We start from the raw sequence: 55,420 nt of genomic DNA on the forward strand, positions 1-55,420 counted from the left end.
GCACCCCGGCTGTTGTATTTGCCGCTGCGCAGCATGGCGGTGGTGGTGTCCTGCTTCGCAGGCAGCGTGGCTTCCTGATGCGGTGCAGGCGGCAGGGTTTTCAGATAGGCAGCCATGGCCTGAATGTCTTCCGGCTTCCAGTAGCGCGTGCTGTGTTCCACCACTTCGGCCATCGCGCCGAAAGCGGCGCTGCGTTCGGTGCGGCCGCTGGCGAAAAAGTCGGCCAGCTCTTCGGTTTTCCAGGAGGCCAAACCGCGTGCATTGCCGCGCAGGCTTTTGGCGCGCCAGCCGTCAATCACGGCACCGCTGAGGAAATGCTGCCCGTCTTCGCTCAAGGCTTTTTCCTGATAAGCCACGCCGCGCGGTGTGTGGCAGGCGCCGCAGTGGCCGGGGCCTTCTACCAGATATTTGCCGCGGTTGATTTGTGCATTGTGGCGTTTGTCTGCTACAAAATCACGCTGGGGCGCAAACCATGCCTGCCAGTAAGCCAGCGGCCAGCGCCAGTTTAAAACGGGCGGGATGGTGCTGGCGGCGTTTTCCTGTTTCACGGGTTGGACGCCTTTCATGAAATAAGCATAGAGCGCCTGTATTTCGTCATCGGGCATAATGGCGTAAGACAAATAAGGCATGGCGGGATAAAGCGGCGTGCCGTCGACACGGATGCCGTGTTGCAAGGCTGCTTTAAACTGGGCATAGCTGTATGAGCCTATGCCGGTTTCTTTGTCGGGCGTGATGTTGGTGCTGTAAATCGCGCCCAGTGGCGTCTGCATCGCCAAGCCGCCTGCATAGGGTTGGCTGGAAGGCGCGGTGTGGCAGGCGAAGCAGTCGGAAAGCCTCGCTACATATTCGCCGCGCCGGATGGTTTCTTCGTTGAATTCGACGGCAGTTTGACCCGCTTCGCCTTGCTGCCGGGTAAGCCATTTACTGCCACCATAGGCTCCACCCAGCAATACAACCGCAAGCAAAACGGTTTTGCTGAACGTGTTCATGGTGTTCCTTCACTGTTTCTCTTGTTTTCAAAAGTCGTTATTGGTTTTCGGGCCGCTTTCGAACGGCTGGCCTCAATGGAAATTTATATCACGCATTTAATATATAACTTATCATCCGCTGATGCTATCCTAAACGTTTTATAAAGCCATATCGTTTGATTTAACTCAATCAAAGCTGCTAAATTTTTGTTTTTAAATTGAAAATGCCTGTCTGAAATAGTTTCAGACAGGCATGGATTGGTATCGGATTCATCCGGTTGCCGTACCGTTATAGTTAACCAACTTAACTTTTACTACGGCGTTGCTGCGCCTTGCCGTACTATCTGTACTGTCTTCGGCTTGCTGCCTTGTATTAAAAATGTGTTGATTAACTAAACGGTTGGGCGGGCGGATAAATTACCCTTTCAAGAGGCTTTCGTCGAGCGTGAGGTCTTCGTTTTTGTTCACTTCGATTTTACGCGCCAGCACGTCCCGCGCGATGTCTTGCGCTTCAAGCAGCGAGTGCATTTGGTAAGTGCCGCACTGGTATTCGTTCAGCTCGGGGATTTTGCTTTGGTCTTGCACTTGCAATACGTCCTGCATGGAAGCGAGCCATGCGTCGGCGACTTTTTGTTCGTCGGGTGTGCCGATCAGGCTCATATAAAAACCGGTGCGGCAGCCCATCGGCGAAATGTCGATGATTTCAACATCTGCGCCGTTTAAATGCTCGCGCATAAAGCCGGCAAACAGATGCTCCAGCGTGTGAATGCCTTTTTCAGACAGGATTTCCTGATTCGGCACGCAAAAGCGCAAATCGTAAACGGTGATGTCGTCGCCTTTCGGGGTGCGCATGGTTTTGGCAATCCGCACGGCAGGCGCGTGCATGCGGGTGTGATCGACTTTGAAGCTGTCCAGCAAGGGCATGGCGGGTTCCTTTTTGATGTTTGTCCAAGTACGGATGATAGCATTTTTTAGCCGCCGGCCGCAGAACGGGATGCCTGTCTGAAAAGATTACTTGCTTTCTTTAACACTTTATCGGCGCCGAAAGGCGTATACTGCTAAGCAATCAGTATCATCTGTGCATTTATTACGCGGTTTGAAAATAAAATCATTAAAATAATAATAATTCTAAAAATCCTATATAAAATAATTCAATAAAAGCTATAAATTTGATTTTTATTAGTATATTAAATTTATTTGATATAATGCCTGTCTGAAAGATTGGCAGCTTAATCTGCTCAGGCTTCCCCCTCATTCTTTAAAGCATCAAAACAGGAGAATCCGGTTATGGACGTTTCCCTGCTCAGCCGCATCCAGTTTGCGGTGAATATCAGTTTTCACATTCTTTTTCCCGTTATCAGCATCGCATTATCGTGGTTTGTGGTTTATTTCCGCTATAAAGCAGGCAAAACGGGCGACGACGGCTGGCTTCAGGCTTACCGTTTCTGGACCAAAGTGTTTGCCGTTACCTTCGCAATGGGCGTGGTTTCCGGCGTGACCATGAGTTTCCAGTTCGGCACCAACTGGCCGGGCTTTATGGAGCGCGCGGGCAATGTGGCAGGGCCGCTGCTCGGTTATGAAGTGCTGACGGCATTTTTTCTGGAAGCCGGTTTTCTCGGCATTATGCTGTTCGGGCGCGAACGTGTGAGCCAGCGCGTGCACATGACGGCTTCGATAGTGGTGGCCGTGGGCACATTGTTGTCGGCTTTTTGGATTCTCGCTTTGAATTCATGGATGCAGACGCCGCAGGGGCACTGGGTGGACGCGCAAGGCGTGATTCATGTGAAAAGCTGGCTGGACGTGATTTTCAGCCCGTCGCTGCCTTACCGCTTTTCACACAAAATCCTCGCTTCCGTATTAACTGCTTCCTTCCTGCTGGTCGGCCTGTCGGCTTGGCAGATATTGAAAAAATCGGCCAACACGGCCACGCCCAAAGTGATGAAAACCGGCTTGGCGGTTGCTGCGGTGGCGATTGTGCTGCAAATATTGGCGGGCGACGCGCACGGTTTGAACACGAAAGAATACCAGCCTGCCAAGCTGGCCGCCATCGAGGGCGTGTGGCACACTGAAAAACCGGTGCCGCTCACCCTGATCGGCTGGCCGAACGAAGCGGAACAGCGCACGGATTACGCGGTAAAAGTGCCTTATCTGGGCTCGCTGATTCTTACACACGAGTTGGACGGCGAAATCAAAGGTTTGAGCGAGTTTGCCGACAAGCCGCCCGTAGCCCCTGTGTTTTTCGGTTTCCGCGTGATGGTGGGCATGGGCGTGTTGATGCTGCTGGTCAGCTGGTACGGCTGGTTCAAGCTGCGTAAACACCGCTGGCAGCCGCACAACCTGCCGCGCTGGCTGCTTTACACGTTTGCGGGCATGACGTTTTCCGGCTGGGTGGCCACGCTGGCCGGTTGGTATGTTACCGAAATCGGCCGCCAGCCGTTTTTGGTGCAGGGTGTGCTGCGCATATCCGATGCGGTTACCCGAATTGTGCCCTCGGGCAACGTGGGGCTGACGCTGGTGATGTATCTGGTGCTTTATGCCGCTATGCTGCTTTCTTACCTGATGGTGCTCAAATATATGGCGGAGCATCCCGAGCATGAGCCGCCCGGCGTGAAACAATTGAAACAAGCGGAGCAATGATATGGACTGGAATTATTGGCTGCCTTTGATTTTTTTGGGCTTACTCGGTTTTGTGATGACCGTGTATGTGGTGTTGGACGGTTTCGATTTGGGCGTGGGCATGCTGTTGCCGCGCGCCAAAGCCGACGAGCAAAACGTGATGGTCGGCTCCATCGGCCCGTTTTGGGATGCCAACGAAACCTGGTTGGTGCTCGGTGCCGGCGTGTTGTTTATTGCTTTCCCCAAAGCCAACACCATTGTGTTGGGCAATCTTTATCTGCCCGCTACGTTTATGTTGTTCGCACTGATTGTGCGCGGCGCCGCATTCGATTTCCGCGTGAAGGCCGACGACAGCCATAAAGATTTGTGGAACATCGCCTTTATGCTCGGCTCGGCAGGCATGGCGCTCACGCAGGGCTGGATGCTGGGGCGCTATGTTACCGCGTTCGGCACGGAAATTTGGGATTACCTCTTTTCGCTCGGCATTATGGCAACCGTGCCTGCCGTTTATGTGTTGCTCGCCGCCTGCTGGCTGGTGCCGAAAACCGAAGGCGCGCTGCAAGAAAAAGCCCGCCGCTGGGCCAATCAGGCTTGGTGGCCTGTGGTGGGCTGCTTGCTCTTGATTTCGTTGGCCACGCCTTATATACGCCACAGCATTTTCGAGCGCTGGTTTACTTTGCCCAATATGCTCTGGCTTGCGCCCATTCCGATTTTGAGCGCATTCTGCCTGCTGCGCGCCAAACGTCTGCTGCAAAGCGAGGCGGTGTTGCACAGCCGCGTTTGGCAGCCTTTTGCGCTTACCATATCGGCTTTGGTGTTGTGCGCCGTCGGCTTGGGCATCAGCCTTTATCCTTATGCCGTAATCGGGCAGCTTACCGTGTGGGAAGCGGCCGCCAGCGTGCCGACTTTGGTGGTTACTCTGATTGGTGTGTGCATTACCGTGCCGTTTATTATCGGATACAGCATTTTTGCTTATTGGGCTTTCCGCGGCAAAGCCACGAATCTGACTTACGGTTAAGCGCTTGTGTATCGCCAGCAAATAAATTAGGTAGAGAAAAGTAAGCGGTTGGAAAAGTAAATGCCTGTCTGAAAAAGTTTCAGACAGGCATTGTTGATTGGGGCGCCGGGTTTATGCGTATTTCACCGTATCTGAGCCGCTGCCTTTTTGGATGAACTCGATTTTGTAGCCGTCCGGGTCTTCCACAAAGGCAATCACGGTGGTGCCGTGCTTCATCGGGCCGGCTTCGCGCACGACTTTGCCGCTTTTGGCACGCACGGCGTCGCAGGCGGCGTAGGCGTCGGGCACTTCGATGGCGATGTGGCCGTAGCCTGTGCCCAAATCATAGGCATCCGTGTCCCAATTGTGGGTCAGCTCGATAACGGTATGGTCTTTTTCGTCGCCGTAGCCGACAAAAGCCAGCGTAAATTTGCCTTCGGGGTAATCTTTTTTGCGCAGAAGCTTCATGCCCAAAACGTCTTGGTAAAAGGCAAGTGATTTTTCGAGGTTGCCCACGCGCAGCATGGTGTGCAGCATTCGCATAGTGTGTCCTTAATTTTCAAAGTGTTATTTGTTGCAGCGGAGAAACGAGCGGTAAACCCAGCCGCTGTTTGCTTTGTTTAACAGGGGTTTGTCCCATGAAATATACACCCACCCGCCCACGCTGGAAAGGTCGGATTGCACGCGCGTGCCGTTTTTCAGTTGGCCGAGGAGTTTGCCGTCGGGATCGGCGCGCACGTTAACCGGCATACCGGAAGCATCGTTAATCAAACAGGATGCGGCGTAGGCGTGCGAACATGCAAATATGGCCATACCCGCGATAATGGAAAATGCGGATTTCATGATGATTCTCTCAATTTATTAAACGACTGATGATTGTTGTGATTATAGGTTTTGAGTAAAACGGAAATTTTTATGCGTTGATGGCTGATGCCTGTCTGAAAAGAAGCAAAGGAATTGCTTCGTACCCGTAGGTGCAAGGTGTACAATCTTACCATAAATAATTGATACACATAAAAAGAGGTTAAAAATGGCTGATAATCAAACATTGCGTGCAGCTTTGGAAGCAGTTGCCGTTCCCGGCAGCGGACTGACTTTGGGCGGCTGCAAGGCGTTGGAAAAAATAGAAGAAAAGGGCGACGGTTTGCATGTGCTGCTGAAATTCGATTTTCCCGCGGCGCATGTGGTGGAGCAGGCGCTTAAAGAAAGCATTAGGCAGGCATTGGTGCGCGCAGGTTTTACGCAAGATGCACATGTGAAGATAAACATCGACATCGCCACCCACAAAGTGCAGCCCGGCGTGGCAACCATTAAAGGCGTGAAAAACATCATTGCCATTGCCTCGGGCAAGGGCGGCGTGGGCAAATCCACCACCACGGCCAACTTGGCCATCGCCATGGCCAATATGGGCGCGCGCGTCGGCGTGCTGGATGCCGATTTATACGGACCGAGTCAGCCGACCATGCTGGGCGTGACCGACGGCAAACCGGATCAAACCAATAAAAAGCTGATACCCGTGGTGGCCGACGGCGGCATTCAAGTGATGTCGATAGGTTTTCTGGTGGACACCGATCAGGCCGTGGTGTGGCGCGGACCCATGCTTTCGCAAGCATTGCAGCAGCTTTTGTTTCAAAGCGAATGGAACGATGTGGACTATCTGTTTATCGACCTGCCGCCGGGTACGGGCGATATACAGCTCACTTTGTCGCAGAAAATTCCCGTAACCGGTTCGGTGGTGGTAACCACGCCGCAGGATATTGCACTGATTGATGCGCGAAAAGCAGTAGATATGTTCCAAAAAGTCAACATCCCGATTTTCGGCGTGTTGGAAAATATGTCGGTGCATGTGTGCAGCAATTGCGGCCACAGCGAAGCCGTGTTCGGCAGCGACGGCGGCAAAATACTGGCGGAAAAACTCGGCGTGCCGCTGCTCGGCCAGCTGCCGCTGGCATTGCCGGTGCGCGAAGCAATGGACGAAGGCCGCGCCAAAGCCCTGCAGGAAAACCATGCCCAAATCGCCAAAATCTATACCGACGCTGCCTGGCAGATTGCTTTGGCCATCGCCGGAAAAGGCCGCGATTTCAGCAGCCGCTTTCCGAAAATTGTTGTGGAATAAGGTTTTGGGAATTAAGAAGGATGCCTGTCTGAAAAAGTTTCAGACAGGCATTTTTTGTGAGGCAAGATGCGGCGTTTGACAGGTAACAGGCGATACTTAAATCACTATTAACTCAGGCCGGGAACGGATTTTTTGTTTTTGTTTGCTATCTGCTGCCTTGCCTATGGCAACGAGCAGTACCGGCAGCAGGTTTTCAGATAGACCTGCAGTTTGGCGCACGGCTTCTACATCGAAACCGCTCATTGGGCAGCTCGCCCAGCCTTTCTCTTGGGCAGCCAACATCAAAGGCATCGCGGCAAGTGAGGCGCTGCGTATGGCTTCGTCGCGCCGGGCTTGCGGGTTGTTGTGAAAGGTTGCATGTGCAGAGGCAATCCAGCTTTGAGCAGTTTCGTCATCGATGATGCCTGCCTGAACGGAATCCCGTAGTTTTTCGCTTAAATCTTGATAACCTGTAAGCTTGCCGCTAATCACAATTACGGTGGCGGCCTGCATAATTTTAAGCTGGCAAAATGCGGCATGATATAGAGCCTGTTTGGCTTTTTCAGAACAAACGGCAGTGAAATGCCAGTTTTGCAGATGATAAGCCGAAGGTGCATGGCAGGCTGCCGTGATGAGATACTGTAATTCAGATTCGGTGATATGGCTGTCTGAAAAACCGTAAGCGGAAACACGCTGTTGCAATAACTGGAAAAACGGGGTCATGTGGATTCCTTGTTTTTTAAAGGGGGGTGGAGCGCACGCTGCACACCGAAAATGGAGAATAAGGCCAACACCAAACCGGCTAGGGATAGCGTGTTCAGGCTTTGCTCTAAAAACAGCCAGCCCAGCAGAAATGCGGCAATCGGACTGAGCAGGCCTAAAGCGGATACCACGGCAGAGGGCAGCTTGTTGAGGCCTTGGAAAAACAAAACATAAGCCAATACCGTGCCCAACAGGCTGAGGTAGACATAGCCGCCTATATTGGCAGCACTTAAGGCAGGCAGCGGCGGCTCAAGCCATAATGCTGCGGGCAGGAGGCATAAACCGCCAAGCAGCAGCTGCCAGCCGGTAAAGGCCAACACGGAGAGGCTGAAACGCCAATGTTTCGAGAAAAAAATACCTACCGCCATCGAAGCCGCGCCGAGTAGGGCGGCAATAATGCCGATAGGGTCAAACTTTGTTGACGGCGAATAAGTCAGCAAAACAATACCCGCCACGCCTAAAACGGCTGAAATCCAGGCAGTTTTAGGTGGCCGGCTTTTGCCCACCAGCCAAACCAGCAGCAAAACCATTAGTGTTTGCGTGGAGGTGAGAATGGCGGCCAAACCACCGGGCAGGCGGTAAGCGGACACGAAAAGCATGGCTTGGAAAAAGCCGATGTTGAACACGGCCAGCAAAAAAACTTTGCCGATTTCATGCTTTTGGGGCCATTCGCGTTTCCATAAAAGCAGGAGCAAGCCGGCCGGCAGTGTGCGCAGCAAAGCAGCGGTAAAAGGCCGGTCGGGCGGTAAAAATTCAGTGGTGACCAAATAAGTCGAACCCCAGATCAGCGGCGCGAGTGCAGTGAGGAGAATGATTGGAAAGCGTGTGCTCATAAATTACCTTGATTTCAAGATAAATGGATTGTGATGGTATTTTATCTTGAAGTCAAGGTAAAATATCGGGCGTGAAATCCCAAGATGCCGTTCCGGTAATCGGAGGTTGAGCGGGATTTTTTCAGACAGGCATCAAATGCCGGGCGGAAACAGCATTCTTTAAAAGGCTTTAAAGGGTAATGATGGATACAGACACACATAATACGCAGCCTGATGCGGTGGACTTGATTGTGGCGCAGTGGCGGCGGGAAATGCCTGCGCTGGCTGCGGAAAATATGGCTTTAATCGGGCGCTTGAAACGTTGTGCCGCTTTGGTGCAACCGCAGTTGGATAGCGTGTTTGCAGAATTCGGCTTGAGCGGCGGAGGATTCGATGTGTTGGCTACTTTGCGCCGTGCGGGCAGTCCGTATACCCTCACCCCTACCGAGCTGTTTGCCTCGCTGATGGTTACCTCCGGCACCATGACCACGCGCCTGAAGAATTTGGAAGCACAAGGTTGGATTTGCCGTTTACCCAATCCTGAAGATGCGCGCAGCATGCTGGTGCAGCTTACCGACAGCGGCAAGGCTTTAATAGAAGAAGTAGTGTTCAAGCATGTGGAAAACGAGCAGAAACTGTTGGAAGATATACCGAAGGATGTACAAAAGCAGCTGAATGAAGGATTGGCGGTGCTGATGCAGGTTTGGGAAAAGCGAAAGGATAACCAGTAGATAAGCTTGGTTTATAGCAGTATGCCTGTCTGAAAAAGTTGCTACATCGTTAAAACTTTTCAGACAGGCATATTTGTTTTGGTTGGTCTTAAATGATGGGGCAAATTAAAGAAACAGTATGTCCGTCATATTCGAGGTCATGTCCGAACATGAGGTTGCTGTTACAGGGAGCCGGTTTAACGGTAACAAATTATGCAGAATACAATAATCCGGATTGGCAGTTTTTTCTTTAAACGAATTAAAAAAGCTTTTTTATTTCAGTTCTTATAAAAAGCTTGACCGATTGTTTTTTGGCTAATCATTAGACTGGAATAAAAAATTATAAAATAAATCATAAAAGTTAAAATATTCCATGAAAGTGTTAAATATATTAAAGCACAAACAATTGCTTTCGGCTATGATGGATTTTCGTTTAGCTAGTTTAAAGATTATTTGGGAGCTGCGTTATGACTGTTTCTTACAAAATTTCTCTTCCTTTGAGCGTGTTGGCGGCGGCCTTATTGTCGGCTTGTTCGCCCGCAGAACAAAAAAACGCGGCTCCGGCTGCTTCCGGTGCTTCGGCAGCGGGCGGCGCGCCTGCGGTGGGAGATAAGCGCATTGCGATTACGGCGATTGTGGAGCATCCGGCGTTGGACGCTGTGCGTAAGGGCGCGTTGGAGCAGCTCAAAGCGGAAGGCTTTGAGGAGGGGAAAAACCTGAAAGTCGATTTCCAAAGTGCGCAAGGCAATCCGGCTACGGCGGCACAGATTGCGAAGAAATTCGCCGGCGACAAGCCCGATGCGGTGTTGGCGATTGCCACACCGAGTGCGCAGGCGATGGTGGCGGCTTCCAAAGAGATTCCGATTGTGTATGCTGCGGTTACCGATCCGGTGGCGGCCAAGTTGGTGCCCGGCTGGGAAGCTTCGGGCAGCAATGTAACGGGTGTGTCGGACGATGTGCCGCTTGGGCCGCAGATTGATTTGATGAAAAAGCTGGTGCCTGAGTTGAAAAACGTGGGCTATGTGTTCAGCCCGGGCGAAGTGAATTCGACCGTGGTGTTAGACCGTTTGAAAGCAGACTTGGCCAAGCAGAATATCACGTTGACTGCCGTGCCTGCACAGCGCAGCACGGATGTGTTGACGGCGGCGCGCAGCTTGGGCCGCAAAGCCCAGCTGATCTACACTTCGCTGGATAACAATGTGGTGTCGTCTTATGAATCTATGTATAAGGCGGCAAACGAAATCAAGGTGCCGCTGGTGGCTGCTGACACGGCTTCGGTTAAGCGCGGTGCGGTGGCGGCTTTGGGCATAGACTACACGAGCTTGGGCAAGGAAACCGGCAAGATTGTGGCGCGTATTCTGAAAGGCGAAGCGGTGGGCAGCATTCCTTCGCTGCGCATGGATAAGTTTGATCTGTTTTTAAGCCCCAAACATGCGGGCGAGCAGGGCATCACGTTGCCGGAAGACTTGAAAAAACAGGCGGCTGAAATTGTTGAATAAGCATTTGTATTGAAGCAATCCCTAACCGATGCGGCACGCGGCCGGCATCGGTTTTGGGTTTTTACAATGCCTGTCTGAAAATGGTTCCGACATTTGGTGGCGGATCAGCTTAAAACAGTGCGTCCGTCAAACCGGAATATTGATGGTAGCGTTACTGTGTACGTGTATTTACCAGGGTTATAAAAAAGGAAATTCATGTCTTTACTTGCCTTGTTCGGCACATTTGAAACCGGTTTGGTTTATGCGCTGGTAGCGCTGGGTGTGCTGCTTTCTTTCCGCATTCTCGATTTTCCCGACCTTACCGCTGACGGCAGCTTTCCGCTGGGGGCATTTTCCTGCGCCGTGTGCATGGTGGCGGGCATCAACCCGCTTTTGGCGGTGGGCATAGGCTTTTTGGCCGGCGCGCTCTCCGGCGTGATTACCGCGTGGCTGCATGTAAGGCTGGGGATTTTGCAGCTGCTGGCTGGGATTATCGTGATGACGGCGCTTTATTCGGTAAACCTGCGCATAGGCGGCGCACCGAATATTCCGCTGTTGGGCAGCGGCACGGTGTTTGATTTGTTTGCCCCCTTTATCGGCAGCGGCATGTGGCAGAATTCTGCCGTGCTGTTGGGGTTTGTGCTGCTGGTGAAATTTGCGCTGGATTGGTTTTTTTCTACCGAAACAGGCTTGGCGATGCGCGCTACCGGCGCCAATCCGCGCATGGCGCGTGCGCAAGGCATCTCCACCGGCAATATGGTGCTACTCGGCATGGCGCTTTCCAACGGCCTGATTGCTATGGCTGGCGCGCTGTTTGCCCAGCTGGTGGGCGGCGCCGACGTAAGCGCGGGTTTGGGTACCATCGTGTTCGGCTTGGCGGCTGTGATTTTGGGCGAAGCTTTGCTGCCGAGTAAAAATATCTGGTTGGTTACGCTTTCCGTGATTCTCGGTTCGGTGATTTACCGCCTCTTCATTATGGTGGCCATGGGCAGCGAAACCCTTTCCGGCTTGGGGCTGCAAACGCAGGATTTGAACTTGGTAACGTCGGTGTTGGTGGTGCTGGTGTTGATGCTGCCCAAAACCAAAGCAAAGCTTCAGATGAAAAGGAAACAGTTGTCATGATGCGCGCAGAAAATTTACGCTTAACCTTCAATCCGGGCACGCCGATTGAAAACCCGGCTTTACGCGGCATGAGCTTAAACATCAAAGACGGTGAATTTGTTACCGTAATCGGCAGCAACGGCGCAGGCAAATCCACTTTCCTTAATGCCATCAGCGGCGACATTGCGGTGGATTCCGGCAGCATCCATATCGACGGTGCGGACGTAACCCGCCTGCCCGCCTACAAGCGTGCCAATCTGGTGGCGAGGGTGTTTCAAGACCCGATGGCCGGTACATGCGAAAAACTGAGCATTGAAGAAAACATGGCGTTGGCCTACAAACGCGGCTGCGGCCGCAGCTTGCGGGCGGCTTTAAACAAAGCGAACCGCGAAATTTTCCGTGAAAAGCTCTCGATTTTGAAGCTCGGTTTGGAAAACCGCCTCACCGACCGCATGGGCTTGCTTTCCGGCGGGCAAAGGCAGGCCGTGAGCTTGCTGATGGCCAGTTTGCAACCTTCCAAAATCCTGCTACTCGACGAACACACCGCCGCGCTCGACCCGAAAACCGCTGCTTTTGTGTTGGAGCTGACCGGCCAAATCATTACCGAAAACAAACTGACGGCCATGATGGTCACCCATTCCATGCAGCAGGCGCTCGACCACGGCCACCGCACGGTGATGCTGCATCAGGGCAAGGTTGTGCTGGATGTGGCGGGAGAAAAACGCCAAGGCATGGGTGTGCGCGATTTGCTGGATATGTTTGAGAAAACGCGCGGTGAAAAAGTGAGCGACGATTCGCTGCTCTTGAGCTAGTGTTTGAGTTTGGAAAAATGGGCAATGCCTGTCTGAAACGGTTTCAGACAGGCATTGCCCATTATCCGGCTGCTGACTGCCTTATTCGAATCCAGCCCGAATATGAAGATGTTGAATCAAAATCAAGCGGTTTAACTATAATAGAAAGAAAGCGCGTGCCGTTGGCGGCCGGGTTAATATGCGCGGCTCGGTTTTCAGACAGGCATAGACATGGTTGGCCGGCAAAGTGCTAATCCGGTATTAAAAAACCGTTTTCCTTTTTTCGCCGTGCGCGTTCCCGCATGGATAAAGGCTTCGCAGCGGGTTGGTTTGCGGAAGCATATTCCCGTTCGCTGCTTTGCCCGCCGATGCGGTGGCTGCCGCGGATGCCGATGTGGCTGCCTAAGTCGTTGACGGTGGTGCGGGTGTGTTTCGGGCCGCCGCCGGTTTGGGTTCGCGAAACGGAGATGCCGCTTTTAACGGTGCCGTAGAGTTCCACTTCGCTCCATGCCAAGGCAGGGAAGAGGGCGGCAGACAAAATAAACATTAATTTTTTCATGGTTGTTTGCGGATAATGTGTTGCAAGCGGTGTATTATAAAATGTATCAACGTAAACAAGCAGCATTTTTCTAAAGGAATCATATGGATATTTTAACCCGACTGCAAAATCTGCCTCCGGGCAAATTCCACTATAAATTATTGGTGCTGATTGGTTTGGGCTGGCTGTTTGATGCCATGGATACCGGCATGGTGTCGTTTGTGTTGGCTACGCTGGGCAAAGAATGGAATCTCGCACCTTCACAATTGGGCTGGATTGTCAGCGTCGGCTTTATCGGCATGGCTTTGGGTGCGGTGCTGAGCGGACGGGTGGCAGACCGTATCGGGCGCAAAAATGTGTTTATCGCCACGATGGTGGTATACAGCATTGCCACGGGCTTGTGCGCCTTCGCCTGGAACCTTGAAAGCCTGTTGTTTTTCCGTTTCTGGGTCGGGTTTGGTTTGGGCGGGCAGCTGCCGGTGGCAGTGTCGCTGGTGAGCGAATATGCACCGCCGCAAGTGCGCGGGCGTTTTATCGTGCTGCTGGAAAGTTTCTGGGGCTTGGGCTGGCTGGCGGCAGCGCTGGTGTCGTATTTCTTTATTCCGCATTACGGCTGGCAGAGTGCGTTTTTGATCGGTGCACTGCCCGTGTTTTACGCATTTTTCGTGTGGAAACTCCTGCCTGAATCGGTGCCCTATCTCATCAATAAAGGGCGGGTGCGGGAAGCGCATGAAATTGTGTGCAAACTTGAAGCGCAGGCCGGTTTGCCGGTGGTGGAAACGGCTGCGGTGGCCGAGCAGCCTTCTACCGAACCGCCGCGTTTCGTCCAGCTGTGGCAGGCGCCGTTTGCCAAGCGCACGTTGATGCTGTGGCTGATTTGGTTCGGCATCGTGTTTTCGTATTACGGCATTTTCACTTGGCTGCCGAAGCTGCTGGTGGAGCAGGGGCATACGGTGGTGAAAACCTTTGAATATGTGTTGGTGATGATTCTGGCGCAACTGCCGGGCTACTTCGCAGCGGCGGTGCTGGTGGAAAAAGTCGGCCGCAAAGCTACGTTGGCGGGTTTTCTGTTTGCCTGTGCCGTGTGTGCGTATTTCTTCGGCCACAGCGATTCGGTAACGATGATTATGTTTTGGGGCTGCTGGATGTCGTTTTTCAACTTGGGCGCGTGGGGCGTGCTCTACACTTATACGCCCGAGCTGTATCCTGTGCGTTTCCGTGCCTTCGGTTCCGGCTGGGCCGGCGCCATCGGCCGTATCGGCGGCATCGTGGCACCGATGGCGGTGGCGGCGATGATCGGCGGCGAGGGCGGCTTCGGGCGGATTTTCGTGATGTTTACGGCGGTGTTGATGGCTGTGGTGGCGGTGATTGTGGTGTTGGGCGAGGAAACCAAAGGCCGTACGCTGGAAGACATCAGCAGGCAATGATGAACTATGCCTGTCTGAAACCATTTTAAACGCGGCCCAGTGTTCGTATTCAGGAAAAAGCTATGGAGATCAGAAAACACCATTTGCAGCAGGCGGTGGAGCGGCAGATTATCAACGGGCAGCAGGCCGACGCTTTGTGGACGTTGTGGCAGCAGCAAAACAGCCATGTGCTGCAGTTCAGCTTTACCCATGTTTTGTATTATCTCGGCGGGCTGCTTGCCATCGGTGCGATGTCGCTGTTTATGACACTCGGTTGGGAAACGTTTGGCGGTTCGGCGATTGTGGTGCTGTGTTTGGCTTACGGCGCGGCAGGTATGGCGTTGACCGAATATTTCCGCAAACGCGGTCTGCACATTCCGGCCGGCATCTGCGCCACGTTTGTGGTGGTGTTGGTGCCGCTGGCGGTTTACGGCGCGCAGCAGGCATTGGGTTTCTGGCCGGATAATGAAATGGCTTACCGTGATTACCACCGCTGGATCGACTGGCGCTGGCTGATGATGGAGCTGGCCACGCTGGCGGCCGCTGCCTTGATGCTGTGGCGTTACCGCTATCCGTTTTTGGTGATGCCGGTGGCGGTTACGCTGTGGTATATGTCGATGGATATTGCCGATTGGATTATTTACGGACACGGCGGGGTTTATGATTGGGCGCTCAAGCGGCAGGTTTCGGCTTTATTCGGCGCGGCGATGATTCTGCTGGCGTTGTGGGTGGATTTCCGCAACCAAAGCGAGCGTGATTATCCGTTTTGGCTGTACCTTTTCGGGGTGATTACGTTTTGGGGCGGCCTCAGCTTTATGGAGTCCGACAGCGAATGGAACAAGTTTTGCTATTTTCTGCTTAACGTGGCCATGGTGTTTACAGGCGTGTTGATCCGCCGCCGCGTGTTTGCCGTGTTTGGCGCGTTTGGCATGTTTGGTTATTGCTGGTATCTGGCCGATAAGATTTTTCAAGACAGCTGGCTGTTTCCGATTTCGCTCACGCTGATCGGCCTGCTGATTGTGTGCATCGGTGTGTGGTGGCAGAAGAAGGAAGCGGTTTATACGCAGAAGCTGCAAAACAAAATGCCGCAAGCAGTGCGCCGTTTTTTGCAACGTAAGTTTCAATGATGAAACTATGCCTGTCTGAAAAAGCGTTCAGACAGGCATTTGATTCCGTTCTTGATCACGCCGCGGTATCCAGCGCTGTGGCGATGTCCCGATAAATATCGTCAATATCTTCAATGCCCACCGAAAAACGCAGCAGGCCTTTGCGGATGCCTAATTCCTGTTTCAATTCCGGCGGCATGCCGCTGTGGGACTGGGAATAGCTGTGGTTGACCAGGCTTTCCACGCCGCCGAGGCTGGAGGCCATTTTGACAAGCTTCATGTTTTTAACCACGCTGTTGGCCGCTTCTACACTGTCGTTTTTCAGATAAACCGAAACCACGCCGCCGAAGCCGCGCATTTGCTGCCCGGCCAGTTTGTGGTGTTCGTGGCCCGGCAGACCGGGGTAGAACACTTTTTCTATGGCAGGGTGTTGTTCCAAACGGCGTGCCAACTCCAGCGCATTGTCGCAATGCTGCTGCATACGCAGGGCGAGGGTTTTGATGCCGCGCAACACCAGCGCGCAATCCATCGGCCCCGCCACGCCGCCGGTGTTGACCATCATGCTTTGCAGCGGCTCTGCCAGCTCGGGCGTTTTGACTACCACCGCGCCCATCAACACATCGGAATGGCCGCACAGGTATTTGGTGGCGGAATGGAACACAATGTCGCAGCCCATATCGAGCGGGTTTTGCAGATAAGGCGTGGCAAAAGTGTTGTCTATGCCTACCAGTGCGTCGGCGGCTTTGGCTTTGGCGGCCAGCAGAGGAATATCCACCAGTCGCAGCAAGGGGTTGGACGGCGTTTCCAGCCAAACCAGTTTCACTTTTTCTTCGGCCAAAATGCGGTCGAGGTTTTCGGGTTGGGTGAGGTCGGCAAACACCACGTTCACGCCCCATTTGGCATAAACCTGCGTGAGCAGATCATAGCTGCCGCCGTAGATGTCGCCCACGGCTGCGATGGTGTCGCCGGGCGCGAGAAATGTGCGGAACACGCAGTCGATGCCCGCCATGCCGCTGGCAAATGCAAAGCCGTGCGAACCGTGTTCCAGAGCGGCTACGGTATCTTCCAGCACTTTGCGCGTGGGGTTGGCGAGGCGGGAATAGCGGTAGGGGATTTTTTCACCGATTTCGTGCATGGCAAACATGCTGTTTTGATAAATAGGCGGCATAATCGCGCGGTTGTGTTCGTCGCAATCATATCCGGTGTGGATGGCTTCGGTGGAGAATTGATAATCCATGATGGTGCTTCCGATGGTTGGGTAAAACGCCATTTAAACATATTTTGCACCATGTTTCGTTAAATATGATAAACCGGCATGAGAATCCGTTTTGTTTGGCCGACAACCAAGCAGGCGGTTGTTTGCAGTTATAGTTATTCTCAATGGCTATTTCTTGCTTGCAGTTATATACTTACGCCCTATATTAAGGGCGTTGCCCCGCATCAAAAGGAAAAATAACGCATGAACGCCATTATTGCAGACGTGCAAAGCAGCAAAGATTTACGCAATACGCCGATTAACCAGGTCGGCATCAAAGATTTACGCTTCCCCATCCTGCTCAACACCGCCGAAGGCGTGCAACATACTATTGCGCGCCTCACGATGACGGTTTACCTGCCCGCCGACCAAAAAGGCACACATATGTCGCGCTTTGTGGCTTTGATGGAACAGCAGACTGAAGCCTTGGGCTTCGAGCGTTTGAAAACGCTGACCGAGGAAATGGCAAAGCTGCTCGATTCGGATTCCGGCCGCATCAGCGTGTCGTTTCCCTTTTTCCGCAAAAAAACCGCGCCGGTTTCCGGCATTCAGTCGCTGCTGGATTACGATGTTACGCTGACCGGCGAAGTGAAAGGCGGCGCCTATTGCCACAGTTTGAAAGTGTTGGTGCCGGTAACCAGCTTGTGCCCCTGTTCTAAAGAAATTTCGGAATACGGCGCGCACAACCAGCGCTCGCATGTAACCGTATCGCTCCGGTGCGGCGGCGGGGAAGTGGGTATAGAAGAGGTAATCGACTGTGTGGAAGAGCAGGCTTCCTGCCAGCTTTACGGCTTGCTCAAGCGGCCGGATGAAAAATTTGTTACCGAGCGCGCTTATGAAAATCCGAAATTTGTGGAAGATATGGTGCGCGACGTAGCGGCAGCCCTGCGCTCCGACAAGCGGATTACCGGCTTTATAGTGGAGAGTGAGAATTTCGAATCGATTCACAACCATTCGGCTTATGCCTGCATTGTGTATCCTTAAAAATAAGCCAGCCTTACTTAATTTTATATAGATGCCTGTCTGAAAATAATGCTTTCAGACAGGCATTCATACCGATAAGGATTTGAAAATCTGCGGTTGCGACGTTTTACTGCCTGATTTCTTACAGTTTTGGCGGGTAATAAATTGAAATTTTCAGAAAAAATTTAACTGAATGATGGCATTTTGCTGTGTCAAACAGGATAATAGCGGTGTTTTAGTTAGAAAGTGGTTTAAAACCAAGAAACAGGCAACACAATGAAAAAAATATTGGGTTTCTTAATCGCGTTTTTTGCTTTGGCGCAAGCCGCTTATGCGGTGGACGCTTCCAAGCTGCTTCCCCCCGAGCAGGCGTTTGTGCCGCAAATAGAGGTGAGTGACAAAGGGGTGGATGTGCAGTTTGCTGTGGCCGACGGCTATTATCTCTATCAATCCAAAATCCAGGCGGAAGCCGGCGAACCCGGTTTGCTGGATCAACCGAAGTTCAGCCCGGGCAAGGAAAAAGAGGACGAATTTTTCGGCAAGCAAACGGTGTATTACCACGCCGCTCAGGTGCTTTGGCCTTATAAGCAGAAAGGTGTGCAAAATTATAAGCTCAAGCTTGCTTATCAGGGCTGCGCGGATGTGGGCGTGTGCTATCCGCCGGTTGAAAATACGTTTGAAATCAAAGGAAACGGCTTTTACCAAGTGGAAGGCCTGCCTGCGGCAAACGGCAAAGACCGCTTTTTGCAGCCCGCGGATTCCGACGGTGTGACTGCGCCGTCCAAAAGCAAAGGGGGCAGCCCTTTTAAGATTTCCCGCGAAACGCTAGGCGCCAACTTGTTGGCGTTTTTTATCGCGGGTTTGGGTTTGAGCTTTACCGCGTGTATGTATCCGCTTTTGCCGATTGTTTCGGGCATTGTGGTGGGCGATAAGCAGGCAGGCAAAGGGCGTGCGTTTGCTTTGTCTATGGTTTATGTGCAGGGCTTGGCGCTCACTTATACTGTGGTGGGTGTGATTGCGGGCTTGACCGGCTCGCTGCTGACTGTTTGGCTGCAGCAGGCATGGGTGGTGTTGGCGGCGGCAGGTGTGCTGGTGCTGCTTGCGCTTTCCATGTTCGGTTTGTTCAATATCCAGCTGCCGGCTGCGCTGCAAAGCTATTTTCAAAACCAAAGCAACAAGCTTTCCAACGGCAGATTGGCTTCTGTGTTCGGCATGGGCATGCTTTCCGCACTGATTGTCGGCCCTTGTGTGGCGCCGCCTCTGGTTGGTGCCTTGGGTTATATCGGTCAAACGGGCGACGGTGTGCTCGGCGGTTTGGCGCTGTATGGGCTGGCGTTGGGTACGGGTGCGCCGCTGATTGTGGTGGGTACGTTCGGCGGGCATGTGTTGCCGAGGGCAGGGGTGTGGATGAACGGAATCAAATATGCGTTCGGTATCATTCTGTTGGCCGCTGCTTTGTATATCGCCAGCCCGTTTTTGCCTTATCCGGTGGTGATTACGTTATACAGCCTGCTGCTGGTGATTCCTGCAGGTATGCTGTTGGCACGGGTGATGTACACGCAGGGAGCGATGCGCAAAGTGTGCGCCGTATTGGGCGGTGTGATGTTGGCAGGCGGCTTGTGGTTCGGCTTTCAAAGCTATCAAAACCAAACCACTGCGCTGCATGAGTTTTTAACGCTGCATCCGCCTGTGGAAAAAGGGCATGTGTTCGGTGAGAAGTTTACCGATATCGGTGAGCTGAAAGCGGCTATGGAGATGGCGCTGAAAGAAAAGCCCGACGAGCCTGTGCTGCTGGATTTTTACGCCGACTGGTGCGTGAGCTGTAAAGAGATGGAAGCGAGAACGCTGAATCAGCCTAAAGTGCACAAAGCCGTGGATATGAGCCGTTTTTTCCAGGCGGATGTCACCGCGAATACGCCTGAACATCAAGCGCTGCTGAAAGAATACGGTTTATACGGCCCGCCGGGTGTGTTTGTGCTTAAAGGCGACGGCAGCCGCAGCGAAGCGCTGTTGGGCTTTGTGAAGGCGGATGAGTTTATAGAATGGGTGAACAGTAACCGCTAAATGGCGAATGCCTGTCTGAAAGGTGTTTTCAGACAGGCATTGTGTTTTGGAGAGCGGGGTGAAGCAGGACGTATAGTTAATCAACTTAACTTTTACTATGGCGTTGTTGTGCCTTGGTTCAAAGAGAACGATTTTGTAAGCTGCTGAAGCGGCAACACAATTATTCCCGTACCATCTGTGCTTTTTTCGGCTTGCTGCCTTGTATTAAAAGTGTGTTGATTGGCTATATTTTTCTGAGCTAAATCGATTTATCAATATAGTCAATCCACTTATATAATTAAAGATACCGTCATACTCGGGTCAAGCCCGAGTATGAAGAGCATAGGCAGTATAGGAAACAAAATATGCCTGTCTGAAAACAAGCAACGCGTTTTCTGCGAAGCTGAAGTTTTCAGACAGGCATTATCGTATCGGACTGAATGGTTTATCGGGCTTTGGGGCTGTAACACGGCCCTTGCCCGCTGATCAGCTGCATTTGCTCCTCAATCCAATTTTCACACATGGCCGTCAGCTCATCCACTTCGGCCGCATTATAAGCAATCGGTTTGCCGATAATCATTTTGATGGTGCCGGGGTATTTGAGGAAAGAATCGCGCGGCCAGTATTCGCCGCTGTTTACCGCAACCGGCACGATGTCCATTTCCAACATTTTGGCCATGCGCGCCGCGCCCGCTTTGTATTTGCCGCGCTCGCCCGGTTTGATGCGTGTGCCTTCCGGAAAAATGGCAATCCAAAAGCCTTCTTGTTTGCGCGCTTTGCCTTGCCTGAACATATCTGCGGCCGCTTTTGAGCCTGCTTTCCGGTCGATGCCTATGGTTTTGGCAATTTTCAGACCCCAACCGAAAAAAGGGATTTTAAACAGCTCTTTTTTCGCCACATAAACGTGCAGGGGAAACACTTCCTGTAAGGCCAGCGTTTCCCAGCCGCTTTGGTGTTTGCAGCAGATAATGGAAGGCCTGTCTGAAATGTTTTCCCGCCCCTGCACTTCGTATTTTAAGCCGACAATGTTTTTCAGCGACCAAAGCAACACCTTTGCCCACGCTTTGCCGATTTGGTTGGCGCCGCGAGGGATCAGGGCGGCAGGGAGCACCAAAACAAACATGATGATGGCGCTGACACACAATATCAGCCAGTGAATTAAATTTCGGATAAGCAGCATATTGTTCCTTCTTTGGTAGCAAACGGACAATCAAACAGGCTTGATTATGCGCTTTGCTCTGATTTCATTTGCATCATATATTGTGAAAATGCCATCAAATCATCGAAAACCTGCGTTTGGTCGGGCAATTGGTCGCCTTGTTCGGACAAGGTTTTTTTGCCTTTGCCGGTGAGCACCAGAATGGGTTTGCCGCCGGCAGCCTCTATCGCCTGCAAATCGCGCAGGCTGTCGCCCACCATATAGGTTTCTTCCGGTTTGGCGTTGAAGCGGTCGATGATGTCGTTTACCATGCCGGGCTTGGGTTTGCGGCAGATGCAGTGATCTTCGGCTGTGTGCGGGCAGAACCAGATGCCGTCGATCTGCCCGCCTGCCTGCTGCACCAGGCGGTGCATTTTACTGTGCATTTCGGTCAGCTCCTGCACGGTAAAATATTTGCGTCCGATGCCCGATTGGTTGGTGGCTACGGCAATGGTGTAACCGGCTTCGGTGAGAAACGCAATCGCGTCCATACTGCCTTCAATGGGTATCCATTCGTCTACCGATTTCACAAAATCGTCGCGGTCTTGGTTAATCACGCCGTCGCGGTCGAGAATAATCAATTTCATCCGAATTGTCTTTCTGTTTGATATTGAGCTTGGGGCTGATAAGTGGCGGTTTGTCATGGATGGCCAATCAATTTAGCTTTGCTGCGGTGTTGCCGGGCCTTTAGCTTAAAAGGGAATAATTTGCTAAAGCAGTAGCACAATCAGCCGCCATATTATCTGTATTGTCTTCTACTTGCGGCCAAAATGTCTGTCTGAAAAAGCCGTTGGTTGCCGCATGGGCAATGTTTTCCGCTTCAAGGTTTTGAAAACTTATCCAAACCCGGCCATTGCTGCCGCCGGTAGGCACTGTCCCAAAACAGCCATTCCAGCTTGGCCGCCATTGTATAGGCTTCGTGCATTTTTTGCAGCGTGCAGCCGTCGCAACCTGCGGCTATTTTGTCTACGGTTTCAATCACGCGGCGCACGGACGCATTGAATTCTTCGCCCGCATAAGTGTCCACCCAGGCTTGGTAAGGGTTGCCGGGGGCGGATTTGTCGTAAATGTCTTTACCCACTTCGGCGTAAATCCAAAAGCAGGGTAACAGCGCGGCCAGCACGACGGGATAGCTTTCAGACCATGCAACAGCGAGCAGGTATGAAGTGTAATGATGGCAGGCGAGTGTGAGCGGGGTATGTTCGAACTGCTCTTTGGTAATGCCGAATTGCTGCATAAAGCCGTCATGCAGACTGCGTTCTACAACAATCGCGCCGCGCGCCGCATCGGTAAACTGCAAAATGTCGTCTGTATCATAAGCTTTTGCGCCGCACACTGCCAACGCTCTGCCGTATGCCACGAGATAGTGGGCGTCTTGAATCACATAATGGCAAAACGCGTCTTTGTCCAACGTACCTTTAGCCAATTCTTGATTAAACGGCAAATTCAAAGTGGCTTGATATAAATCTTGGTTGCGTTTCCAAGCTTCTTGGCTGAACGACATGGGCTTCTCCTTTTGAGGGAATCGGTTTATCGGATAGGGGGAAGTTGCTGGGGAGATATTTCGTCGATGTGTTCTTTAAAAAACAGCATATGGGTTTCATTGGTACTGTTTGGGTACCAGTATGCCGTATTTTCGGCATTATCCGGGTAAAAGCCGATGATTTTTTTGTTAAACCCTGAAGCGATATGAATGATTGCAGTGTCCGGGGAAATTACCCAATCAGCGTGTTTAATTAATACTGCACTATCTAAAATAGAACGGGTGCCGGTATAGATAAATACATTTTCATATTTTTCAGACAGGGGTTGCAGGCGCGCCGTTACTTCCGGGTAGGTAAGCAGTACAATTTTTTTCTCCGGCAAATATTGTTGAAAATAATGTAGAAATTCTTCTATCCGTGTTTGGTTGAACCTTCTTGAATTGGCAGCACCGAAAAAATTCACGGCCAAATAGTTTGTTAACTGATGGCGGTTTAGAAAAGCGGTAACAGCGGTTTGGTCGGTAGGCTCAGGTATGTCGTATCGTGTGTCAATATTGTTTAGACCGCATAATTGAAGAATACGTTTGTAGGTTTCCGAAGTGTGCAACAGCGGTTCATGAATGTTTAAATTAAAAATCCGGTAATCCTGTTTCAGATAGCCGATATTGTATTGGGCCGCCAAAGCGCGTAAGAGCACCAAGTCGCGGTTTCGGGTAAACACGGTGGGGTCAACGACTATTTGATATTGCCTTGCCAGCTTTTTGCCTGTGATGTAGTAACTTACTATGCTTTTGGATTTGACCAAGTAAAAGTGGTCGATATATGGGTTGTTTTGAAATAAATCTTGATTTTTTTCGGTACAAATTACACCGATTTTTATGGCCGGATTGCTTTTTTTCAGTTCGCGAAATGCAAATGAGCTGACGATATAATCACCGATTTTGCCGTCGGGCCGCAAAAACAAAACGGATTGTAGGTTTTGAGGCGTGTGCGGATGGCCAGTTTTCGGGGCACGATCCAATAAAGCTTTGCCTATCTGGATCAGCCGGGTTTGGATTGCGTGCTTAAGAGCCTTGTGCCACTTTTTGAATATTTTTTTGTCCATAGATTGATTTAATCTGAGGTTACAGGCAAGGTTATTTTAATGAAGCTTGCCAGCGCTCAAAGGCTGTTTGAAATACGCGGTTTAACAAATTTTGATTGAACTGTGTGTTTTCTGTTCGATAAAAACCGTTTTCGTCTTCAATATTCAAGACTAAAAAATAATCTTCGATAAACATGCCGTAGCCATCTTCTTCATCGTCATAATAGAAGAGGGTAAAGCGGTTGCCGGTTTCATTGAAGCAGGTTTCATCAATACCTCCGCCAAGTTGTTCCAATATAAATTGAGCACCGGATATGTTGCCGCTTTTCAATAATTCGAAATCAGGAAGCGCCGCAGCCGCAGCGCTGTTTAAATTTTGGGAAACCGCCCATGCATAATAATAGCCGATATGATGTGCCGCGTGGCTGCGTGGTAAATCGGCGGGGTAATCTTCGTTAAGATGGAAAGAAATATGGTCGTAATGCATAGTAAGCTTTCATTTTTGCTTCAGGTTTCAAAATTTATCGGCAATTCACTATAAATTTAGCATAAATATTTGATTATTATATTTTAAATCAGTATCTAATCCGGTGCAGGCAAACTGACACAGTTAATCAATTTAATTTTTGATATCAGGCAGCAAGCTGAAGACAGTAAGCCAGTACGGCAAGGTACAATAATGCCGTTGTAATAGAAGTAAATTCATTTTTTCGGTAAGCTCGGTAAGCTTATCGGAATATTGGGCTTGATATCGAATACGAAGTTTATCCAGTTACCAAAGCTGTATTTATGTTTGATCGATTGTGGTAAAGGTTGGTAGGGACGCAACATGAACGCTTTAAGTTCGTTGATATTGCTGCCGTTCCACACAAAAATATTATCGGGGTGATAAAAATCGTAGTGGACGATAGTGGGGTTGGTAGTGATGAGCTTTTTATCGTAGCCGATGGCTTCAAAGATACGCAGCGACAAGCCATAATGTTTATTGTTTAAAAAATCTACTAAAATTCCCGACCGCTGCACCATCCTCAAATTTTCGCGGTAGGATAAAGCATCGGTAAAGGCAAAATAATTCACGTCCGGCAAATCAAGCTCTTTGTGGGCTTTTAAAGGATCAGGAGCACCGATATGGAAATCTACGGGTAAACCGATTTCTTTGGCGGTATGGTAGAAAAGTCGGATATCATGAATGCGCTGTTTGGCATGAGATCCAATAAAAAACAGGCTGCCTTGCGATGTTTCTTCTTGAGGGTAGCAATCAAACCAAAAGCTGGTAATGGGAATCAGCTTTTCAGCATATTCGGGGCGCTTGCCTATATCATAAGGGTCGAAAAAAAGAAATTTGTCGAAATAGCGGATTTTATAAAATTCGTGTTCCAAAAATTCTAACGTTTCCCAATTATAGTGCACCATCAGTTTACTTTTATCACGTAAAGTCTGCATAAATGAGCTGGGAAATACGCCCGGCCAAATCATAAAGCAATAATCGGCCTGCCCTTTAATGCCGTCGAGCTGGCGCATAAAGCCCGGTAGGAAAGGTTTGAACAATTCTTCTTTTTTGTATTCGCGCCGGCGCAGCAGATTGCGGTAGTAAAGCTTTTTAATCCGTGCCCACAGGCTGGTGTAAACAAATTTGTCTTCTTCATAAACGAGCTCTACGACATCGAAGCCGTGATAACGTAAGTTGTCTGCTATGGATTGGTAAATGTTGAATATTGGCGGCATAGCCAAAATAACAGTTTTTTTATTCATGATTTGGTTCTGTTTGCGGTTGGGGCAGGCTGATGGTTTGATTAGGTTCAATGTTTAGAATATAGCGGATCCAGTTTCCGAAGCTGTATTTTTGTCGGATGGTCTCATCTATTTCATGATAAGGCGAGGCGAGAAATTCGCTCATTCCATCAAACGATTTACCGTCCCAAATATAGATATTGTCGGGATGGTAAAAATCGTATTTGGCCACTTGAGTATTGGTGGTAATCAGTTTTTTTCGGTAACCTAGTGCTTCGAATGTGCGTAAAGACAAGCCCTTATGGGTGCTTATGACAAAATCGGCTAAAACTCGGCAGCTTCGGGCGAGGTTTATATTTTCCAGGTAGGAAATACCCTCATGGAAACGTATATTGCCTACCGGATATTCTTGTTTGGCCTGTGGATTTCCGGGGCAGGCAATTTGAAAATCAAGGTGCCAGCCGGCCGTTTCTGCATGTTGGCAAAAGCGGATGATGGGTTCTTTGCGGTCTTCCCGGTGAGCGCCTAAAAAATAAATTTGATTGGATGTTTGTGTTGAAAGCTCGGGAAAATGGTCGAAATAGAAGCTGGTTGCCGGCAATACTTTTTTTTCAAAACGCTGTAAATCATCGGGATCAAATACATAAAAGCGATCGAAAAGCATCATTTGTTTGGCCGCGGCGGAGAAGCGTTCCAAACCATCCCATTGATAATTTACCATGGTTTGGCTACGGTTTTTTATTTCCCGTAAAAAGCTTTCCGGATACACGTCAGAACGGATAAATAGCGCATAATCGAATTGGGAATGGCGGGCAAGCTGGTCATTTAATTGACGGCGTTTAAGGCTAACCATAAGTTCTTTTTTTGCTTCCGAGTTGCCGAGTAGTTTTTGCCACTGTGTGAGTAGACGCGTTTTGAAATCAGGATACTGGAAAGTCAGAGAGTCTAAGGAAAAATCAATAACTTCAAATCCGTGATAACTTAATGATTGAGCGACGATTTTTGCAATACCAGCGTCGTTAATCATACCGAGTAACACGGTGGGTTTATTCATCATGTATCTTTATCCTTAACGTAATTCGGACAGCTTGTTTAAAGTCAAGCTGTCCGGTACGGTTTGCTTACTCGCTCAAAAGTGCGATATCCGCCACGGCATTCATCAAATCCGCCAGTTGTTTCAACAGATTCAGGCGGTTTTGTTTTACGGCGGCATCGTCGGCCATTACCATCACATTGTCGAAGAAAGCATCTACCTGTGGCTTCACGCTGGCTAATTCAGACAGGCCTGTCTGAAAATCTTGGGCGGCCAATGCGGCTTCGATTTTCGGTTGCAGAGCTTGCGCTGCGGAGAACAGGGCTTTTTCTTCGTCTTGCTGCAACAGGCTTTCGTTTACTGCGCCCAATTCGGCATCGGCCTTTTTGAGCAGGTTTTGCACGCGCTTGTTGGCGGCGGCAAGGGTGGCGGCTTCGGGCAGTTGTTTGAACGCGGCCACGGCTTGCAGTTTGGCGGCAAGGTCGTTTAAACGGCTGGGTTGTTTGGCCAATACGGCGGCGACGATGTCTTGCGGATGGTCGTTTTGCAGCAGCACGGCCAAACGTGCCTGCATGAAGTCGGCGACTTCAGCAACGGTGTTGTCGGCGAGTTTGCCTTGCGGGAAGCTGTTGTAGGCCGTCTGAAGCAGGTCGTTGATGTCCAAATCGTGCTGCATCAACATGCGCAAGATGCCCAGTGCGGAGCGGCGCAGGGCGTAGGGGTCTTTGTCGCCGGTGGGAATCAGGCCGATGCCCCAAATGCCGACGAGGGTTTCCAGTTTGTCGGCCAGCGCCACGGCGGTAGCGGTTGTGCTTTGCGGCAAGTCGTCGCCGGCGAAACGCGGTTGGTAATGCGCTTCGATGGCTTGGGCGATTTCTTCGCTTTCGCCGTCCAAGCGGGCGTAGTATTTGCCCATGGTGCCTTGCAGTTCGGGGAATTCGCCGACCATTTCGGTAACGAGGTCGGCTTTGGCCAAGCGGGCGGCGCGTTCGGTAACGGCAACGTCGGCGCCCAATGCTTTGGCGATGTGGCCGCTGATGCTCATCAGGCGGCTGATGCGCTCGGCTTGGTTGCCCAGTTTGTTGTGGTACACCACGTTTTCCAGTTTGGGCAGGCGGCTTTCCAAAGTGGCTTTTTGGTCTTGCTTGTAGAAAAATTCGGCATCAGACAGGCGGGCTCGCAATACGCGTTCGTTGCCGTGGATGATGTGGCTCGGGTCTTCGGCTTGCAGGTTGGAAACCAGCAGGAAGCGGTTCATCAGCTTACCGTTTTGATCGAGCAGCGGGAAGTATTTTTGGTTTTGCTGCATGGTGAGAATCAGGCATTCCTGCGGCACGGCGAGGAAGTGTTCTTCAAAACCGGCCTCCAATACCACCGGCCATTCTACCAGCGCGGTAACTTCGTCGAGCAGGGCTTCGTCGGCGGCAACCGTGGCGTTCAGACGGCCTGCCTGTTGGTTTAAGGCCGTCTGAATGGCGGCTTTGCGTTCGGCAAACGAAGGAATCACTTTTCCTTCATGGCGCATTTTTTCGGCATAGCTGTCAGCATTTGGGAATACGATGTCGCCGCTGCTCAAGAAGCGGTGGCCGAGAGTGTGGTTGCGGCTGTTCAAACCCAATACCGAAGCCGGTACGGTGTCTGCGCCGTGCATGACCACCAAACCGTGTACCGGGCGCACAAAGGTATGTGTGCTGCTGCCCCAGCGCATCACTTTCGGAATCGGCAGCTTTTTCACGGCTTGCGCCAAAATATCGCTGATTAAGGCTGCCAAAGGCTGGCCTTGTTGGGTGAATTCGTAGGCATACACATCTTGTTTGCCGTCGTTGTCGATTTTCAGACTGGCAATATCGATACCGCAAGAGCGGGCAAAGCCTTCCAGCGCTTTGGTGGGCACGCCGTCTTTCATACCCGCGGCAACGCTCGGGCCTTTTTTTACCACCAAACGGTCGGCCTGTGCAGCTTTAACGTTTTTCACTTGCACGGCCAAGCGGCGGGGCGAAGCGTAGGTGGTGTATTCGGGCGCACCTTCGATTAATTGTTCTTTTTCCAAGCCTTCGACGATAGAAGCGGCAAGGCTGTTGCCCAAGTTGTTGAGGGCTTTGGGGGGGAGCTCTTCGGTGAGGAGTTCGATTAATAAACAAGAGGAATACATTTGCAGTTAACTTTCAAATTAATTATGCTATTTTTTAAATGGCTTTATTTCTTCAACTAAAACTTTAGATATTTTCTGATTTAGAAGGTTTTGGCTTTTATTGATTAGATCTTTATACATGGTGTTTTGTTGTCCCCATAAAGTTGAAAACAGCTCTTCTTTATGGCTTACTAAAAAAGGTGAAACAATTAAACCTTTGATTCCTCCATGCGTTTCAATATAACGGTCAATCGTATTATCTGTTGTATGTTTAAGATTATCCCAGCTATAAATCTTAGAATAAGCCGATTGGTTATATATATTCAAAACGGTACTAACAAGTTGATTGATACCATAGAACTTTTCTGTTTGTGATTGAACGGTGGAAAGATATATTTCTGATTTTTCAGATAAATCTGCTATTAGACCGGAGAAAATATCCCAAGGTTCTTTGCTATTGGTCAAATCTTGTTTGATATGGTTGTATCTTTGTTCAAATTGGCTGTCGAACAATACATCATCCTCGCAAATGCTGACTTGCGGTAAGTTCAATTTTTCTGCAATCTTCATCATAAATTTGTAGCTCAGCCCACAGCCCACCCAGCCTATCTTATGACGTAATCCTGGAAATATCCAGATATTGTATTTGTTGTCGCGTTCAAAATCTTGTCTGCGCAATACCGATTCAGGCAGACTCAAACACCAAAAATCATTATTTGGTTGAATATAGTCTGCACATAAATTATAGAAAGTATCAAAATTTATCAAATCTTGAGCCAATAAAAAGCGATAAAAATAGAATTCAAATTTGCTAACTTTTTTACTTTCTGCTTGAATTTTTTGTAATTGATTATTGAATTCTGTAGGTGTTTTTAACCAATAGGAAATTTTATCTATCATAGAATCAACATCGCCTATTTCGACGAAATCAACTAAATTCTCCAATTCGGGATGCTGTGTTTGATCGCTTCCTACTTCGGAAACGATGAGTTTATTAAGCGATAAGCATTCATACAAACGAGTGGTTTCCAATAAAGCATTTTCATAATAGTGGATGTTGACAATAATTCTTGCTTTTTTCAATAAAGCATATAAATCATCTCCAAATACTTCGGAAATAACTTTTACCGAAAATTTTTCACGGAGCTTATTGAGGAACAGCTGTCTGCGTTCGCAATTGGGATCGCCGTAAAAAGCAACATCGTATTCAAATTCTTGATTGATATTGTTTTCCATTTCGGTATGCAGCATTCCTACGGGTAAATAATATAATTGGTTAAAAGGAATATCATTTTCTTGTAAGAAATGAATATTCTGAGCAGAATAATCAAAAATATACTCTGCATTTTTCAAGCGATAAAAATATTCTTTAGTAAACCATCTGTGTGAAATACTTTGTTCCATTTGAAAAGCTAAATAATGTTTAGGCAGCTTTTTAAACATTTGCGGGCAAATAACAATATGCCATTGCTTTGTATATCCCTTTTTAGGCATTTCAAAAATGATTTTTGTGGAAATATTAATTTTTTTTAAACTTTGACTAAACAATTTGGCAATGAAATATGTATGCTTTGTTGTTAAAATCACTATTTCATTGTTAAGATCCAAGGGATAATAACTTTTTTGTTGGTACGTTCTGCTTTTTAAGAAGTTTTTAACACCTCTGGTTCCTTCTGATTGATAGATCGGTTGGCATGTTTTCCATGCTTCACGGAATCCTCCTTCATCTTTCATTAATTTGCGGAAAAGATTTCTGTAACGGTTGCCGGACTTGATGGATTTTTCTAATTTAATTAGTGGCTTTAAAATTTTGATTACTAATGATTTTGTGTAAACATCATTTTTACTTTCCAAAGAAGCTAAAATTTTTTCCAAATCCTGCTTTTGGTTGATTAAATCGGAAATTAATTTTTGATTGCTTGAATTTGCATTTAGAATATTGGCTTTTTCTTCCTGTAACTGAGAAATACCTAAATCTAAGGCTTCATTTTGTTTTATTAAATCAGAAATTAATTTTTTATTATTTAAGTTGCTGTTTAAAAAACTGTTTTTTTCTTCCTGTAACTGGGAAAGACTTAAATCCATATCCTGATGTTGCCAAAATATTTGTAGCAAATCCCAATAGCTGAGCTGGTTTTGCATAAAAATAGTATTATTTTTAATATAAACCCGCTGGATATGGTCTTTTAATAAAAGTGGATTACATTGTAGTTGATGTATTAAGGATGAACCATCATCTCTCTTCCGATAACGGAAGAGTACTTCTGGAATTTGAAATACCTCCCCCCCTTCGGCCAACATTCGAATCCATAAATCCCAATCTTCATGAGTCGGTAAAGACTCATCAAATCCACCCGATAAGCGGAAGTGTGTTGCACGATGAATGGCAATGCAGGGAATTCTGTTTCCCAATAAAATACTTTTTAATCCTTCATAAGGTGGTAGTTGCCAAATTCCTGTTTGCGCTCCAAAAAATTCTGATAAGGGATAAACCAGTTTGACTTCCGGAGATTTTTCTAATATTTCTACGCTTTGGCTGATATAAGTGGGGAGAATAACATCATCAGCATCTAAAAATAAGAAATACTCCCCGTGTGCATAAGTTGCCGCAGCATTACGGGTTGCTGATAATCCTTTATTTTCTTGGTAAAAATATTTAATGTGTGATTTATTTTTCAATAAGTCAATTAAAAAGAGGGTGTCTTCTTCTGAAGAACCATCATTGACAATAATGATTTCAATATTGGGATAGGTTTGTTGTTCTACTGAATCAATGGTTTCTATAATATATTTTTGGCAGTTGTAGTATGGGATCATCACCGATACAAGCGGGAGATGGTTTGAATTATTCATGGGTAGTACCTTGGGTTCGTTATATTCTAAAAAATTAGAATTATTTTCATATGTTCAGATGCAAGCCGATTGCGAAGCCTATTCTCCTGATTTCGGCATGTTGCTTAATGCTGCATAGTAACCCTGTTTCCGTAACAATTCGCTATGTGTGCCTTCTTCTATGATATGACCATCATCCATCACAATAATACGATCCGCTTGTTCAATAGTTGTTAGGCGGTGGGCGACGATAATACTGGTACGTCCGTGCATTAAGCGTTCTAGTGCTTGCTGAACCAAGCGTTCGGATTCGTTATCTAATGCGCTCGTAGCTTCATCTAAAAGCAAAATTGGAGCATCTTTCAAAATAGCGCGTGCAATGGAAACACGTTGCCGTTGACCGCCGGAGAGTTGGCTGCCGTTGGCTCCGATAGGTTGGTGTAGTCCGTGAGGTGAGTTTTCTACCAAGTCTTGCAGATTAGCGGCTTTGAGAGCGGTCAATACTTCTTCTTCGCTTGCTTCTGGGCGGCCGTAGCGCACGTTGGCCAACAGGGTGTCGTCAAATAAAAATACGTCTTGCGATACGAGTGCGAATTGTGCACGCAAGTTCGATAGAGTCAGGTCTGCTATGTTTTCACCGTCTAAATACACTGCTCCCGCACTTGGTTCCACAAAGCGTGGTAGCAGGTTTACAACGGTGGTTTTGCCGCTGCCCGAGCGCCCCACTAAAGCTACACGTTCGCCGGGCTTAATGTCCAAATTGAAGTTGTCTAAAGCTTTTTTGCTGTCTTCACGATAACAGACATCAATGTTTTCAAATTTCAGGTGGCCTGAAACATTATGTAGGGTTTTAGTGCCGGTGTCTTTTTCAGGTGTGGTGTCTAAGAACTGGCAAACGCCGTCTGATGCCAAAAACATGGTTTGCATGGGGATGCTGATGTTGGCGAGGTTTTTGATGGGGCTGAGCATTTGCAGCATAGCCACAATAAAGGCCATAAATTCGCCAATGGTGGTGTAGCCGTTTTGGCTCTGCCACAGGGCAATGAAAATCACCACGGCTAAGGCAAGAGAGGCAATCAGCTCGCTGAAAGGTGAGCGTGCGGCGGCGGCTTGGGTAATTTTTTTGCCTAAGCGGACAATGGTGTTGTTGACTTCGGCAAAGCGTTCGGATGCTTGTTTCTGCCCGCCGAAAAGTTTGACTACACGATGCCCTTGATGAACCTCGTTAACCACGCTGTTCAGAGTACCGATGCTTTGCTGTGCGCTGAAGATAATATTTTTCAGTCGGTTACGGTAGTAGCGTGAGAGAAGCGACAACAAAGGGAACATTAGTGCAACTATCAAACTGAGCTGCCAGTTGAGATAAAGCAGCACGCACACCAAACCGATAACGATAAGGGTGTCGCGTGTGAGCGTGATAAACACGTTGCTGGCGTTACTGATGGATTGATCGGCCAGCTGAACCATGTTCATCAACACATGGCCGGAAGGTGTTTCTTGATGAAACTTTGAAGATAAGAGCAGCATTTTATTAAACATGTCGCGGCGCAGGTGGCTGATGGCCATGACTGAAACCCAAGTCATCAGATAAGTGCTGGCGAAACGGCATACACCGCGTATCAAGATTAAAATGATGAAAAATACCGGCACAATCCACACTTTTTCGGGCGTGCCCCAAATCATGTAGGTAAATTGCGCTTTCCAGTTTTGAAGAGTGGCGATGATCCCGCTAGCGGCATTGAGTTCAGGTGGTGTGGTGGGAGCTGCAAAACCCTGATTCACTAAGGGTGCGATAAAGGCGGCCAAATAGCTTTCGGTGGCGGCTACGCCGAAGATGGCAAGCAAAGCCCAAATGATACGGGCTTTGTAGGGGCGGACATATTTTAGTAGCCGCATAAAGTTATGCGAATCTTCTTTCGTAAAGAGGCCGAAGGTAAGTTTTTCTATCATAAAGTCAATGTGTTTTATCAGTAAGGCCAAACGTGGTTTTCAGACAGCCTTTATTTATGAATTTGATTGCATTGATTGTATTCGGTTTCATCACCGTAAAAACCGTCAATCAATTTGCCGGCGCGTAGGTGTTGCATATCTTTTCGTGCAACCAGCCATTCAATCAACATTTGCCGTTGCATCGGCGTGATGTTGTGCGGCGGGTGTTTGGTATGGTCGAACATGATGAAAAAGTTTTCCGCCGTACCTCCGCTTACCAGGCACATTGAGTTTGCGTGCACCCAATCTATTACGTCATTGATAAACTGTTCAAAATATGCTGCGCTTTGATATTCCGGCATCAGGCTGCCGCGCACGCTGAAAACCAGGTTTTGATATTCGCCCACATAAAATTTTTTGCGTTGGCGGGCGTTCATCTTACGGATTTTCCGTCGGCTGGGTGTGCAGTGGTAATGCGGCATAAAATTTTTAAGTTTTCAGACAGGCATTAATTGTTTTGCCTGCACGCTTCAAACCTATACCGGCTGTATTCCGGCTTTTTTTCAGAAATGATCAGGCATTGAGTGGATACGGCATGGCAGTCGCGCAAACCTGTGCCGTCGTAAACACCCTTTCTTTCCAAAACAGTCAATTTTTTCTGTACTTTTTTATCTTTATCAAACAGCCACCAAATGGCCAGACCTTCATTATCCAGCATGGTCAACCTCTCCACTTTGGTACCAAGAGCTGCTTCCATTTCTTCAGGAAAACCATATGGGGATTGTATGCATAAGGTTTCGGATTCAGGAAAAAGCTTTGCTAAAGGCACGGGCGCTGAAGCAGCTTGCGTCCACACATCACCATCAAGTTTGGGTGGAAAAAAGGCATACAAGTACAGCATTGAAATGAAAGCTAAGATACATTACTTCATCCCGCTCAACCTTTTTTCAGACAGGCATTGGAAAGCTGTTTGAATAAAGTGTTATAAAAAATTTATTTACGCAGCTTTGTTCTTAATCAGCGGGAAACCCAATTGCTCTCTGCTCTCCACAAACTTTTGCGCCACAATCCGGCTCAAAGTGCGTATGCGGCCTATGTAAGTGGCGCGTTCGGTTACGGAAATGGCGCCGCGGGCATCGAGCAGGTTAAAGGTGTGGCCGGCTTTGAGTACCATTTCGTAGGCGGGCAGTGCCAGCGAGGTGTCTTCCACTTCAAGCAAACGCTTGGCTTCGGCTTCGAAGTTGTTGAAGTTTTGCAGCAGGAGTTCGACGTTGGCGTATTCAAAATTATAGGTGGATTGTTCCACTTCGTTTTGGTGGTAAACGTCGCCGTAAGTGATGGTTTGGCCGTCGGGAGTTTTGGACCATACCAAGTCATATACGTTTTCCACGCCTTGCAGATACATGGCGAGGCGTTCGATGCCGTAGGTGATTTCGCCTAAAACGGGTGTGCAGTCGATGCCGCCGACTTGTTGGAAATAGGTAAATTGGGTCACTTCCATGCCGTTGAGCCATACTTCCCAGCCCAAACCCCAAGCGCCGAGGGTGGGGTTTTCCCAGTCGTCTTCGACAAAGCGGATATCGTGAACTTGCGGGTCGATGCCCAGTTCGCGCAGTGAATCAAGGTATTGTTCTTGAATGTCGGCCGGAGCGGGTTTTAAGGCCACCTGAAATTGGTAATAGTGTTGCAGGCGGTTGGGGTTGTCGCCGTAGCGGCCGTCTTTGGGGCGGCGGCTGGGTTGTACGTAAGCGGCATACCACGGCTCGGGGCCTAATGCGCGCAGGCAGGTGGCGGGGTGGCTGGTGCCGGCGCCGACTTCCATATCGAAGGGTTGTAAAACGGTGCAGCCGCGTTCGGCCCAGAAATTTTGCAGTTTGAAGATAATTTGTTGGAAGGTAAGCATTTTGGAATTTCACGCAAGTGATGAATAGTAAAGGCTGCATTTTAGCCTTTTGACCGGTTTCAGGCTAGCATGGCGTCAGTTTTTCGGTATAATGCGGCAAATTTTATCTATTTTGTATTTTCTGATTTTCTACAAAGGAGCTGTATGATGGCTGACAATAATGATGATCACAAAGAACAACGTATCGGTTTATGGATAGCAGGCGGCGCGGCGGCTTTGTCTGTGTTGTCGATTCTGTTTTATGCGGTTTACGGTTGGGAGAGCGGTAAAATCGAAGGTTCTCCGAAATATGGCCAAGCGGCTTCCGAAACGGTTCAGGTGGTGGCAGCTTCCGGCGCTGCTGCAAGTGAAACGGTGGTGGAAACCGTTTTGCCTGCATCTGCGGAAACTGTGGTGGTAGCGGCATCGGCTGCCAGCAGCCCGAGTGGGCAGGCTTTAGCCGAAACACCGGCCGATCCTGTTCCTGCATCGGTTGCTGCTGACAGCGCCAACGTTATCGTTGAAAACGGTATTGTCAAATTCTATTTTGCTACCGGTAAAGCCGACTTGGCCGCCAATGCAGAAGAAGCGCTTAAAGACGTGTTGGCTGGTGTGAAAGAGGGCAGAAAGGCGGTAATTTCAGGTTTTAATGACAGCACGGGCAGCGATGCGGTTAACGCGGAATTGTCGAAGCGCCGAGCTTTTGCGGTTCGCAATGCTTTGCTGGGCTTTGGTGTTCCGGAAAGCCAGATTGAATTGCGTAAACCTGAAAACACGGAAGCCGGTAAGGGCAATGATGCTGAGGCGCGTCGTGTGGAAGTGGTGTTGGAGTAATTTGGGCGCAAGCCGTTAATTAAGTAGAATGCCTGTCTGAAAAGTTTTCAGACAGGCATTTTCTGTTTGGCCGCATAGTGCATGAATCTAGAAAATAGCAGGTTCGTTACACCCAAGCCAAACTCAAAGCATGATGAAATCATGTGGAAAATTGATTGGTTTAGTTCGCCAGCCACGCTTGAATCTGCTTGGTCAGACCCGCTTCGCTCAAGCCCAATTGGTCAAGCAATAAGGCGGGGTCGCCATGCTCGGTAACGGTGTCTTCGATTGCGGCCAGCAATACGGGTTTGCAGATTTTGTGTTTTGCCAAAAGCTCTAATACTGCGCTGCCCGCACCGCCTTGCTCTGCGTTTTCTTCTGTGCAGACGAGGTAATCGTGTTCGCGGGCAAGTTGCAGAATCAATGTTTCGTCAAGCGGTTTGACAAAGCGCATATCGGCTACGGTGGCATTGATTTTTTCCGCTGCGCCTAAGGCGGGCTGCACCATACTGCCGAATGCGAGAATGGCGGTTTTTTCGCCTTGCCTGCGGATAATGCCTTTGCCCGGTGCGACGGTTTCCAGGTTTGCGGCGGGAGTGGTGCCGTTGCCGGAACCACGCGGGTAGCGCACAACGCTCGGCACATCCAATGCGTAACATGTGGAAAGCAAAAGGCGGCATTCGGCTTCGTCGCTGGGAGCGGCAATGACCATATTCGGGATGCAGCGCAGGAAGCTCAAATCGTATACGCCTGCATGGGTAGGCCCGTCGGCACCGACAATGCCGGCGCGATCCACGGCAAACATGACTGGCAGGTTTTGTAAGGCAACGTCATGCACCAATTGGTCATATGCGCGTTGTAGGAAGGTGGAGTAAATCGCCACTACGGGTTTGGCGCCTTGGCAGGCCAAACCTGCCGCAAAGGTTACGGCGTGTTGTTCGGCAATACCCACATCGAAATAGCGCTCGGGAAAGCGTTGTTCGAACTCGACCAAGCCGCTGCCTTCCCGCATGGCAGGCGTGATGGCCACCAACCTTTTATCGGCTTGGGCTTGATCTATCAGCCATTGGCCGAAAATTTGGGTATAGGTGGGTTTGGGCGGGGCAGCCGGTTTATCGGCTTCCGGCGGTGCCGGAGTTTTGCCGATGGCATGATATTTCACAGGGTCGCATTCAGCCAATTTGTAGCCGTTGCCTTTTTTGGTGATCACGTGCAAAAGCTGGGGGCCTTTTCTGCTGCGCATTTCGCGCAATACATCAACCAGTTGCTCGACATTATGGCCGTCCACCGGGCCGGTATATTCAAATCCGAAGTTTTCAAAGAGGGAAAGCGATTGTTTGATGTGGTCGCCTTCGCTGGCAATGGCTTTGATTTTGTGTTCGACTTTTTGTGCGATTTCTAAAGCGCCGGGCAATTTATCCAGCACTTTGCCGGTTTGGGTTTTAATGGTGCTTAATACGCCGTGCATATCGCGCACGACATTGCTGGCTAGGTATTTGGGAAACGCGCCTACATTCGGCGAGATAGACATTTCGTTGTCGTTCAAAATCACAAGCAGGTTGACATCCATGTCGCCTGCATTGTTTAGCGCTTCAAAGGCTTGTCCGGCGGTCATTGCACCATCGCCGATTATGGCAACGCTGCGGTTGCTCCGACCGGCCAGTTTATCGGCAACGGCCATGCCCAATGCAGCACCGATGGAGGTGGATGAATGGCCTACGCCGAAGTCGTCGTATTCGCTTTCGCTGCGTTTGGGAAAGCCGGCCAAACCGCCGTGTTGGCGCATGGTATGCATCCGGTTGCGGCGGCCGGTCAGGATTTTATGCGGATAGCTTTGATGGCCGACATCCCAAACTAGATGGTCGTCGGGTGTGTTGTACACATAATGTAGGGCGATGGAAAGCTCTACGGCGCCGAGATTGCTGGCAAAGTGACCGCCGGTTTTGCTCACGCTTTCTAACAGGAATTCGCGCAATTCGTTGGCAAGCCGGGGTAATTGCGTTTTTTCCAAACAACGCAGGTCGCTCGGCAGGTTGATGGTGTCTAGTAATGGCGTGCTGCTCATAAGGCGGTCTTTTTGATTAATGTGGTTATTCAGCGCTGATTATAGCAAGTTTTATATCAAACTGAATATGCTTTACCGATGCCTGTCTGAAAGGCTTTTTTCAGACAGGCATCTTGAATCGGAACCGAATTTTCTCATGCTATCCCCTTTAAATTGTTGCTAAAACGGAGTACATTTCCAAACTAATCAAATTTAAATCAGGACACAGCCAAAATGGAACGTTTCCCTAAATCTCATAAGCTTGATCACGTTTGCTACGACATCCGCGGACCGGTGCATAAAGAAGCCCTTCGTCTTGAAGAGGAAGGCCATAAAATCCTGAAGTTGAATATCGGCAACCCGGCACCTTTCGGTTTTGAGGCGCCCGACGAGATTTTGGTGGACGTTATCCGCAATCTGCCTTCTTCGCAAGGTTATTGCGATTCGAAAGGTCTTTATTCTGCTCGAAAAGCCATTGTTCATTATTACCAAACCAAAGGCCTGCGCGATATTACGGTTAATGATGTTTATATCGGAAACGGAGTGTCCGAATTAATCACTATGGCCATGCAGGCGCTTTTGGATGCGGGTGATGAGATCCTCATTCCTGCGCCTGATTATCCTCTTTGGACGGCGGCAGCTACTTTGGCCGGCGGCACGGTGCGCCATTATTTGTGTGATGAAGAAAATGAATGGTTTCCTGATATTGAGGATATCAAATCAAAGATTACGCCGAATACCAAAGCCATTGTTATTATCAATCCGAACAATCCTACCGGCGCGGTGTACAGCAAAGAAATCCTGCTGGAAATTGCAGAAATTGCCCGCACCCACAATCTGTTGATTTTTGCGGATGAAATTTACGACAAAATTCTGTACGACGGTGCAGTGCACCATCATATTGCCGCGCTGGCTCCCGATTTGCTGACCGTTACATTTAACGGGCTTTCCAAATCTTATCGTGTGGCCGGTTTCCGCCAAGGTTGGATGGTGCTCAATGGTCCCAAAAGGCAAGCACAAGGCTATATTGAAGGGTTGGATATGCTTGCGTCTATGCGGTTGTGCGCCACGACGCCGATGCAGCACGCTATTCAAACGGCATTGGGCGGTTATCAAAGCATCAATGATTTGGTGCTTCCCGGAGGGAGGTTGTTGGAGCAGCGGAATAAAGCTTATGAAATGTTGGTGCAAATTCCCGGCATTACATGCGTAAAACCGAAAGGAGCGATGTATCTTTTTCCGAAAATTGACACGGAAATGTATAACATTCACGATGATATGCAGTTTGTGTTTGATTTGCTTAAGCAGGAAAAAGTATTACTGGTGCAGGGCACCGGATTCAATTGGCCTAAGCCGGATCATTTCCGCGTGGTAACTTTGCCTTATGTGCATCAACTGGAAGAGGCAATGGCCAAACTTGCAAGATTCTTAAAGCATTACCACCAATAAATACTTTATAAGTTGCTTAAAGCAGCAACAACATCAGTCTCGTTCTACTTGCATTGTCTTCGGCTTGTTGCTTTGTATGAAAAACTGATTTGATTGAAAATAGTCAATGCCTGTCTGAAACTTAAGTTTCAGACAGGCATTGACTATTTTTTCATGTGTTGGACATAGTTCAACTATAAATACTTTATTTAAGCGCTGCTTCGTCTTTTATAAACGTTACACCTGCTAATTGGGATTTTAAAATAGCGTTTCTTATTGTTGACAATGCCTTTGGCCGAATGAAATTTCGGCGGTAAGCCAAAATGATACGGCGCTCAGGAGCCTTGCCTTCGAACGGTATGATGCTGAACAGCATATGATCGTTTTCTGTTAAGGCGGTTGCCGGCAATACGCTGATGCCCAAACCGCTGGCGACCATGTGGCGGATAGTATTGATAGAGCTGCCCTGCAAGGTGTTGGTCAGCCCTACAATCTTTTGGCGGGAAGCAAGCTCCGAACAGCTATCTAAAACTTGGTCGCGCATGCAGTTGCCTTCGGTAAGCAGCAATACTTGTTCTTCGGAAAGCTGGTGTGTGCTGACCGCATCCAGCTCTTCGAACGGGTGCCCTTTAGGAACGATAACAAAAAACGGTTCGTCATAAAGCGGCATGCTGACTATGCCCGGCTCATGGAAAGGTTCTGCTACGATAATGGCATCCAAATCGCCGCGTTTGAGTGACTCGGTGAGGACATTGGTGTAATTTTCATCCAGCATCAAAGGCATTTTGGGCGCAGTTTCCCGCAGGGAAACGATCAGCTTGGGCAAAAGATAAGGGGCTACGGTAAAAATCAAACCAAGTTTGAAAGCACCTTCCAATTCATTTTGCTCTTCCGTAGCCAAATGTTTGATGATTTCCGCTTCTTCAAGCACTTTGCGCGCTTGCGCGATAATGCGCTCACCTGCCTCTGTGGTGATGATTTCGCTGCTGCTGCGGTCAAACAGAGACACTGCCAGTTCTTCTTCCAGCTTTTTAATCGCGATAGAAAGTGTCGGTTGGCTGACAAAACAGCGCTGCGCGGCGCGACCGAAGTGCCGCTCTTGCGCCACAGCAACGATATAGCGTAATTCGGTCAGGGTCATTTTCAGCTTTCTTTTTTTTGGTCGGGCAGCGTGATGTTTAATTCAAGCACATCAAGCCCATTTTGTTTTTCTTGGGAAATGCGGATGTCATCCAAGGAAACATGAACGTATTTCGACAATACTTCCAGCAATTCTTTTTGCAAGGTTGGCAGGTAGTCGGGAGCTTGCTCTTTTACCCGCTCTTGTGCAATGATGATTTGCAGACGGTCGCGGGCAACTTGTGCGGTTTTGGGCTTCCTGCCAAACAGGATATCAATTAAAGCCATGTGTTAACCTCCGAACAGGCGTTTGAAGAAGCCTTTTTTCTCGGCATCCAGAAAACGCATTTCGCGGTTTTCGCCCAATAAACGGGAAATTACGTCTTTATAAGCTTGAGCGGCAACGGCATCTTGCTGGTGGATTACCGGAGAGCCGGCATTGGAAGCCTGTAATACGTTTTGCGATTCGGGAATCACGCCGATTAGCGGAATGCGCAGGATGTCTTGGATATCTTGCACGGAGAGCATCTCGCCTTTTGCAACGCGCTCCGGCGAGTAGCGGGTGATTAACAGATGCTCTTTAACGCTTTCGCCTTTTTCTGCTTTACGGCTTTTGCTGCCCAAAATGCCCAAAATGCGGTCTGAGTCGCGAACGCTGGACACTTCCGGGTTCGTGGTGATGATGGCTTCATCAGCAAAGTAAAGTGCCATCAATGCACCGGTTTCAATACCTGCCGGAGAGTCGCAGATGACATATTCGAAATCCATTTTCTCGGTAAGCTCGTTGAGCACTTTCTCTACGCCTTCTTGAGTCAGCGCGTCTTTGTCGCGTGTTTGCGAAGCGGGCAGGATAAACAGATTGTCGCAATGTTTGTCTTTAATCAATGCTTGGTTGAGTGTTGCTTCTCCTTGGATAACGTTAATTAAATCGTATACCACTCGGCGTTCGCAGCCCATGATGAGATCAAGGTTGCGCAAGCCTACGTCGAAGTCGATAACGGCGGTTTTGTGGCCGCGTAAAGCCAAACCTGTTGCGATGCTGGCGCTGGTAGTGGTTTTACCTACGCCGCCTTTACCTGAAGTTACTACAATGATTCTTGCCACGGTGTTTCCTTCTGTTGATTTGATTAATATTGATTGATTTTACCATCATCTTATTCTGCGTCGATTGCGCTGATGATTAAACGGTCTTCTTGCAGGTATACCTGCACGGATTTGTGGTTGAGATGCGGTGGCAGGTCTTGTTCGAAAGTGCGGTAGATACCAGCCACGGAAACCAGTTCGGCCTGCATCGAATGAATGAAGATTCTGGCTTTCCGGTTGCCGGCAGCGCCGGCTAATGCACGCCCCCGCATCGGGCCATAGATATGGATATTGCCGTCGGCAATGAGTTCTGCTCCTTTGCTGACCATGCCGGTTACAATCAGGTCGCCGTTTTCTGCATACACTTGCTGGCCTGACCGGATGGGCGAGGAAACGAAAACGGTGGGTTTGCTGATGACGGTTGCCTGAGGCGATTGTGAAACAGGCTCGGGCTGGGGTATCGGGGTAGGTGCTGTTTCCGAGCTTGTGGGATTGCCGATTTGGCAGAAAGGCAGCCCGTGTTTCGAGGCAATCTGGTTCCATTGTTCGTGTGGATGGCGCAGACCGGCCAGAACCAAACCATGGCTTCTAATCAGCGAAGCAATGCCGCCGACATTGAGGTCGGCGGGGTCTTCAAAGTCCTGCATGTCAAGCAGGAGCGGCATGTTGAGTTCTTTATATTGTGTCGCCCGTTGTTTTAAGGCTTGATCTAATTTTCCTAAATCGCCTGTGTGGATTTGTAGCGCGAGGGCATCAAGACGCGCAGATTTCACGTCAAAAACGGTATTCATTTTGAAATGGTTACCATAAAAAAATTTAATAGTGAGAGTTTACCTCGTAAAACAAACCTATTCAATCTGTGGCGGATAGAATGGTGTAAAAATATTCGAGCGGTAGGAAGATGTGTGAAGAAAGGTAAAATTTTGAGGCTGTTTTACAACGGGGTTTTAAACAATGCCTGTCTGAAAAAAGTTTCAGACAGGCATTGTTTGGGCGGCGGTAATGCTTTTGCCGGTGCTTCGGCAGGGAGGTTAGTTTCGTTGTTGCTGCCTGCTGTGCAATAAGGAAATCAAAATAGATGTGCCCCAGTGCGCCGAATACGACGGCAAGTGAAATGCCCACGGGTATGTGCGTCCATTTGGCAATCAACATTTTGATACCGATAAAGCTGAGTACAAAGGCTAGGCCGTAGTGGAGGAAAACGAAACGGTCTGCAATGCCGGCCAGCAGGAAATACATGGCACGCAAACCTAAGATGGCAAAGATGTTAGAGGTTAAGACGATAAAGGGATCGGTGGTGATCGCAAAAATGGCAGGAATGCTGTCAACGGCAAATACGATATCCGAGAGTTCAACCATGATTAAAACCAGTAATAGGGGAGTGGCAACCCGTTTACCGTTTTCAATGGTAAAGAATTTCTCGCCGTTTAATTTGTGGCTGACACGGATGTGCTTTTGAAGCCAAATCAGCATTTTGTTTTGCGACAGGTCTTCTTGTTCGTTATTCTCGCCGTGTTTGAGCATTTTCAGGCCGGTGTAGAGCAGGAAAGCGCCGAAGATATACAAGACCCATGAAAACTCCCTAACTAACACAGCTCCGATAAATACCATGAGTGCCCGTAAAACGATAGCGCCGAACACGCCGTAAAGCAGTACACGGTGCTGGTATTGGGGAGGAACTTTAAAGTAGCTGAAAATCATCAGAAACACGAAAAGGTTGTCAACCGCCAAAGATTTTTCAAGCACATAGCCGGTAAAGAACGCCATCACTTTTTGTGCGGCAACTGCTTGGCCGATCGACTGGTTATGGGCCAGTTCCTAATAGAGCCAGCCTGCAAAAGCGCATGAAACGGCAACCCAGATGAGCGACCATGTCAAAGCTTCTTTTACGCTGACCTTGTGTGCGCCTGCTTTTTTCAGCGACAGCATATCGATTGCAATCATGATCAAAACGGCAACTAAAAACACACCATAAAATAAGGGCGTACCCACCGATATTTGAGATTCCATTTTGTTTAGAGATTCCTGAATATTTAAGTTGAATGTGGGACAGCTGATTGTACTGCGGAGCAAGAGAATGGTGTGCAGGTATATAAACCGATGCTGCGCACGGGTTCACTTTGTTTACGTTTAGTCAAACGCTCAGCATCATAATGCCTGTCTGAAAGACGGTTTTTCAGACAGGCATTTACCAAGACAGATAAAACATAGTTTTTGCCAGCAACACAATCAGTATCATATGGCATAGGACTGCTCTGTGAATATATTTAGACCAAGCCGGAGTCAATGTGCCGCGTCTCATTTTTCTGACTGCAATGATGAAATGCACCAAAACGCTTAATGCCAAAGCAATTTTGAAAACGAGCTGTATCGAAAAGGAAGAACCAAACGGTTGCGTGAAAGCAGAAGTGTAGCGGTGAACCATGACTAATCCGGATAAAAACACGCCGATCACAACAAAAGGCATAACCCGGGTGGCGCGTCGGGAGATAGCATTTTCGACTTCTTTGCGTGTTTCGCGGGAAACCTGTTTGCTGTGAATCGCACTGAGTATCAATGTTTCAAAAAACACGCCGCCGACAAAAATAACCGCGCAGAATAAATGGACGATATGAGCAAAGGCATAGGCTGTCATAACACAATCCTGTAAAACTTTAACGATGAAAAAGTATCTCACGTTTAAGCAATGTAAGGTAGTTTACCGATTATTTTCATGTGTTGAATAATAATTTGGAATAGATAAATCATCTGCCGATTATGAATTTTTCTTAAGGAGTTTTTATGAAAAATACCCTGACTAAAGTAATTGCAGTAGCTGTAACTGCTACATTACTCTCGGCCTGCCAAGGCATGACAACCACTCAACGCAACACAGCTACCGGTGCCGTAATCGGCGGTGTTGCAGGTAACATGATTGGTAAAGATACAGGTTCTACATTGGGTGGAGCTGCATTGGGCGGAGTAATCGGAAGCCAGATTAAATAAGGGCTTTAGACCATATGTTTTAATTGAAATCCTACTGGGTTTCTAAATGGCACGATGCCTGTCTGAATGTTTCAGACAGGCATCGTTTATATCAAAAAACATTTCATTCTATTCATACGGTTCATACGGTAAACAATTCTCTTGTAAAGCTTTTTAGACTATTGCGTTGACTTGATGTTTGTTAAGCAGCTATAATTCCGCTTTTGTCGGCATGGTGTCGGCAAGTATTTAACTCAACAGGACGAGAAAATATGCCTACTATTAATCAATTGGTACGCAAAGGCCGTAAAAAGCCTGTGTACGTAAACAAAGTGCCCGCACTGGAAGCTTGCCCGCAAAAACGCGGCGTATGCACCCGTGTGTACACTACTACTCCGAAAAAACCGAACTCTGCATTGCGTAAAGTATGTAAAGTACGCCTGACTAACGGTTTTGAAGTTATTTCATACATCGGCGGTGAAGGCCACAATCTGCAAGAGCACAGCGTTGTGCTGATTCGCGGCGGTCGTGTAAAAGACTTGCCGGGTGTGCGCTATCACACAGTTCGCGGTTCTTTGGATACTGCAGGTGTTAAAGACCGTAAGCAAGCCCGTTCTAAATACGGTGCAAAACGTCCTAAGTAATTTGCTAGGATTAGTCAGGCACGTGGGCAGTCTAAAGACTGTCGAGTAAGTGAATATCCCGTTGGATATTCATGGGAAATGCCCAACTGAATAGATATTTAAGGAATTAAAATGCCAAGACGTAGAGAAGTCCCCAAGCGCGACGTATTGCCGGATCCGAAATTCGGTAGCGTTGAATTGTCTAAATTTATGAATGTTTTGATGATTGACGGTAAAAAATCAGTAGCAGAGCGTATCGTTTATGGTGCACTTGAGCAAATTGAGAAAAAAACCGGTAAGGCAGCTATCGAAGTATTCAACGAAGCCATTGCTAATGCCAAACCTATCGTGGAAGTGAAAAGCCGCCGTGTCGGTGGTGCTAACTACCAAGTTCCTGTTGAGGTGCGTCCTTCTCGCCGTTTGGCACTGGCAATGCGCTGGGTGCGTGATGCAGCCCGTAAGCGTGGTGAAAAATCAATGGACTTGCGTTTGGCGGGCGAATTGATTGATGCGGCAGAAGGCCGTGGCGGCGCGATGAAAAAACGTGAAGAAGTGCATCGCATGGCCGAAGCCAATAAAGCATTCTCTCACTTCCGCTTCTAATCCAGATTTAGAAAGGCGACCAAAATGGCTCGTAAAACCCCCATTCAACTGTATCGTAATATCGGTATTTCAGCCCATATTGATGCAGGTAAAACAACTACAACCGAACGTATTCTGTTCTATACCGGTTTAACTCATAAACTTGGTGAAGTGCATGACGGTGCTGCGACCACCGATTACATGGAGCAAGAGCAAGAACGCGGTATTACCATTACTTCTGCTGCCGTAACTTCTTACTGGAAAGGTATGGCCAGTCAGTTTAAAGAGCACCGTTTCAATATTATTGATACTCCGGGACACGTGGACTTTACCGTAGAGGTAGAGCGTTCTATGCGTGTGTTGGATGGTGCGGTAATGGTTTACTGTGCAGTAGGTGGTGTTCAGCCGCAATCTGAAACTGTATGGCGCCAAGCTAACAAATACCAAGTTCCGAGATTGGCGTTTGTTAATAAGATGGACCGTCAAGGTGCCAACTTCTTCCGCGTTGTTGAGCAAATGAAAACACGCTTGCGTGCTAACCCTGTACCTATTGTTATTCCTGTAGGTGCAGAAGATAACTTTAGTGGCGTAATTGATTTGTTCAAAATGAAATCAATTATTTGGGATGATGCTTCTCAAGGAACTAAATTTGAATATGGTGAGATTCCTGCTGATTTAGTTGCTACGGCTGAAGAGTGGCGTCAAAACATGATTGAAGCCGCTGCAGAAGCCAGCGAAGAATTGATGGACAAATATTTGGGCGGTGAAGAGTTGACTGAGGAAGAGATTATTTCCGGTTTACGTCAACGCACATTGGCAGGTGAAATTCAGCCGATGTTATGCGGCTCAGCCTTTAAGAACAAAGGCGTCCAACGTATGTTGGATGCTGTAGTAGAGCTATTGCCGTCTCCGGTAGATATTCCTCCTGTTCAAGGTGAAACACCTAATGGTGAAAAAGCCAGCCGTGAAGCCAGTGACGATGCCAAATTCTCTGCATTGGCGTTCAAAATGTTGAATGACAAATATGTAGGTCAGCTTACTTTTATCCGTGTGTATTCGGGTGTTGTGAAATCTGGTGACAACGTTATTAACTCGGTTAAAGGTACTCGTGAGCGTATTGGTCGTTTGGTGCAAATGACAGCTGCTGACCGTACTGAAATCGAAGAGGTTCGTGCCGGTGATATTGCCGCTGCTATCGGCTTGAAAGATGTAACTACCGGTGAAACTTTGTGTGCTGAAGATGCTCCTATCATTTTAGAGCGCATGGAGTTTCCTGAGCCAGTTATCCACGTTGCTGTTGAACCCAAAACCAAAGCAGACCAAGAGAAAATGGGTATTGCTCTGAACCGCTTGGCAAAAGAAGACCCTTCTTTCCGTGTGCGTACGGATGAAGAGTCTGGTCAAACCATTATTTCCGGTATGGGTGAATTGCACTTGGAGATTATTGTAGACCGTATGAAACGCGAATTTGGCGTTGATGCAAACGTTGGTGCACCTCAAGTGGCGTACCGTGAAACCATTCGTAAAGAAGTGGAATCTGAAGCCAAGCACGTTAAACAATCTGGTGGTAAGGGTCAATATGGTCACGTTGTGATTAAGATGGAACCGATGGAACCAGGTGGCGAAGGTTATGAGTTTATTGATGAAATCAAAGGTGGTGTAATTCCTCGTGAGTTTATTCCGTCTTGTGATAAAGGTATTCGTGATACATTGCCTAATGGTATCGTCGCCGGTTACCCTGTAGTAGATGTTCGTGTGCGCTTGATCTTCGGTTCTTACCATGATGTTGACTCATCTCAAATAGCTTTCGAATTGGCTGCTTCTATGGCTTTTAAAGAAGGTATGAAAAAAGCCAGTCCTGTATTGCTTGAGCCTATTATGGCTGTTGAAGTGGAAACTCCGGAGGAGTACATGGGTGACGTGATGGGTGACTTAAACCGTCGTCGTGGTATCGTATTAGGTATGGATGACGATGGTATTGGTGGTAAAAAAGTCCGGGCAGAGGTGCCTTTGGCCGAAATGTTTGGTTATTCAACTGATCTCCGTTCGGCTACTCAAGGCAGGGCTACTTACTCAATGGAATTTAAGAAGTATGCTGAAGCACCTGCTCATGTAGCTGCAGCTGTTACAGAAGCACGTAAAGGCTAAAGTATGTTGCTAGGCTGTCTAGGAAAGTATGACTGAAAATTTTCAGACAGCCTTTGTTCTTTAAAAATGATCTTTTTATGTAAAGGAATTAGCTAATGGCTAAGGAAAAATTTGAACGTAGCAAACCGCACGTAAACGTTGGCACCATCGGTCACGTTGACCATGGTAAAACCACATTGACAGCAGCACTAACCACAATTTTGGCTGAGAAATTTGGTGGTCAGGCTAAAGGCTACGACCAAATCGACAATGCTCCGGAAGAAAAAGCCCGCGGCATTACCATTAACACTTCACATGTAGAGTATGAAACTGAAACCCGCCACTATGCACACGTAGATTGCCCGGGTCACGCAGACTACGTTAAAAACATGATTACCGGTGCAGCCCAAATGGATGGTGCGATTTTGGTATGTTCTGCAGCCGACGGTCCTATGCCGCAAACTCGCGAACATATTCTGTTGGCTCGTCAGGTGGGTGTGCCTTACATTATCGTATTTATGAATAAATGCGATATGGTTGACGATGCAGAGTTGTTGGAATTGGTTGAGATGGAAATCCGTGACCTGTTGTCTAGTTACGATTTCCCGGGTGATGACTGCCCGATCGTCCAAGGTTCTGCATTGAAAGCTTTGGAAGGTGACGCAGCATACAAAGAAAAAATCTATGAACTGGCTGCAGCATTGGATAGCTATATTCCTACGCCTGAGCGCGCTGTCGACAAACCGTTCCTGTTACCGATTGAAGACGTATTTTCTATTTCTGGCCGCGGTACCGTAGTAACCGGTCGTGTTGAGCGTGGTATTATCAACGTAGGCGATGAAATTGAAATCGTAGGTTTGAAAGAAACCCAAAAAACCACTTGTACCGGTGTTGAGATGTTCCGTAAATTGTTGGATCAAGGTCAAGCTGGTGATAACGTTGGTGTCTTGCTGCGTGGTACTAAGCGTGAAGAAGTGGAGCGCGGTCAAGTATTGGCTAAACCGGGTACAATTACACCTCACACCAAATTTAAAGCTGAAGTGTATGTTTTGAGCAAAGAAGAAGGTGGTCGTCATACTCCATTCTTTGCAAACTACCGTCCTCAGTTCTACTTCCGTACAACAGATGTGACAGGTGCTGTGACTTTGGAGGAGGGTGTTGAAATGGTTATGCCTGGCGAAAATGTAGCCATCACAGTAGAATTGATTGCACCGATTGCTATGGAAGAAGGTTTGCGTTTTGCGATTCGCGAAGGTGGCCGGACTGTAGGTGCAGGTGTGGTTTCTTCTATTATTGCTTAATTTAAAAGGATATAGATAAATGGCAAATCAAAAAATCCGTATCCGTTTAAAGGCATATGATTATAGTTTGATTGATCGCTCAGCTCAGGAAATTGTAGAGACTGCTAAGCGTACAGGTGCTGTTGTAAAGGGCCCTATCCCATTACCAACAAAAATTGAACGCTTTAATATCTTAAGATCTCCTCATGTAAATAAAACTTCTCGTGAGCAATTGGAAATTAGAACCCATTTACGTTTAATGGATATTGTTGATTGGACTGATAAAACTACTGATGCGTTAATGAAGTTGGATTTGCCAGCGGGCGTAGATGTAGAAATTAAAGTACAATAAAATTATCAATTTGTTGATAAATAACAAGCTCCTGGATTATTTTAGTAATCTAGGAGTTTTTTTGACATAAGTGCAATTATTATTTGCCTCCTAAGCCCTTAACTATATACTCGATATTGTATTTGGTTGGCTACCTTGCATCAAAAATTAAGTTTGTTTGCTATGGTTTTATAGGGTAAATTTAAATTTTTAAGGAGGCAAATTTCAGTATTTCAAAAATCTAAATTTTTCCTGGAAAATAAATTGTTAATGTGGTATAGTTGAGGACTTGGCTTCTATGTCAAGTTTATTTTTAGTGAAAAAATCGATCAATCGTAATCGATTAAAGTTAATAAGGAAAAAATCATGGCTTTAGGTCTGGTTGGACGTAAAGTAGGCATGACCCGAGTATTCACTGAGCAAGGAGCTTCTATTCCGGTAACAGTGTTGGATATGTCTGCGAATCGTGTAGCTCAAGTAAAATCCAAGGAAGTTGACGGTTATACTGCTGTTCAAGTTGTTTTTGGTCAGAAAAAAGCAAATCATGTTAACAAAGCTGAAGCTGGGCATTTTGCTAAAGCAGGTGTTGAAGCTGGTCGGGGTTTGTTTGAATTTGCTTTATCTGAAGATAGTATTGGTGATTTGAAACTTGGAAGTGAGATTGCTGTTACTATGTTTTCTGAAGGTCAGTTCGTAGATGTAACAGGTACTTCTAAAGGTAAGGGTTTCTCTGGTACGATTAAGCGCCATAATTTTGGTGCTCAGCGAACTTCTCATGGTAACTCACGTTCACATCGTGTTCCTGGTTCTATTGGTATGGCTCAGGATCCTGGTCGTGTATTTCCAGGTAAGCGTATGGCTGGTCAATATGGTAATAAAAGGTCGACTGTACAAAATTTAGAAATTGTACGAGTTGATGTTGAGCGCCAATTGTTGTTGGTTAAAGGTGCTGTTCCTGGCTCGGTAAATGGTGATGTAATTGTACGTCCTAGTGTGAAAGTAGGTGCGTAATGGAATTAAAAGTAATTGACGCTAAAGGTCAAGTTTCAGGTAGTTTATCCGTGTCAGATGCTTTATTTGGTCGTGAATATAATGAAGCACTGGTTCATCAATTGGTTACAGCTTTCTTGGCAAATTCTCGTTCTGGTAATCGAGCCCAATTAACGCGTGCTGAAGTAAAACATTCTACAAAAAAACCATGGCGCCAAAAAGGTACTGGTAGAGCTCGTTCGGGTATGACTTCTTCTCCTCTATGGAGAAGTGGTGGTCGTGCTTTTCCTAATAAACCTGATGAGAATTTTACGCAAAAAGTTAATCGTAAAATGTATCGTGCCGGTATGGCTACAATCCTGTCTCAATTAGCACGAGATGAGCGCTTGTATGTAATTGAAAACTTGTCTGCTGCTACTCCCAAAACTAAAGAGTTTGCTCATAAAGTGAAGGATTTAGGAATGGAGCAAGTGCTTTTTATTACCAAACAATTGGATGAGAATATTTATCTTTCTTCTCGAAATTTACCAAATGTGCTGGTTTTGGAAGTTCAACATGTCGACCCGTACTCTCTTTTACGTTATAAGAAGGTTGTGGTTACAAAAGAAGCAGTTTTGCAACTTGAGGAGCAATGGGTATGAATCAATTACGCTTGATGAAAGTAATTTTAGCCCCTGTTGTTTCTGAAAAAAGCAATTTGTTGGCTGAAAAACGTAATCAAATGACTTTTAAAGTGTTGCCGGACGCAACTAAGCCTGAAATCAAAGCGGCAATTGAATTGTTATTTGGTGTGAAAGTGGCTTCTGTAACAACCGTTTCTAATAAAGGTAAAGTGAAACGTTTTGGTCGGACATTGGGTCGACGTAATGATACAAAAAAAGCCTATGTAAAATTAGTTTCTGGGCAGGAATTGGATTTAGAAGCTGCTGCCGCAACTGCAGATAAGGAATAAAGTTATGGCTATTGTAAAGATGAAGCCTACCTCTGCGGGTCGTCGTGGTATGGTTCGTGTGGTAATGGAAGGATTACACAAAGGTGCTCCATATGCACCTTTGGTAGAGAAAAAAAATTCTACTGCTGGACGTAATAATAATGGGCATATTACCACTCGACATAAAGGTGGCGGGCATAAGCACCATTATCGAATTGTAGATTTTAAACGCAATGATAAAGATGGTATTTCTGCAAAAGTGGAGCGCATTGAGTACGACCCAAATAGAACTGCATATATTGCATTGTTGTGTTATGTAGATGGGGAGAGGCGTTACATTATAGCACCTAGAAATATTAAAGTTGGAGACATTGTTGTTGCTGGTTCTGAAGCAACAATTAAAACGGGTAATAGTTTGCCAATTCGTAATATTCCCGTTGGTACTACAATCCATTGTATTGAAATGAAACCTGGTAAAGGTGCTCAAATAGCAAGATCTGCAGGAGCTTCGGCTGTGCTGCTGGCAAAAGAAGGAATTTATGCACAAATACGGTTACGTTCGGGAGAAGTGCGTAAAATACATATTGATTGTCGCGCAACTATTGGCGAAGTTGGCAACGAAGAGCAAAGCCTGAAGAAAATAGGTAAAGCAGGTGCTAATCGTTGGCGTGGTATTCGTCCAACTGTTAGAGGTGTTGTGATGAATCCTGTTGATCACCCTCATGGTGGCGGTGAAGGTAGGACAGGCGAAGCGCGTGAGCCTGTGAGTCCTTGGGGTACTCCTGCTAAAGGTTATAGAACGCGTAATAATAAACGTACGGATAATATGATTGTTCGTCGTCGCTATTCGAATAAAGGTTGATTAATATGGCTCGTTCTCTGAAAAAAGGTCCGTATGTAGATCTGCATCTACTTAAAAAGGTGGATGCGGCTCGTGCAAATAACGATAAACGTCCCATTAAAACTTGGTCTCGCCGTTCTACTATTTTGCCTGATTTTATTGGTTTGACTATTGCTGTTCATAACGGACGTGCTCATGTACCGGTTTTTATTAGTGACAATATGGTTGGTCATAAACTAGGTGAGTTCTCATTAACTCGTACTTTTAAAGGCCACTTGGCAGACAAAAAAGCTAAAAAGAAATAGGTGAATCATGAGAGTATCTGCACAACATAAAAATGCACGGATTTCTGCCCAAAAAGCCCGTTTGGTTGCAGGCATGGTTCGTGGTAAAAGTATCGCCGAGGCTTTAAATATATTGACATTTAGCTCTAAAAAAGGCGCTGAGTTAATTAAAAAAGTACTGGATTCAGCTATTGCAAATGCAGAGCATAATGAAAGTGCCGATATTGATGACTTGAAAGTAATTGCAATTTATATAGATAAAGCTGCATCACTTAAACGCTTTCAAGCTCGTGCAAAAGGTCGTGGCAATCGCATTGAAAAACAGACTTGTCATATCAATGTGACAGTAGGTAATTAAGGAAAAGCTATGGGACAAAAAATTCATCCAACAGGCTTTCGTTTGGCGGTAAATAAAGATTGGTCATCTAAATGGTTTGCTAAAAATAATGAGTTTGCAACAATTCTGAAGCAAGATATTGATGTTCGTAATTATTTACGTAAACGCTTAGTTGGTGCTTCTGTTGGCCGTGTAATTATTGAAAGACCGGCAAAATCTGCTCGTATAACTATTTACTCCGCTCGACCAGGTGTGGTAATTGGTAAGAAAGGTGAAGACATTGAAATCTTAAAATATGACTTGCAAAAATTATTAGGTCTTCCTGTGCATGTTAATATTGAAGAGATTCGTAAACCAGAATTGGATGCGCAAATTATTGCTGACAGCATAGCGCAACAGCTTGAGAAGCGTGTTCAGTTTCGGCGTGCAATGAAACGAGCTATGCAAAATGCAATGAGAGCTGGGGCTAAAGGTATTAAGATAATGACTTCTGGTCGTTTAAATGGTGCTGATATCGCACGTAGTGAATGGTACCGAGAGGGACGTGTTCCGTTGCATACATTAAGAGCAAATGTAGATTATGCTACTAGTGAAGCTCATACGACTTATGGTGTAATTGGTTTGAAAGTTTGGGTATATACTGGTGAAGGTCAAGAGTTAACTCAAGTCCGTTCAGATCAAGAAAATAAACGTAGAAAGGGTGGTCGAAATGCTGCAGCCAACTAGAATGAAATATCGGAAACAGCATAAAGGTCGCAACACAGGTATCGCAACAAGTGGTAATGTGGTAAGTTTTGGTGATTTTGGATTGAAGGCTGTTGGCAGGGGGCGCTTAACTGCTCGTCAAATTGAGGCAGCTCGTCGCGCAATGACTCGTCATATCAAACGCGGCGGCCGTATTTGGATTCGAGTTTTTCCTGATAAGCCTATTACTGAGAAACCAATTCAGGTTCGTATGGGTGGGGGCAAAGGTTCTGTTGAATACTATGTTGCTGAAGTTAAGCCTGGAAAAGTTTTATATGAGATGGATGGTGTAGCGGAATCTTTAGCTCGAGAAGCGTTTACTTTGGCTGCTGCAAAATTACCAATTCCAACAGTATTTGTAATTAGACAGGTAGGTAAATGATGAAAGCTAGTGAATTGAAAAGCAAATCAGTTGATCAGCTGCAAGCTGATTTACTGAATTTGTTGAAAACGCAATTTGGCATTCGAATGCAACATGCTACTGGTCAGCTGGGTAATACTAGTGAGTTGAAAAAAGTACGTCGTGATATTGCTCGAGTAAAAACCATTTTAACTGAAAAAGGTGTTGAATAATGAGCGAATTAAAAAATACCCGTACTTTACAAGGTAAAGTTGTAAGTGATAAGATGGATAAAACTGTAGTGGTATTGGTTGAGCGTAAAGTTAAGCATTCTTTGTATGGAAAGGTGATTCGTCGTTCTACCAAAATTCATGCTCATGATGAACGAAATGAATATGGGGTTGGTGATCTTGTTTTGATTGAAGAAAGTCGCCCTTTCTCAAAAACTAAATCATGGTCAGTGAAAAAACTAATAGAAAAGGCTAGAACTGTTTAATTTTATGTAAATGGTTAAAAGCGGAGCTTGCGGAAATTTTAAAAATTCTGTAAACTCCGTTATTGCTTTCAATTCTTGAAAGTTTCTCCCTTCGGGGCCCAAGACTGGTTTACTTGAACCGTTTGTTAGGTTTTAGATAATATTGTTATAGATAGATTATCTAAAAGTGGTAAATTAAGTTGGATTTATTTTTTAAGGTTAAAGAAATGATTCAAATGCAGACCATTTTGGATGTGGCTGATAATTCTGGTGCGCGTCGTGTGATGTGTATCAAGGTGTTGGGCGGATCTAAACGTCGCTATGCTAATGTTGGCGATATAATTAAAGTGGCCGTTAAAGATGCGGCACCTCGTGGCCGGGTAAAAAAAGGTGATGTATACAATGCTGTGGTTGTTCGTACTGCAAAAGGCGTTCGTCGACCTGATGGTGCATTAATTAAATTTGATAATAATGCTGCTGTTTTGTTGAATAACAAGCTTGAGCCAATGGGTACTCGAATTTTTGGCCCGGTAACTAGAGAGTTGCGTACAGAGCGATTTATGAAGATTGTTTCATTGGCTCCGGAAGTTTTATGAGAAAGGTTGGCAATGAATAAAATTATTAAAGGCGATAATGTGATTGTTATTGCTGGTAAAGATAAAGGTAAACAAGGGCAAGTTCTTCGTGTCTTAGGTGATAAACTGATAGTTTCAGGTGTTAATCAAGTAAAAAGGCATCAGAAACCTAACTTAATGCGAGGTGTCGAAGGTGGTGTTCTGATAAAAAATATGCCTTTAGCTATTTCTAATGTCGCTATTTTAAATCCTGAGACGGGCAAAGCTGATCGTGTTGGTATCAAATTGGTTGAGTTTGAGGGTAAAGTAAGGCGTGTTCGTATCTTTAAATCCAATGGTGCTGAAGTTGGTGTTTGAGGGGATAATTTGAAATGGCTCGTTTGAAAGATTATTATACAAATGTAGTTGTACCTGAGCTAATAAAGCAGTTTGGGTATAAGTCGATTATGGAAGTTCCTCGTATTGAAAAGATTACTTTAAATATGGGGGTTGGTGAGGCAGTTGCTGATAAAAAAGTGATGGAGCATGCTGTTTCAGATTTGGAGAAAATTGCTGGTCAAAAAC

60 protein-coding genes and 1 pseudogene (2 of these 61 running past the window's edge) are annotated in these 55,420 nt (G+C 47.4%); 33 read left to right on the forward strand and 28 right to left on the reverse strand.

From position 1 onward, the window contains the following. Together EL143_RS05055 and luxS are read right to left on the reverse strand one after the other, a co-directional pair. Window positions 1–989 carry the 5' portion of a c-type cytochrome gene (locus EL143_RS05055; RefSeq protein WP_085416497.1) on the reverse strand. 364 nt of this gene lie to the left of the window's left edge, so the window shows 989 of its 1,353 coding nt (coding positions 1–989); it begins with the start codon at window positions 987–989; the stop codon falls past the left edge of the window. Window positions 990–1,385: 396 nt separating this feature from the next. Continuing rightward, window positions 1,386–1,892, reverse strand: a complete 507-nt coding sequence (gene luxS / locus EL143_RS05060; protein WP_085416498.1) for an S-ribosylhomocysteine lyase — start codon at window positions 1,890–1,892, stop codon at window positions 1,386–1,388. A gap of 363 nt (window positions 1,893–2,255) precedes the next feature. Between luxS and EL143_RS05065 the strand changes: the two genes are divergently transcribed. Together EL143_RS05065 and cydB are read left to right on the forward strand one after the other, a co-directional pair. Further along, complete coding sequence (locus EL143_RS05065; protein WP_085416499.1) at window positions 2,256–3,605, forward strand: cytochrome ubiquinol oxidase subunit I; 1,350 nt, start codon at window positions 2,256–2,258, stop codon at window positions 3,603–3,605. Window position 3,606: 1 nt separating this feature from the next. Further along, window positions 3,607–4,602: a cytochrome d ubiquinol oxidase subunit II gene (gene cydB / locus EL143_RS05070; protein WP_085416500.1), complete on the forward strand. Its 996-nt coding sequence runs from the start codon at window positions 3,607–3,609 to the stop codon at window positions 4,600–4,602. A gap of 111 nt (window positions 4,603–4,713) precedes the next feature. On the opposite strand, the gene gloA is transcribed toward cydB, so the two are convergent. Together gloA and EL143_RS05080 are read right to left on the reverse strand one after the other, a co-directional pair. After that, window positions 4,714–5,124 carry a lactoylglutathione lyase gene (gene gloA, locus EL143_RS05075; RefSeq protein WP_085416501.1) on the reverse strand — a complete coding sequence of 137 codons (411 nt, stop codon included), beginning with the start codon at window positions 5,122–5,124 and terminating at the stop codon, window positions 4,714–4,716. 24 nt (window positions 5,125–5,148) lie between these two features. Then, a complete protein-coding gene (locus EL143_RS05080; protein ID WP_085416502.1) occupies window positions 5,149–5,424 on the reverse strand; it encodes an SH3 domain-containing protein in 276 nt (91 codons plus the stop codon). 187 nt (window positions 5,425–5,611) lie between these two features. Between EL143_RS05080 and apbC the strand changes: the two genes are divergently transcribed. Beyond that, window positions 5,612–6,697, forward strand: a complete 1,086-nt coding sequence (apbC, locus tag EL143_RS05085; RefSeq protein WP_085416503.1) for an iron-sulfur cluster carrier protein ApbC — start codon at window positions 5,612–5,614, stop codon at window positions 6,695–6,697. A 96-nt stretch (window positions 6,698–6,793) separates the two neighbouring features. Here the strand turns inward: apbC and EL143_RS05090 are convergent, their stop codons facing one another. Both EL143_RS05090 and EL143_RS05095 read right to left on the reverse strand, forming a co-directional pair. After that, window positions 6,794–7,399, reverse strand: a complete 606-nt coding sequence (locus EL143_RS05090) for a nitroreductase family protein (protein ID WP_085416504.1) — start codon at window positions 7,397–7,399, stop codon at window positions 6,794–6,796. Continuing rightward, window positions 7,396–8,271 carry an EamA family transporter gene (locus EL143_RS05095; RefSeq protein ID WP_085416505.1) on the reverse strand — a complete coding sequence of 292 codons (876 nt, stop codon included), beginning with the start codon at window positions 8,269–8,271 and terminating at the stop codon, window positions 7,396–7,398. The genes EL143_RS05090 and EL143_RS05095 overlap by 4 nt, the downstream gene beginning before the upstream one ends. A gap of 179 nt (window positions 8,272–8,450) precedes the next feature. On the opposite strand from EL143_RS05095, the gene EL143_RS05100 reads away from it, so the two are divergent. The 4 genes from EL143_RS05100 (at window position 8,451) to EL143_RS05115 (ending at window position 12,351) form a co-directional block, all read left to right on the forward strand. Continuing rightward, window positions 8,451–8,981: a MarR family winged helix-turn-helix transcriptional regulator gene (locus EL143_RS05100; protein WP_085416506.1), complete on the forward strand. Its 531-nt coding sequence runs from the start codon at window positions 8,451–8,453 to the stop codon at window positions 8,979–8,981. Between the two features lie 446 nt (window positions 8,982–9,427). Further along, window positions 9,428–10,459 (forward strand): ABC transporter substrate-binding protein, encoded by a 1,032-nt coding sequence (locus tag EL143_RS05105; protein WP_085416507.1) that lies wholly within the window; start codon window positions 9,428–9,430, stop codon window positions 10,457–10,459. Between the two features lie 195 nt (window positions 10,460–10,654). Continuing rightward, the gene (locus tag EL143_RS05110; RefSeq protein WP_085416508.1) at window positions 10,655–11,560 is read left to right on the forward strand and encodes an ABC transporter permease; all 906 of its coding nucleotides are present in this window, start codon (window positions 10,655–10,657) and stop codon (window positions 11,558–11,560) included. Beyond that, window positions 11,557–12,351 (forward strand): ABC transporter ATP-binding protein, encoded by a 795-nt coding sequence (locus EL143_RS05115; RefSeq protein WP_085416509.1) that lies wholly within the window; start codon window positions 11,557–11,559, stop codon window positions 12,349–12,351. Before EL143_RS05110 ends, EL143_RS05115 begins: the two co-directional genes overlap by 4 nt. Window positions 12,352–12,580: 229 nt before the next feature. Here EL143_RS05115 and EL143_RS05120 read toward each other — a convergent pair whose 3' ends face one another. Next, window positions 12,581–12,889, reverse strand: coding sequence for a porin (locus EL143_RS05120; RefSeq protein ID WP_126326638.1), 309 nt, complete (start codon window positions 12,887–12,889; stop codon window positions 12,581–12,583). Between the two features lie 83 nt (window positions 12,890–12,972). On the opposite strand from EL143_RS05120, the gene EL143_RS05125 reads away from it, so the two are divergent. Together EL143_RS05125 and EL143_RS05130 are read left to right on the forward strand one after the other, a co-directional pair. Then, window positions 12,973–14,295 (forward strand): MFS transporter, encoded by a 1,323-nt coding sequence (locus EL143_RS05125; protein ID WP_085416511.1) that lies wholly within the window; start codon window positions 12,973–12,975, stop codon window positions 14,293–14,295. Window positions 14,296–14,357: 62 nt separating this feature from the next. After that, on the forward strand, window positions 14,358–15,401 hold the full coding sequence (locus tag EL143_RS05130; protein ID WP_085416512.1) for a DUF2157 domain-containing protein: 1,044 nt from the start codon (window positions 14,358–14,360) through the stop codon (window positions 15,399–15,401). Between the two features lie 55 nt (window positions 15,402–15,456). Here EL143_RS05130 and EL143_RS05135 read toward each other — a convergent pair whose 3' ends face one another. Beyond that, window positions 15,457–16,617, reverse strand: a complete 1,161-nt coding sequence (locus EL143_RS05135) for a trans-sulfuration enzyme family protein (protein WP_085416513.1) — start codon at window positions 16,615–16,617, stop codon at window positions 15,457–15,459. 222 nt (window positions 16,618–16,839) lie between these two features. Here EL143_RS05135 and folE2 point away from each other — a divergent pair, with 222 nt between their 5' ends. Next, window positions 16,840–17,619, forward strand: a complete 780-nt coding sequence (gene folE2, locus EL143_RS05140) for a GTP cyclohydrolase FolE2 (RefSeq protein WP_085416514.1) — start codon at window positions 16,840–16,842, stop codon at window positions 17,617–17,619. A gap of 255 nt (window positions 17,620–17,874) precedes the next feature. Next, entirely contained in the window at window positions 17,875–19,662 is a 1,788-nt protein-coding gene (dsbD, locus tag EL143_RS05145; RefSeq protein ID WP_085416515.1) for a protein-disulfide reductase DsbD, read from the forward strand. A 424-nt stretch (window positions 19,663–20,086) separates the two neighbouring features. Here the strand turns inward: dsbD and EL143_RS05150 are convergent, their stop codons facing one another. The 13 genes from EL143_RS05150 to glyQ all read right to left on the reverse strand — a co-directional run bounded on the left by EL143_RS05150 (window position 20,087) and on the right by glyQ (window position 34,966). Continuing rightward, window positions 20,087–20,821, reverse strand: coding sequence for a lysophospholipid acyltransferase family protein (locus EL143_RS05150; protein ID WP_085416516.1), 735 nt, complete (start codon window positions 20,819–20,821; stop codon window positions 20,087–20,089). Between the two features lie 44 nt (window positions 20,822–20,865). Next, entirely contained in the window at window positions 20,866–21,426 is a 561-nt protein-coding gene (gene gmhB / locus EL143_RS05155) for a D-glycero-beta-D-manno-heptose 1,7-bisphosphate 7-phosphatase (RefSeq protein WP_085416517.1), read from the reverse strand. Between the two features lie 233 nt (window positions 21,427–21,659). Next, window positions 21,660–22,343, reverse strand: a complete 684-nt coding sequence (gene tenA, locus EL143_RS05160) for a thiaminase II (protein WP_085416518.1) — start codon at window positions 22,341–22,343, stop codon at window positions 21,660–21,662. A gap of 26 nt (window positions 22,344–22,369) precedes the next feature. Further along, a complete protein-coding gene (locus tag EL143_RS05165) occupies window positions 22,370–23,344 on the reverse strand; it encodes a glycosyltransferase family 9 protein (protein ID WP_232001355.1) in 975 nt (324 codons plus the stop codon). Window positions 23,345–23,459: 115 nt separating this feature from the next. Next, window positions 23,460–23,894, reverse strand: a complete 435-nt coding sequence (locus EL143_RS05170; protein WP_085416520.1) for a DUF7832 domain-containing protein — start codon at window positions 23,892–23,894, stop codon at window positions 23,460–23,462. A 215-nt stretch (window positions 23,895–24,109) separates the two neighbouring features. Then, complete coding sequence (locus EL143_RS05175; protein ID WP_085416521.1) at window positions 24,110–25,159, reverse strand: hypothetical protein; 1,050 nt, start codon at window positions 25,157–25,159, stop codon at window positions 24,110–24,112. Beyond that, window positions 25,152–26,192 carry a CgeB family protein gene (locus tag EL143_RS05180; RefSeq protein ID WP_085416540.1) on the reverse strand — a complete coding sequence of 347 codons (1,041 nt, stop codon included), beginning with the start codon at window positions 26,190–26,192 and terminating at the stop codon, window positions 25,152–25,154. The genes EL143_RS05175 and EL143_RS05180 overlap by 8 nt, the downstream gene beginning before the upstream one ends. Before the next feature lie 67 nt (window positions 26,193–26,259). Beyond that, window positions 26,260–28,323, reverse strand: coding sequence for a glycine--tRNA ligase subunit beta (gene glyS, locus EL143_RS05185; RefSeq protein WP_085416522.1), 2,064 nt, complete (start codon window positions 28,321–28,323; stop codon window positions 26,260–26,262). 27 nt (window positions 28,324–28,350) lie between these two features. Then, window positions 28,351–31,155 carry a glycosyltransferase family A protein gene (locus EL143_RS05190; protein WP_085416523.1) on the reverse strand — a complete coding sequence of 935 codons (2,805 nt, stop codon included), beginning with the start codon at window positions 31,153–31,155 and terminating at the stop codon, window positions 28,351–28,353. 78 nt (window positions 31,156–31,233) lie between these two features. After that, window positions 31,234–33,084: a lipid A export permease/ATP-binding protein MsbA gene (gene msbA, locus EL143_RS05195; RefSeq protein ID WP_085416524.1), complete on the reverse strand. Its 1,851-nt coding sequence runs from the start codon at window positions 33,082–33,084 to the stop codon at window positions 31,234–31,236. 50 nt (window positions 33,085–33,134) lie between these two features. Then, window positions 33,135–33,500: a 50S ribosome-binding protein YggL gene (locus EL143_RS05200; RefSeq protein WP_158087833.1), complete on the reverse strand. Its 366-nt coding sequence runs from the start codon at window positions 33,498–33,500 to the stop codon at window positions 33,135–33,137. Window positions 33,501–33,571: 71 nt separating this feature from the next. Further along, entirely contained in the window at window positions 33,572–33,820 is a 249-nt protein-coding gene (locus tag EL143_RS05205; RefSeq protein WP_126326640.1) for a hypothetical protein, read from the reverse strand. 240 nt (window positions 33,821–34,060) lie between these two features. After that, window positions 34,061–34,966, reverse strand: a complete 906-nt coding sequence (glyQ, locus tag EL143_RS05210) for a glycine--tRNA ligase subunit alpha (RefSeq protein ID WP_085416527.1) — start codon at window positions 34,964–34,966, stop codon at window positions 34,061–34,063. Between the two features lie 147 nt (window positions 34,967–35,113). Here glyQ and EL143_RS05215 point away from each other — a divergent pair, with 147 nt between their 5' ends. Beyond that, window positions 35,114–35,779, forward strand: a complete 666-nt coding sequence (locus EL143_RS05215) for an OmpA family protein (protein WP_085416528.1) — start codon at window positions 35,114–35,116, stop codon at window positions 35,777–35,779. 160 nt (window positions 35,780–35,939) lie between these two features. Here EL143_RS05215 and dxs read toward each other — a convergent pair whose 3' ends face one another. Beyond that, window positions 35,940–37,823 carry a 1-deoxy-D-xylulose-5-phosphate synthase gene (dxs, locus tag EL143_RS05220; protein WP_085416529.1) on the reverse strand — a complete coding sequence of 628 codons (1,884 nt, stop codon included), beginning with the start codon at window positions 37,821–37,823 and terminating at the stop codon, window positions 35,940–35,942. Between the two features lie 213 nt (window positions 37,824–38,036). Here dxs and EL143_RS05225 point away from each other — a divergent pair, with 213 nt between their 5' ends. Further along, entirely contained in the window at window positions 38,037–39,251 is a 1,215-nt protein-coding gene (locus tag EL143_RS05225; protein WP_085416530.1) for a pyridoxal phosphate-dependent aminotransferase, read from the forward strand. A 184-nt stretch (window positions 39,252–39,435) separates the two neighbouring features. Here EL143_RS05225 and EL143_RS05230 read toward each other — a convergent pair whose 3' ends face one another. Genes EL143_RS05230 through minC form a run of 4 tightly spaced genes read right to left on the reverse strand, consistent with a single transcriptional unit; the run spans window position 39,436 to window position 42,223 of the window. After that, the gene (locus EL143_RS05230; protein ID WP_085416531.1) at window positions 39,436–40,371 is read right to left on the reverse strand and encodes a hydrogen peroxide-inducible genes activator; all 936 of its coding nucleotides are present in this window, start codon (window positions 40,369–40,371) and stop codon (window positions 39,436–39,438) included. A 2-nt stretch (window positions 40,372–40,373) separates the two neighbouring features. After that, the gene (minE, locus tag EL143_RS05235; protein ID WP_085416532.1) at window positions 40,374–40,637 is read right to left on the reverse strand and encodes a cell division topological specificity factor MinE; all 264 of its coding nucleotides are present in this window, start codon (window positions 40,635–40,637) and stop codon (window positions 40,374–40,376) included. Between the two features lie 3 nt (window positions 40,638–40,640). After that, window positions 40,641–41,453 carry a septum site-determining protein MinD gene (minD, locus tag EL143_RS05240; protein ID WP_085416533.1) on the reverse strand — a complete coding sequence of 271 codons (813 nt, stop codon included), beginning with the start codon at window positions 41,451–41,453 and terminating at the stop codon, window positions 40,641–40,643. Window positions 41,454–41,503: 50 nt separating this feature from the next. Beyond that, complete coding sequence (minC, locus tag EL143_RS05245; RefSeq protein WP_085416534.1) at window positions 41,504–42,223, reverse strand: septum site-determining protein MinC; 720 nt, start codon at window positions 42,221–42,223, stop codon at window positions 41,504–41,506. Between the two features lie 114 nt (window positions 42,224–42,337). On the opposite strand from minC, the gene EL143_RS12715 reads away from it, so the two are divergent. Further along, a complete protein-coding gene (locus EL143_RS12715; protein WP_232001358.1) occupies window positions 42,338–42,496 on the forward strand; it encodes a hypothetical protein in 159 nt (52 codons plus the stop codon). Here the strand turns inward: EL143_RS12715 and EL143_RS05250 are convergent. After that, a pseudogene (locus EL143_RS05250) lies at window positions 42,464–43,442 on the reverse strand (TerC family protein). The gene EL143_RS12715 and the pseudogene EL143_RS05250 sit on opposite strands and share 33 nt — an antisense overlap. A 178-nt stretch (window positions 43,443–43,620) precedes the next feature. Then, complete coding sequence (locus tag EL143_RS05255) at window positions 43,621–44,067, reverse strand: CopD family copper resistance protein (protein WP_085416535.1); 447 nt, start codon at window positions 44,065–44,067, stop codon at window positions 43,621–43,623. Window positions 44,068–44,213: 146 nt separating this feature from the next. Between EL143_RS05255 and EL143_RS05260 the strand changes: the two genes are divergently transcribed. The 19 genes from EL143_RS05260 to rplE form a co-directional block, all read left to right on the forward strand. Further along, complete coding sequence (locus tag EL143_RS05260) at window positions 44,214–44,417, forward strand: glycine zipper 2TM domain-containing protein (protein ID WP_085416536.1); 204 nt, start codon at window positions 44,214–44,216, stop codon at window positions 44,415–44,417. A 251-nt stretch (window positions 44,418–44,668) separates the two neighbouring features. Continuing rightward, window positions 44,669–45,040 carry a 30S ribosomal protein S12 gene (gene rpsL / locus EL143_RS05265; RefSeq protein ID WP_003783497.1) on the forward strand — a complete coding sequence of 124 codons (372 nt, stop codon included), beginning with the start codon at window positions 44,669–44,671 and terminating at the stop codon, window positions 45,038–45,040. A gap of 111 nt (window positions 45,041–45,151) precedes the next feature. Next, the gene (gene rpsG / locus EL143_RS05270) at window positions 45,152–45,622 is read left to right on the forward strand and encodes a 30S ribosomal protein S7 (RefSeq protein ID WP_009115852.1); all 471 of its coding nucleotides are present in this window, start codon (window positions 45,152–45,154) and stop codon (window positions 45,620–45,622) included. A gap of 24 nt (window positions 45,623–45,646) precedes the next feature. Next, the gene (gene fusA, locus EL143_RS05275) at window positions 45,647–47,749 is read left to right on the forward strand and encodes an elongation factor G (RefSeq protein ID WP_085416537.1); all 2,103 of its coding nucleotides are present in this window, start codon (window positions 45,647–45,649) and stop codon (window positions 47,747–47,749) included. A 95-nt stretch (window positions 47,750–47,844) separates the two neighbouring features. Continuing rightward, complete coding sequence (gene tuf, locus EL143_RS05280) at window positions 47,845–49,029, forward strand: elongation factor Tu (protein WP_126326477.1); 1,185 nt, start codon at window positions 47,845–47,847, stop codon at window positions 49,027–49,029. Window positions 49,030–49,048: 19 nt separating this feature from the next. Beyond that, on the forward strand, window positions 49,049–49,360 hold the full coding sequence (rpsJ, locus tag EL143_RS05285) for a 30S ribosomal protein S10 (protein ID WP_002642322.1): 312 nt from the start codon (window positions 49,049–49,051) through the stop codon (window positions 49,358–49,360). 345 nt (window positions 49,361–49,705) lie between these two features. Beyond that, window positions 49,706–50,350 (forward strand): 50S ribosomal protein L3, encoded by a 645-nt coding sequence (gene rplC / locus EL143_RS05290; RefSeq protein WP_085415770.1) that lies wholly within the window; start codon window positions 49,706–49,708, stop codon window positions 50,348–50,350. Then, a complete protein-coding gene (gene rplD, locus EL143_RS05295; protein WP_085415769.1) occupies window positions 50,350–50,970 on the forward strand; it encodes a 50S ribosomal protein L4 in 621 nt (206 codons plus the stop codon). The genes rplC and rplD overlap by 1 nt, the downstream gene beginning before the upstream one ends. Next, complete coding sequence (gene rplW, locus EL143_RS05300; RefSeq protein ID WP_197719621.1) at window positions 50,967–51,281, forward strand: 50S ribosomal protein L23; 315 nt, start codon at window positions 50,967–50,969, stop codon at window positions 51,279–51,281. Before rplD ends, rplW begins: the two co-directional genes overlap by 4 nt. Window positions 51,282–51,285: 4 nt before the next feature. Next, a complete protein-coding gene (gene rplB, locus EL143_RS05305; RefSeq protein WP_085415767.1) occupies window positions 51,286–52,122 on the forward strand; it encodes a 50S ribosomal protein L2 in 837 nt (278 codons plus the stop codon). 5 nt (window positions 52,123–52,127) lie between these two features. Then, on the forward strand, window positions 52,128–52,406 hold the full coding sequence (gene rpsS / locus EL143_RS05310; RefSeq protein ID WP_085415766.1) for a 30S ribosomal protein S19: 279 nt from the start codon (window positions 52,128–52,130) through the stop codon (window positions 52,404–52,406). Between the two features lie 7 nt (window positions 52,407–52,413). Beyond that, complete coding sequence (gene rplV, locus EL143_RS05315) at window positions 52,414–52,743, forward strand: 50S ribosomal protein L22 (RefSeq protein WP_085415765.1); 330 nt, start codon at window positions 52,414–52,416, stop codon at window positions 52,741–52,743. Window positions 52,744–52,752: 9 nt separating this feature from the next. After that, on the forward strand, window positions 52,753–53,448 hold the full coding sequence (gene rpsC, locus EL143_RS05320; RefSeq protein WP_085415764.1) for a 30S ribosomal protein S3: 696 nt from the start codon (window positions 52,753–52,755) through the stop codon (window positions 53,446–53,448). Continuing rightward, entirely contained in the window at window positions 53,432–53,848 is a 417-nt protein-coding gene (gene rplP, locus EL143_RS05325) for a 50S ribosomal protein L16 (protein WP_085415763.1), read from the forward strand. Before rpsC ends, rplP begins: the two co-directional genes overlap by 17 nt. Then, window positions 53,848–54,039, forward strand: a complete 192-nt coding sequence (gene rpmC, locus EL143_RS05330) for a 50S ribosomal protein L29 (RefSeq protein WP_085415778.1) — start codon at window positions 53,848–53,850, stop codon at window positions 54,037–54,039. The genes rplP and rpmC overlap by 1 nt, the downstream gene beginning before the upstream one ends. Then, a complete protein-coding gene (rpsQ, locus tag EL143_RS05335) occupies window positions 54,039–54,302 on the forward strand; it encodes a 30S ribosomal protein S17 (protein ID WP_085415762.1) in 264 nt (87 codons plus the stop codon). Before rpmC ends, rpsQ begins: the two co-directional genes overlap by 1 nt. Window positions 54,303–54,508: 206 nt before the next feature. Beyond that, window positions 54,509–54,877 carry a 50S ribosomal protein L14 gene (rplN, locus tag EL143_RS05340; protein ID WP_085415761.1) on the forward strand — a complete coding sequence of 123 codons (369 nt, stop codon included), beginning with the start codon at window positions 54,509–54,511 and terminating at the stop codon, window positions 54,875–54,877. 12 nt (window positions 54,878–54,889) lie between these two features. Beyond that, window positions 54,890–55,213 carry a 50S ribosomal protein L24 gene (gene rplX, locus EL143_RS05345; RefSeq protein WP_085415760.1) on the forward strand — a complete coding sequence of 108 codons (324 nt, stop codon included), beginning with the start codon at window positions 54,890–54,892 and terminating at the stop codon, window positions 55,211–55,213. Between the two features lie 14 nt (window positions 55,214–55,227). Further along, on the forward strand, window positions 55,228–55,420 hold the 5' end (the start) of the coding sequence (rplE, locus tag EL143_RS05350; protein ID WP_085415759.1) for a 50S ribosomal protein L5. 347 nt of this gene lie beyond the right edge of the window; the window shows 193 of its 540 coding nt (coding positions 1–193); the start codon lies at window positions 55,228–55,230; its stop codon lies beyond the right edge, outside the window.

This window comes from Neisseria canis, assembly GCF_900636765.1.
Lineage (GTDB): Bacteria > Pseudomonadota > Gammaproteobacteria > Burkholderiales > Neisseriaceae > Neisseria > Neisseria canis.

Excerpts from the sequence above, each read along its gene's own strand:
- EL143_RS05190 (WP_085416523.1), bottom strand. The coding sequence starts at position 31,155 with ATGAATAATTCAAACCATCTCCCGCTTGTATCGGTGATGATCCCATAC.
- EL143_RS05120 (WP_126326638.1), bottom strand. The coding sequence starts at position 12,889 with ATGAAAAAATTAATGTTTATTTTGTCTGCCGCCCTCTTCCCTGCCTTG.
- rpsQ (WP_085415762.1), top strand. The coding sequence starts at position 54,039 with ATGAGCGAATTAAAAAATACCCGTACTTTACAAGGTAAAGTTGTAAGT.
- folE2 (WP_085416514.1), top strand. The coding sequence starts at position 16,840 with ATGAACGCCATTATTGCAGACGTGCAAAGCAGCAAAGATTTACGCAAT.
- rplX (WP_085415760.1), top strand. The coding sequence starts at position 54,890 with ATGAATAAAATTATTAAAGGCGATAATGTGATTGTTATTGCTGGTAAA.
- EL143_RS05180 (WP_085416540.1), bottom strand. The coding sequence starts at position 26,192 with ATGAATAAACCCACCGTGTTACTCGGTATGATTAACGACGCTGGTATT.
- EL143_RS05125 (WP_085416511.1), top strand. The coding sequence starts at position 12,973 with ATGGATATTTTAACCCGACTGCAAAATCTGCCTCCGGGCAAATTCCAC.
- tuf (WP_126326477.1), top strand. The coding sequence starts at position 47,845 with ATGGCTAAGGAAAAATTTGAACGTAGCAAACCGCACGTAAACGTTGGC.
- fusA (WP_085416537.1), top strand. The coding sequence starts at position 45,647 with ATGGCTCGTAAAACCCCCATTCAACTGTATCGTAATATCGGTATTTCA.
- EL143_RS05255 (WP_085416535.1), bottom strand. The coding sequence starts at position 44,067 with ATGACAGCCTATGCCTTTGCTCATATCGTCCATTTATTCTGCGCGGTT.
- rpsJ (WP_002642322.1), top strand. The coding sequence starts at position 49,049 with ATGGCAAATCAAAAAATCCGTATCCGTTTAAAGGCATATGATTATAGT.
- EL143_RS05135 (WP_085416513.1), bottom strand. The coding sequence starts at position 16,617 with ATGGATTATCAATTCTCCACCGAAGCCATCCACACCGGATATGATTGC.
- EL143_RS05225 (WP_085416530.1), top strand. The coding sequence starts at position 38,037 with ATGGAACGTTTCCCTAAATCTCATAAGCTTGATCACGTTTGCTACGAC.
- tenA (WP_085416518.1), bottom strand. The coding sequence starts at position 22,343 with ATGTCGTTCAGCCAAGAAGCTTGGAAACGCAACCAAGATTTATATCAA.
- rplD (WP_085415769.1), top strand. The coding sequence starts at position 50,350 with ATGGAATTAAAAGTAATTGACGCTAAAGGTCAAGTTTCAGGTAGTTTA.
- glyQ (WP_085416527.1), bottom strand. The coding sequence starts at position 34,966 with ATGCTTACCTTCCAACAAATTATCTTCAAACTGCAAAATTTCTGGGCC.
- cydB (WP_085416500.1), top strand. The coding sequence starts at position 3,607 with ATGGACTGGAATTATTGGCTGCCTTTGATTTTTTTGGGCTTACTCGGT.
- rpsG (WP_009115852.1), top strand. The coding sequence starts at position 45,152 with ATGCCAAGACGTAGAGAAGTCCCCAAGCGCGACGTATTGCCGGATCCG.
- rplC (WP_085415770.1), top strand. The coding sequence starts at position 49,706 with ATGGCTTTAGGTCTGGTTGGACGTAAAGTAGGCATGACCCGAGTATTC.
- rplP (WP_085415763.1), top strand. The coding sequence starts at position 53,432 with ATGCTGCAGCCAACTAGAATGAAATATCGGAAACAGCATAAAGGTCGC.
- EL143_RS05110 (WP_085416508.1), top strand. The coding sequence starts at position 10,655 with ATGTCTTTACTTGCCTTGTTCGGCACATTTGAAACCGGTTTGGTTTAT.
- EL143_RS05090 (WP_085416504.1), bottom strand. The coding sequence starts at position 7,399 with ATGACCCCGTTTTTCCAGTTATTGCAACAGCGTGTTTCCGCTTACGGT.
- gloA (WP_085416501.1), bottom strand. The coding sequence starts at position 5,124 with ATGCGAATGCTGCACACCATGCTGCGCGTGGGCAACCTCGAAAAATCA.
- EL143_RS05065 (WP_085416499.1), top strand. The coding sequence starts at position 2,256 with ATGGACGTTTCCCTGCTCAGCCGCATCCAGTTTGCGGTGAATATCAGT.
- EL143_RS05215 (WP_085416528.1), top strand. The coding sequence starts at position 35,114 with ATGGCTGACAATAATGATGATCACAAAGAACAACGTATCGGTTTATGG.
- EL143_RS05115 (WP_085416509.1), top strand. The coding sequence starts at position 11,557 with ATGATGCGCGCAGAAAATTTACGCTTAACCTTCAATCCGGGCACGCCG.
- msbA (WP_085416524.1), bottom strand. The coding sequence starts at position 33,084 with ATGATAGAAAAACTTACCTTCGGCCTCTTTACGAAAGAAGATTCGCAT.
- apbC (WP_085416503.1), top strand. The coding sequence starts at position 5,612 with ATGGCTGATAATCAAACATTGCGTGCAGCTTTGGAAGCAGTTGCCGTT.
- EL143_RS05080 (WP_085416502.1), bottom strand. The coding sequence starts at position 5,424 with ATGAAATCCGCATTTTCCATTATCGCGGGTATGGCCATATTTGCATGT.
- minC (WP_085416534.1), bottom strand. The coding sequence starts at position 42,223 with ATGAATACCGTTTTTGACGTGAAATCTGCGCGTCTTGATGCCCTCGCG.
- EL143_RS05105 (WP_085416507.1), top strand. The coding sequence starts at position 9,428 with ATGACTGTTTCTTACAAAATTTCTCTTCCTTTGAGCGTGTTGGCGGCG.
- EL143_RS05095 (WP_085416505.1), bottom strand. The coding sequence starts at position 8,271 with ATGAGCACACGCTTTCCAATCATTCTCCTCACTGCACTCGCGCCGCTG.
- rplV (WP_085415765.1), top strand. The coding sequence starts at position 52,414 with ATGAGAGTATCTGCACAACATAAAAATGCACGGATTTCTGCCCAAAAA.
- EL143_RS05130 (WP_085416512.1), top strand. The coding sequence starts at position 14,358 with ATGGAGATCAGAAAACACCATTTGCAGCAGGCGGTGGAGCGGCAGATT.
- luxS (WP_085416498.1), bottom strand. The coding sequence starts at position 1,892 with ATGCCCTTGCTGGACAGCTTCAAAGTCGATCACACCCGCATGCACGCG.
- dsbD (WP_085416515.1), top strand. The coding sequence starts at position 17,875 with ATGAAAAAAATATTGGGTTTCTTAATCGCGTTTTTTGCTTTGGCGCAA.
- EL143_RS05260 (WP_085416536.1), top strand. The coding sequence starts at position 44,214 with ATGAAAAATACCCTGACTAAAGTAATTGCAGTAGCTGTAACTGCTACA.
- rplW (WP_197719621.1), top strand. The coding sequence starts at position 50,967 with ATGAATCAATTACGCTTGATGAAAGTAATTTTAGCCCCTGTTGTTTCT.
- rplN (WP_085415761.1), top strand. The coding sequence starts at position 54,509 with ATGATTCAAATGCAGACCATTTTGGATGTGGCTGATAATTCTGGTGCG.
- minE (WP_085416532.1), bottom strand. The coding sequence starts at position 40,637 with ATGGCTTTAATTGATATCCTGTTTGGCAGGAAGCCCAAAACCGCACAA.
- EL143_RS05230 (WP_085416531.1), bottom strand. The coding sequence starts at position 40,371 with ATGACCCTGACCGAATTACGCTATATCGTTGCTGTGGCGCAAGAGCGG.
- EL143_RS05200 (WP_158087833.1), bottom strand. The coding sequence starts at position 33,500 with ATGAACGCCCGCCAACGCAAAAAATTTTATGTGGGCGAATATCAAAAC.
- EL143_RS05170 (WP_085416520.1), bottom strand. The coding sequence starts at position 23,894 with ATGCATTACGACCATATTTCTTTCCATCTTAACGAAGATTACCCCGCC.
- rpsS (WP_085415766.1), top strand. The coding sequence starts at position 52,128 with ATGGCTCGTTCTCTGAAAAAAGGTCCGTATGTAGATCTGCATCTACTT.
- EL143_RS05100 (WP_085416506.1), top strand. The coding sequence starts at position 8,451 with ATGATGGATACAGACACACATAATACGCAGCCTGATGCGGTGGACTTG.
- EL143_RS05150 (WP_085416516.1), bottom strand. The coding sequence starts at position 20,821 with ATGCTGCTTATCCGAAATTTAATTCACTGGCTGATATTGTGTGTCAGC.
- rpmC (WP_085415778.1), top strand. The coding sequence starts at position 53,848 with ATGAAAGCTAGTGAATTGAAAAGCAAATCAGTTGATCAGCTGCAAGCT.
- rplB (WP_085415767.1), top strand. The coding sequence starts at position 51,286 with ATGGCTATTGTAAAGATGAAGCCTACCTCTGCGGGTCGTCGTGGTATG.
- dxs (WP_085416529.1), bottom strand. The coding sequence starts at position 37,823 with ATGAGCAGCACGCCATTACTAGACACCATCAACCTGCCGAGCGACCTG.
- gmhB (WP_085416517.1), bottom strand. The coding sequence starts at position 21,426 with ATGAAATTGATTATTCTCGACCGCGACGGCGTGATTAACCAAGACCGC.
- rpsL (WP_003783497.1), top strand. The coding sequence starts at position 44,669 with ATGCCTACTATTAATCAATTGGTACGCAAAGGCCGTAAAAAGCCTGTG.
- EL143_RS05175 (WP_085416521.1), bottom strand. The coding sequence starts at position 25,159 with ATGAATAAAAAAACTGTTATTTTGGCTATGCCGCCAATATTCAACATT.
- glyS (WP_085416522.1), bottom strand. The coding sequence starts at position 28,323 with ATGTATTCCTCTTGTTTATTAATCGAACTCCTCACCGAAGAGCTCCCC.
- EL143_RS05205 (WP_126326640.1), bottom strand. The coding sequence starts at position 33,820 with ATGGAAGCAGCTCTTGGTACCAAAGTGGAGAGGTTGACCATGCTGGAT.
- rpsC (WP_085415764.1), top strand. The coding sequence starts at position 52,753 with ATGGGACAAAAAATTCATCCAACAGGCTTTCGTTTGGCGGTAAATAAA.